The organism is Bacteroides sp. BFG-606 (genome assembly GCF_024788145.1).
GTDB classification, from domain to species: Bacteria; Bacteroidota; Bacteroidia; order Bacteroidales; family Bacteroidaceae; genus Bacteroides; species Bacteroides vicugnae.
The window spans coordinates 4,845,359-4,903,029 of sequence record NZ_JANUIL010000001.1 but is presented as its reverse complement, the minus strand read 5'-3'; the positions used below and the strand labels follow the sequence as shown (position 1 = coordinate 4,903,029).

Here is a 57,671-nt window from a genome sequence, read left to right as displayed (position 1 = left end):
CTGCTGACGAGCACGATGTGCCTATTAATTGTTTTGGTAGTGGTTCTGTGGATTGTCCAGCTACAAAAGTTAAAGTGGAATATGTTGCTACCGGATACAGTCTTGAAAAATAATATAAGTCTCCTGTTTCTTTCTTTTTTCTTTTTTATCTCTTGCAACCATAAGCATAAAGAATATGCAAAGGATGTATTATTCTATTCGGAGTTTCCGCAAGAGAGAGAACTAAGAGGAGAAGTAATAGAGCTTGATACGGCTTTATTACGCTATCCGTTTAGGATACGAATCGAAGGAGATAAGGCTATTGTGATGGATTTACATGGTCTTGATCATTATGGACACTTATTCCAATATCCCAGCTTTCAGTATTTATCTTCTTTTGGCAGACGTGGTGATTCACCTACGGAAATGCTGTCAATGGAAAATTTTCGTTTGCACAATCATGGAGTCTGGACATTGGATGCCAATAAAAGTGAATTAACTAGGTTAGACTTTTCTTCATCCGGTGATTCGCTGCTTCGTGACGAAGCGGTAACATTGGATGAAGATATACTTCGGCCACTTGATTTTACTATATATAATGATACAACATTTATTATTCCTGATTATTCCGGTGAAAATCGTTTATGTCGAGTTAACTGTAATGGGAAGCTTATAGATAAGAGCGGAAGTATCCCAACAGTCAATAAAGAAGCATTGAAAAATGCTCGTCCGGCGTTAGCACAGGCATGGAGGAGTTTCCTTGACTACAATCCTAACAATGGAATATTGGCGGCAGTTACCCAATTGGGAGAAGTCGTTGAAGTTTATGATTTGAAAGATAGTACTCATGTTGTTCATATCGGTGAGCATGGTGAACCTGAATTCAAAATATCAGATGGATATGGTATACCGACGGGAATTATGGGATTTAGTGATGTACAAGTAACAGATAGTGCCATTTATGCAGTATTTCATGGAACAGCTTTTAAGGAGATAGCAAGACAAAGTGGAAGGCTTCCTGACGGAGGAATGTATATTTGCGTATTTAGCTTGCAAGGAGAACCGTTATGCAAATATGTGCTCGACCATTATATATATGGTATTTGGGTGGATGAAGCTACTAAAACGATAATAGCGACAGATGTAAATAATGATCAGCCAATACTTAAATTTAGCTTTGGCTGAATGAGATAATTAACTTGATTAGAAAGGAGCAGGATGATGAGTTTGTTCATCTTGCCGGATTTGCTTACATATCACCTGCTCCTAAACCTTTAAAAAGATTTCGATGCAAACATAAGGATAAAAAAATAATGTAGCAAATTATTGCTATTCTGTTGAAAGGATAGATACAGAAAAAATGATTTTTTTTACTAATATAAAGAATTAAAAATGAAAAAGAAATTATTAAGTGTAATAGCTGTAGTTGCAGTTGCAATATTTGCTGGATATAATGTATATGTATCACAACACGATGTAGAATTATCAGATCTATTTCTTACTAATGTAGAGGCTCTAGCAAATACTAGAGAATCAGATAAAGGATGTAAACTTAATTTGATTAGTATCTGTGAAACAAGTAATAGTGATCATTATTTATATCGTAATAGATAAATTAGTCATAAACAAAAGGATGAAACTTAAAATCAAGTTTCATCCTTGCAATAACTTATAATATGCGTATACTCATTTTATTAATGTTAGTGTTGACTATGGTTTCGTGTGGTCAATCGAATAATAAAAAAGTTGATTTAGAGAAAATTACTCAATTAGGGGATTTGGCAGAGATAGATTCTTTATCATTGTTTTTAGGACTTCCAACGATAGTAAAATTATTTGATAATAAACTTTTTATTGTTGATATGTTTGATGAAGGAAAAATAGTGAAGATATATGATTTAGAAAAAAAAGAAATACTTCTGTCTTTTGCTAAAAAGGGAGAAGGACCATACGAATATTTACATGTTAACAATATTGACATTTATAGAAATTCAGATAGCAGAGTTAAGATAAGCCTTTTTGATCCAGTTTCCTCAAAATTAGGTGTATATGACTATGATTCATTATTAATTATGAATAACAACTATCTACCTAAAATGATACTTTCTAAAAATAAAGATGTAAGATTTCATGAAATATTGAGAATAAATGAGGGGTATTTGGCAACCGGACTGACAACTGAAGGAAAATATACTCTTTTATCGGATTCATTGAAGATTATTGGTTATTTTGGTAAGTATAGACCTAAACCACAGGCTGGTATTTCTGATATGTCACATATTATAGCTAATTATGGTAAAAGTGTGTTATCGCGTAATAAGGATTTACTGATAGAAATTATTTATAATGCATCTGTTCTTTCATGTTATGATGTGAAAAAAACAGGAATAACTCAGAGATGGGAAAGCGTCATTCACGAATTGGATTATAGGATGGATGGTACATCTATTATAAATAATGCTCCTATAGGATATTTGTCTGCATATATTGGTGATGATAAAATCTATGCTCTGTATTCAGGTGAAGCAGATGATATGGATGCAGTAGCAACTTATGGAAAAGAAATTCATGTTTATAGTTATACTGGAAATATTATTGGTAGATATTCTATTTCTAAACCTGCATTTGCATTTTGCATTGATGAAAAAGCAGATAAAATCTATGTTTTGTCTCATGTACCAGAGCCTAATATAACTGTTTATGATATGAATTAATAGCTATTGTTCTAATGGGTGAAGTGCTATGAAAAGAAACTGGGTATGTTTATTGGGTATTAGTTTATCATTATTTGTATGTTCTTGCAGAGGACCATCAGACAGAATAATTCGTATAATTGATGAATGGAACGAGCGAAAAATTATTTATCCAACACAAATGTATTTTACAATATATGGACAAGATACTGTTTCTGCATATCCAGTTTTGGATAATAAATATTCTATTATCACTTATGTGGATTCTGTTGGTTGTATGAATTGTAAATTAAAATTGCGAGAATGGCTGGATTTTATCGTTGGGCTTGATTCTTTGGCAGATTCTTCTATACCGGTTCATTTCTTTCTACATCCTAAGAATAGAAATGAGATTATTTCAATTTTAAGACGTAGTAATTTTAATTATCCAGTATGTATAGATGAACATGATTCACTCAATATCTTGAATAATTTTCCGCAAGATATGGCTTTTCAGACATTTTTATTGGATAGAAGCAATAAGGTTATTGCTGTTGGAAATCCTGTTCATAATCCTAAAATAAAGGAATTATATTTGAAGATTATTACTGGTGAATCGATAATGACACAAGGTAACAAGATATTGACGCAGATAAAATCTAATAATAAATATATTGACTTTGGTAACTTTGATTGGGAACAGGAACAAACAGCTGACTGGGTACTAACCAATATTGGTAAAGCCTTGTTTGTTGTTGAAGAAATTACCACTTCCTGCGGTTGTACTATAGTGGATTATAGTAAAGAACCGATTCGTCCAGGGCAAGATTTAAGATTGAAAGTGAAATATCGAGCTGAATATCCTGAACATTTTGATAAAACGATAACCGTTTATTGCAATGTTGAAGGCAGTCCGCTCAGTGTGAGGGTGGTAGGCAATGCGAAATAGAAAATGATAAATATGGCGAAGTTATATTTAAAATGTATTTACTGGTTTCTGATTTCGGTACTTATCATAGTAGGAATTGATATTTTGAATAATATATTTTCTAAAGAACCTATCATTCCTAGGAAAGTTGCTTTGCAAGTGGCAGGTGATAATCGAAAGGAATTAGAAAAAGCACTTTACTATTATAAGAAGAATCCTGCTGATAGTTTAAAATATAAAGCGGCTTGTTTTTTAATAGAGAATATGCCTTTTTACACTTACTCCAGTGGAGAACAATTAGAGAATTATAAGTCTTATTATGCTTGGCTAAAAGTACGTAAGGGTAAAACACCGCAGCAAGTTTCGGATTCAGTCAAAAAAGTTTTTGGTCCAATGAAAGAACCTAAGAAGAAACGTGATATTATGGAAATAGATTCTGCGTATTTGTGCCATAATATTGATTGGGCATTTAAAGTTTGGCAAGAGCAACCATGGGGAAAGAATATTTCATTTGATACATTTTGCGAATACTTGTTGCCTTATCGAATAGGTGATGAACCATTAACTTATTGGCGTGAAACGTACTATGAAAAATACAATTCATTATTGGATTCATTAAGGAGATCTGATTCGCTGGATACCGAAGATCCGTTAGTTGCTGCTAAATATTTGTTAGAACGGTTACCAAATAAGAAGCATATTTTTACATCTATTACTCCAACCTCTTTTGGACATATCGGACCGGAATATGTACAATATTTGTCAGGATCTTGTAGGGAAGTAACAGATTTTTGTGTATATCTGTTCAGAGCTTTAGGAATCCCTTGCGCCATTGATTTTATCCCAATGAGTGGTTCTGGAAGTGACGGTCATTTTTGGTTAGTGACTTGGGATAAAAATGGAGAAGACTATAGAATGGACTTTCCGGAACCTTTGCAGCTGGTTCGCAAGAGTTGGTGGTATGGAATGGATATGAGTGCTAAGATATACCGAAATACTTTTAGCATTAATAGGTATCTATATGAATCAATGGTAGTTTATGGAGAAGAATTATATCCTTTTTGGCGACTACCTAAATTCAAAGATGTAACTCATGGATATGCTCAATATTATAAGAAGGAGATTAAAATACCTTTAGAGAAGATATATAGGGAAAAGAGAGATGGGAAGATTGCTTACTTATGCCTCAGTAGTCGTGATAGTTGGATTCCTGTAGATTGGACAGAATATGATAGGAATAATTTGGTATTCCGAAACTTTAAAAAAAGTTCTATGATGAGGGTAGCTACTTACGAGAATGGAACATTGCATTTTGTGACCGATCCTTTTATTGTGGATGGGTGGACTAATAAAAGCCATTATTATTCAGCTGGAGAAGAAAAACAAGATGTAATATTATATGCTAAATCTAATATCGATACGGAGAATCTTTTCAGAGATAGAATGGTAGGAGGCATCTTTGAGGGAAGTAATAGGGCGGATTTTGCAGATAAGGATACTCTATTTCTTATCCAGAGTAAACCTTGTCGTTTGAGAACAGTTGTCAAAAGTTGGTCTGATAAGAAATATCGTTATTTCAGATATGTAGGCCCTGAAAATGCTAATTGTAATGTTGCTGAGATAGCCTTTTATACATCAAATGATACTACTGCTTTGAAAGGTAAAGTGTTGGGAACCCCTGGGTGTAGCCAGCAAGATGGAAGTCATGAATATACAAATGCTTTTGATGGTAAAACATGGACATCTTTTGATTATATTGAGCCAACTGGAGGATGGACCGGACTGGATGCCGGAAAGAATGTACAGATAGATAGAATTGTTTACACCCCACGTAATAGAGATAATTATATTCGCTCTGGAGATGTTTATGAGCTTTTTTATTGTGATAGAAACTGGAAGTCTGCCGGTATGATAAAGGCGACTACCGATTCGATTGTCTATCGGAGTATTCCGAAGGATGTACTTTTGTTGTTACGTAATCATACGAGGGGAGTGGATGAACGGATATTTGTTTATGAAAATGGTATTCAGGTATGGAAATGAAAAATAGAATTATTCAGAATATGATTTTATGGATAATATCAATGAGTGCTGTCTTACTGGTATGGGCTTGCCATCGGTTCGAAAAAGAGAAAGTCTCTTCTTTGTCAGTTTATACAGTGCGACATACTTTAATGCCCCTTTCTCCTGATTTTGCGATAGAGGCTGACAGTGCTGCATTGTATAAGCAATATTTGCGGTTGTGCACAGGAAAAGAATTTCCTATGATTGGCATTTTACGTGTCGATGGTAAATTGTATCGTTTTATAGGTGGTGATTCACTGCGTATTGTCCCTATTGCTCCTGTTTATAGCGGTGAAGGATGGAGTGGTAAATATTCATATTTATATCCGGGGGCAAATTGGGAAAAACAGGAATTTGATGATTCGCAATGGCAGGATGGAATAGGTGCGTTTGGGGTTAAGAATATATATTATCCAGTCCATACTTTGTGGGGAGCGAATAATATTTATGTACGTAGGCATATTACTATTAATGACAAGGAGGCTTTGAGAGGGCGAAAAATGTATGTCCGATATTTTTGTGATGGTCAGATTGAACTTTATTTCAATGGAGAACATATTTCGCAGATAGAAGGTCAATCTACGCAAATAGAATGTAAACAGCTTTCTGGAAAGATTGTTAATCAGTTGCAGAGCGGAGATAATATAATTGCTGCATTTGGGCATAATAAAGGAGGAGGATTTGCATTATTGGATTTTGGATTATATATAGAAAATCAAATTTATTGTGAGCAGGATACGGCAACTTTGAAACAGGTGGATGTGCAAGCAACTCAAACTCACTATGTTTTTCAGTGTGGAAGTGTGGAATTACAGCTTGATTTTGTCTCTCCCGGCTTATTGGACGAATTAGGGGTGATGGGGTGTCCGGTAGGGCTTATAACATATCATGTAGTCCCTAAAGAAGGGGAATGTCCTGATATTGAGATCTTGTTTGATGTAGATATGGAATGGTCTTTTGATCGTTTTTTTGTCGAAATGAAGGCAGAAGGAGCAAAATACTCTTATGAAGACGGACATGCTATATTTTCACAGAAATTATGTGGAGAGCAAGCTGATTGTGGTGCTTTGCTTTTAGGATATGAGGAAGACAAAATTATGCAGTATGAGGGGGAGAATATGTTTCCTTGTTGGAATATGAAAGGGAAAAAAACAATAAAAGATATAATGACGCTTGTTGGGGATCAATGTTGGGTGTTAAAGAAAAAATGTGATGAGATGGATAATCTTTTACAAGAAAATGTATCTCGTAATGGATATAAGAGCAATGTAGCACAGATACTGCCCATGTATCGGAATTTTATGGCTAATCATAGGCTTGTGGTGGGTATGGGCAATAAAACCTATTGTTTCGGGGATACTCTGGGCAATATAAGAGAAATCTACAGATACTTTCCTACGCTATTGTTTTGGAGACGGGTTGATTTAATGAAAGGATTACTGAATGCTGTTTTTGAAACTTGTGAGAACAATGATTGGGTAAAAAGTTATCCCCCTTATGATATAGGGACTTATCCGATATCAGGCCGTCAGTCAAGTGTAGAAGATCATGGTATTGAGGTCGCTGCCGATATGTTGATGATGGCTTTAGCTATTGTAGAATTGGAGAAGGATTTTGATTATGCGGAAAGACATTGGAGATTGTTACAGCAATGGGCTACTTATTTGGAATCATGTATGCAGAATGAAACAATTTCTGTTTCTGAATTATTGGATGAGAATGATGAGCGAGTGAAAAAAATATTGGGATGGAGAGCTTATCGGAAACTGATACAATGGAGACAAAAATAATAGGTAGTATGAAGCTAAAAATAAAAAAGATAATAATTAGAATTCTGGATGTCTCATCTGTAATATGTTGTTTGATGGGATTGATGTTTCTAGGACAGTTATTCTGTTTTACTTCATTCAAGATTCCATCGAATTCTATGGAGCCTACATTAAAAGCCGGTGACCGGATATTGGTGAATAAGATGGTCATGGGGGCAAGGTTGTTCGATGTGGCTGCTGCATTGGAACAAAAAGATGTGAATATTTATCGATTACCTGCATTGGGAGCTTTAAATAGAAATGATGTGATAGTGTTTAATTTCCCTTATCAGGAATTTCGGTGGGATAGTATCCGGATGGATGTAATGCAGTATTATGTAAAACGCTGCATAGCTTTACCGGGAGATGTTTTAGAAATTAGGGAGGGAGTTTATAAGGTGAAGGGATGTAATGAGGAGTTAGGAAATAGTAGTGCGCAGCAAAATCTTGCGGATTTGGAGCATCCGGAACAATATGGCATTGTGGTAAATACATTTCCGTATGATGAACAACTAGGATGGACTATCCATGAATTCGGGCCACTGCTAATTCCAAAGAAAGGTCAGACAACAATGATGAATCGTACGAGCTGTCTATTGTACAGGCAATTGATAGGTTGGGAACAGAAAGAGAAACTATCTCTGAAAGATGGGCAAGTATTATTAGGTGACAGCATAATTACTCGGTATCGTTTTGAAAAGAACTATTATTTTGTGTCCGGCGACAATATGGCTAATTCGCAGGATTCAAGGTATTGGGGGATGCTGCCGGAAGAATATATTGTAGGTAAGGCGACCCATATATGGTATTCAGAAGACAAAGTTACGGAGAAACCTTGTTGGAATAGGATAATGACGAAAATCAAGTAAATAATGAAAGTCAAGTTGGAATTGAAGCAAATAACAAAAAAGAATATAGCGGATGTGATAGCTTTTACAGGAGTTGTGGCAATTTTGTGTGTAGTAGCTTTTCCTACTCCGAGCGATATTCCTGTTGGCGATATGGCATATCAAAAACTATGCTTGGGACGTATGGCAGTTGTCTTTATCATTTGTTGTTTATTTTCTTTTTGCTTGAATAGAAAAATCTGTTTGTCTTTTCCATCAATAGTGACATGGGTATTGATTGCATTGGGAGGGATTGAAGCTATCTGGGGATTGAGACAAATATATGGTTTGGCTGTCTCTAATCACTCTTTATATGCACTTACGGGGTCTTTCTATAATCCGGGACCTTACTCGGGATATTTGGCAATGATATTTCCGCTTTGCCTGCATGAATGGCTAAATCTGAAAGAAAAGACGGAACGTACATGGATAGAACGTGGAGTGTATTACATGGCATTAGGGGTTATGCTGCTGATTTTTTGTGTACTACCTGCCGGAATGAGCCGTTCGGCTTGGATTTCCGCCGCAGTATCAGGGGCATGGGTGTATGGAATACACGTTTCATGGGGAAGTAAGCTAAAGGAGATTAGAAAGAGATATAAGAGAAAAGTTCTGTTGGCTTGTATTGCAGGAGGGATTATATTTACAGTGGTCGGTTATTCACTTTTTCAGTTAAAAGCAGCTTCTGCCAGCGGACGCCTGTTTATGTGGAAAATCAGCACTCGTGCTATTGCCGAAAGCCCTGTTGTAGGATATGGAATGGGGAACTTTGTTTTAGCTTATGGCAGGGCACAGGAAAATTATTTTGCAAACGAAGAGTATTCGGAAACAGAAGAACTGGTGGCAGGTAGTCCGGAATATGCTTTTAATGAGTACCTGCAAGTAGCGGTAGAATATGGGATTCCTTTTTTATTTGTAGTTTTATTGATAATTGCATTTTGTCTTTGGAAGGGGAGTAGTGAAGGACGAACAGGTCTTTGTGGAGGGGTAATTGCGGTTTTAGTATTTGCCTTTTCTTCTTATCCGATGCAGATTCCAGGATTTGCTGTGACATTTTGTTTCCTGCTGGCTGCTTGTGTTATTGGACGCTTGAAGATTATATTATTGCTTTTTATTTCGATAATAGCTCTATTGGGAACATATTATTGGAAAAACAATCAATATGCTGTATGCAAGGATTGGTATCATAGCAAAATGCTTTATAATATCGGAGCATACCAATCTGCTAAAGAAGCATATGGAAAGTTGTATTCCGAATTGAAGAATAGGGGAGCCTTTCTTTTTGAATATGGGTATTGTTTGCATAAATTGAAACAATATGATAGTTCGACTCTAGTTCTGGAAGAAGCAATGAAGCACAGTTGCGACCCAATGATCTTAAATATTATAGGTAAGAACTATCAGGCAGTAGGAAAGTATGAGAAAGCGGAAGAGAGTCTGATTCGATCTACGCATCGGCTTCCGGGACGAATTTATCCATATTATCTTCTGGCAAAACTGTATGTGGAGCCGAAATACCAACAACCTGAAAAATTAAAGCGTATGGTTGAGGTTGTATTGACAAAAGAACCGAAGGTTCAATCGACAGCAGTAAAAGAGATGAGAGTGGAAGTAAAGAAACTATTGAAACAAATAAACTGATAAATATGATGAAACACAATAGTACATGGTTATTGTCATGTCTGACATTAGGAATGCTAATAACGTCTTGTTCTGACAAGAAAAGCGATGTGGATAAACAGGAACAAGGTGTTTCTACTGTTCTTCCTGATTCAAAGAATGAAGTTACTACTCAAATACTAAAGAAACGTGATTTTCATCACGAATTGGTCAGTAACGGTAAGGTAAGTGCTCTTGGGCAGGTTGATCTCCGTTTTGAAACAGGGGAGGTGATTGCTCATATTTATGTCAAGAATGGCGATCGGGTTCGTAAAGGGCAAAAGTTGGCTGAACTGGATAAATTTCGTCTGGAGCAAAAATTGTCTCAAACGGAAGATGCTTTGTTGAAAGCCGAATTGGAACTGAAAGATGTGCTTATTGGACAGGGATATACTTCCGAGGACTTCAGTAAGGTTCCTGCAGAAACAATGAGACTTGCGAAAGTGAAGAGCGGGTATGAGCAGTCGAGATCTCAATATGAATTAATGAAAAGAGAAACAGAACATGCTACACTGGTTGCTCCTTTCGATGGAATAGTGGCTAATCTGTTTTCTAAACCATATAATTTAGCTAATACTTCCGAGGTATTTTGTACGGTTATTGATAATCGAAGGATGGAAGCAGATTTTACAGTGTTGGAGAATGAGTTGGCTTTTATTAAAACAGGTGATAAAGTGATGATTACTCCTTATGCCGGAGGAGGTTCGTTTGAAGGTAGCGTATCCGAAATAAATCCGTTGGTAGATTCGAACGGAATGGTAAAGGTGAAGGCTATAATAAATGGACAGGGAAAGTTATTTAGTGGTATGAACGTAAGAGTAAGTGTCAAAAGAAGTTTAGGGCAACAATTGGTCATTCCTAAAACGGCTGTTGTATTACGTTCCGGTAAACAGGTGGTATTTACTTTACAAGAAGGAAAAGCTATGTGGAATTATGTGCATACAGGATTGGAAAATGCAACGGAGTATGTCGTTTCGGATAAATCACAGAAAGGTATTGAAGAGGGGTTATTGGAAGGAGATACGGTTATTGTGACCGGAAATCTGAATCTGGCACATGAAGCGGAAGTAAATATAAGATAATCAAAAAGGCACGGATTGCGCGGATTTCACGGTTTTTAGAATTGTGATAGTATACAACAACAGTGTAATCTGTGTAATCCGTGCCAAAATCGAGTAATTATGATAAAATTTTTAATTCAACGTCCTATCGCTGTATTGATGGCTTTTACTGCCTGCTTTATAATCGGGTTGGTGACATATAGTACTTTGCCTATATCGTTGCTTCCGAATATTGCCATTCCGGAGATAACAATACAGGTGTCTGCCGCCAATACCTCTGCTCGTGAACTGGAAAATACGATTGTGAAGCCTTTGCGAAGCCAACTGATTCAGGTGTCTACATTAAAAGATATTCATAGTGAATCAAGGGATGGAGCAGGTATTATCCGTCTATCTTTTGAGTTCGGCACTAATACGGATCTTGCCTTTATAGAGGTCAATGAAAAAATAGACGCTGCAATGAATTACCTTCCAAAGAATACTGAACGCCCGAAAGTTATCAAGGCAAGTGCAACGGACATTCCTGTGTTTTACCTGAATCTGACCTTGAAGAATGATAGTGCTTATAGCACTACAGGAGAGCAGGCTTTCCTTGATTTGTGTGAGTTTGCCGAGTCGGTAATCAAACGCAGGATAGAACAGCTTGAGGAAGTGGCCATGGTAGATGTGACCGGATTGGTGGAACGTCAGGTACAGATTGTACCCGATGAGGATAAGTTGGCCATGATGGGACTTTCTATTGAAGATATTGAATCGGCCTTGGCTGCCAATAATGTGGAGCCGGGCAGTATGACAGTGCGTGACGGATACTATGAATACAATATAAAATTCTCTTCTTTGCTACGTACTGCGGAAGATGTGGGAAATATATATCTGCGCAAAGGAGACCGCATTATCCAATTAAAGGATTTCTGTAAAGTTAGTATCGTACCTGTAAAAGAAAAAGGCGTATCTGTATCGAATGGAAAAAGGGCGGTGACACTGGCTGTTATTAAACAGGCGGATGAGAATATGGATAAGATGAAACAGTCTTTGGTAAGGACGATGGAGCATTTTAGGCGGTTATATCCTGATATTGACTTCAATATCAGTCGTAACCAGACGGAGCTACTGGACTACACCATCTCAAATCTGCAACAGAATCTTACTTTAGGTTTTTTCTTTATCTGTCTGGTAGCTGTCCTGTTTTTGGGAGATGTGAAATCTCCGTTGGTGATCGGACTTAGTATGGTGGTTTCTATCGTGATTAGTTTTGTTTTCTTCTATCTGTGCAATATGTCCCTGAATATCATCTCGCTTGCCGGATTAATTCTGGCATTGGGTATGATGATTGACAGTTCGATCATTGTGACCGAAAATATTTCACAATACCGGGAACGGGGATATTCATTGCGCCGCGCCTGTATAACAGGGACAAGTGAAGTGGTGACACCCATGTTGAGTTCTTCCCTGACTACCATTTCTGTATTTGCTCCCTTGATTTTTATGAGTGGTATTGCCGGAGCTATTTTCTATGATCAGGCCTTTTCGGTTACAGTGGGACTGATGGTTTCGTATTTTACCGGTATTATGCTTCTTCCGGTGCTTTATCTGCTGGTTTATCGGACAGGTATTCATACCCGGAAATGGAAATGGCTTTCTTTTAAATTTAATAATCCGATAAAGGATCATACATTGGATCGATTCTATGATGCCGGTGTGGATTGGGTGTTCTGTCACAAAACATTTAGTGTATTGTTTTGTATTATCTCTATTCCGCTTTGTGTATTCTTCTTTTTCTTTATAGACAAGCAGCGGATGCCTGATATAGAAGAGAATGAATTGATCGCCCGAATCGAGTGGAATGAAAATATTCATGTGGATGAAAACAGGCGGCGTGTGGATGAGCTTTTTAAGGATTTAAAAGAACAGGTATTGGAGCACACGGCATCGGTTGGCAGACAGGATTTTCTTCTGAATCGTGAAAGGGAACTTTCTTCTTCCGAAGCAGAACTCTATTTCCGAACGGAGACATCAGAAACAATCAATCCTTTGCAGCAGGAAATATATCATAAACTGAAAGAAGATTATCCGCTTTCCGTTATTTCTTTCTCTCCACCGGAGACGGTATTTGAGAAGCTTTTTGTAACGGGAGAACCGGATATCATAGCCGAATTTTACACCCGTAATAAGGCAAAAGCACCGGAAGCGGGAGATATCCGGATGCTGGAACAGGAGTTATTCCGAAGAACGGGAATCGCTCCTACAGGTATTGCTTTTGAAAATCAGTTGAACCTAAGTATCAATAAGGAAAAGCTACTGCTTTACCGTGTTGCTTACAATGAACTTTATCGAGTCTTGAAAACTGCTTTCCGGGAAAATAGTGTGACTATGCTGCATTCCTACCAGCAATATCTTCCGATTAACGTTGCGGGCAGTGAGAAGACTGTGAATGAAATATTACAGGAAACATTGATACAGACTGAACCGGACAATAAAGGCAACAGAGAGTATATTCCACTCCGGGAGCTGGTGACGGTCACTCCTGCCGAAGACTTGAAGAGTATTGCTGCCGGACGTAACGGGGAATATATCCCTTTTGATTTTTACGGTGTATCGGACGGGAACAAACTCATAAGAGAGGTGAAACAAACAGCGGAAGAAATGAAGGATTGGGATACCGGTTTTTCCGGCAGTTTCTTTTCCAATAGCGAGATGCTGGATGAATTGGTGGTAATCTTATTTATTTCGTTGTTGCTGATGTATTTTATTCTTGCCGCACAGTTTGAAAGTTTTTTGCAGCCTTTGCTTGTTCTGGCGGAGATACCGATTGACCTTGCATTTGCCTTGCTTTTGCTTTGGATTTGTGGACATACGCTGAATTTAATGTCTGCTATCGGACTTATTGTTACCTGTGGTATCGTAATCAATGACTCTATTCTGAAACTGGATGCTATTAATGAATTACGTAAGGAAGGTGTCCCGCTATTAGAAGCTATACATGAAGCTGGCCGAAGACGTTTACGACCGATCATCATGACTTCATTGACTACAATATTCGCAATGGTACCACTGCTTTTTTCTTCGGATATGGGTTCGGAATTGCAAAAACCTCTGTCTATTGCTATGATAGGAACGATGTCGATTGGTACGGCGGTGAGTCTGTTTATCATACCGTTGCTTTACTGGTTTATTTATAGGAACAAGAAAATAAGTATTAGGTATTAAGTATTAGTCCAAAAATGAGAGTTATGAATAGATTAAAGAAAAGAATTCCCGTTTTCCTCTGTGCCCTCTGTGTCCTCTGTGGTGAATCCCAGCTTCGAGCACAGAAACACCTGGTATTGGATTTGAACCGGACTATTTCTCTTGCCAACGACAGTTCGTTGGAGTCCTTCCGTACGCAGAATATGTATTTATCCGGTTATTGGGAATACAGGACTTACCGGGCAAATCGTTTGCCTAGTCTGACACTGGATGTTACTCCGGCACAATATAACCGGGATATAACGAAACGATACGATTCGGGGCAGGATTTGGATGTATATCGTACGCAACAGTCTTACTATGCTTATGGAGGGTTGAGTGTGAAACAGAACTTTGATTTGACTGGAGGTACATTCTACCTGGAATCGAATCTTGCCTATATGCGTAATTTCGGAGGGAACAGTGCGACACAGTTCACGAGCGTCCCTATACGAATTGGATATTCACAAAGTCTGGTGGGATATAATTCCTTTAAATGGGAACGGAAGATAGAGCCGTTAAAATACGAACGCGTAAAAAAGGAATTTCTCTATAATGTGGAAAAGGTGTCGGAAACTGCTACTAATTATTTTTTCTCTCTGGCTATGGCACAGGCGGAATATAATCTAGCCAAAGAAAATCTGGCTTCTACGGATACGTTGTATCGTATAGGGCAACAGCGTCATCGAATTGCGGCTATTTCGCAGGCTGATTTGTTGACGTTGAAGCTGGATCGTGTGAATGCGCAGAATACGTTACAAAATAAAGCGAGTGATCTGAAACGGGCTATGTTCTCACTGGCATCTTTTCTCAATCTGGATAAGAATACGCAAATTGAATTAAAACTTCCTTCCCGTCCGGAAAGGATGGAAATTCCGATAGATGAGGCTTTGAAGTGGGGTAGGAATAATAACCCGCAATTGTTGGGCCTGAAACAGAATGTACTTGAAGCGGAACGAAGTGTGGATAAGACAAAAAAGGAATCTCACTTTAATGCAAGTGTGAATGCGAGTATTGGCTTCAACCAGGTGGCGGATAACTTCGGGGATGTGTATCATAAGCCGATGCAGCAGGATTTGGTGGCAGTCAGTGTTTCTATTCCGCTACTGGACTGGGGTGTTCGCAAGGGAAAGTATAATATGGCGAGGAATAATCTGAATGTAGTGAAGATATCGGCACGTCAGGATGAGATAAGCATCGAGGAGGAAGTAATCATGACAGTAAGCGATTTTAATATCCAGCAGCAGTTGATAGCCAGTGCGGAAGAAGCGTTGGATCTGTCCATACTTGCTTACAATGAAACAAAACAGCGTTTTATTATCGGTAAAGCAGATATTAATAGTCTGACTCTTTCTCTCAACAGACAGCAACAGGCACAACGCAATTTTATCTCTGCCTTACAGAACTATTGGCTGAATTATTATAAGATACGAAGGCTCACTCTATTTGATTTTGCTTCGAAACTTTCGCTTTCGGACAGGTTTGATTTTAACGGAGGGAAGTTGATCAAATGATAATTTTAATTTAGGCACGGATTACACGGATTTCACGGTTTTCTGATATATGATTGTACAAAGCAACAGCGTAATCCGTGTAATCCGTTCCTCAAAATTCCCATTCATATAAATAATAATGCAAAATATAGATTCTGAAATAAAAAAGTCTTCAAAAGCTTCCGCTTTCACACTGATTGTGGCTTTTGTCTGTGTGGCATTGGTTGGGGTGGCGATTATTCCGTTGCTGCCTGTCAAACTGAATCCGTCACGCACATTACCCGGTTTCACGGTACGTTTCAGTATGCCGGGCACTTCGGCACGTGTGGTGGAAATGACGGCTACCAGTAAATTGGAGGCAATGCTCGCCCGTGTGAAAGGGATTCGGGGAATTTCTTCTACGTCAGGAAATGGATGGGGAAGCGTCAGTGTGAATCTGGATAAACATGTGGATGCGGCGGTTGCCCGTTTTGAGGCTTCTACTATTATTCGCCAGACATGGCTGGAACTGCCGGACGGGGTGAGTTATCCGTATATTCAGATGCATAGTCCGGGGCAGAGTAGTCAGGGACCTTTTATGGCATTTACGATCAATGCGCCCGCTACTCCTATCTTAATTCAGCAATATGCGGAGGAACATATAAAAACACGTCTTGCACAGATTCAGGGAATTTATAGGATTAATCTAGGTGGAGCTACTCCGATGGAGTGGAGATTGGAGTATGATTCAGAACAATTGCGTATACTTGGGGTAAGTACGGATGATATTCGTCAGGCCGTCCGGTTGCATTATCAGAAAGAATTTCTGGGTACTTATGATATGGAACAGGGAACTGCGGGCAGACAATGGATACGTCTGGCATTGGTTCCCGAGAATGAGATTCGGGAGTTTGATGCGGAGCAGATAAAGGTGAGAATGAAGGATGGTAAGATCATAGGTCTGAATGAGTTGGTAAAGGTTTCCCGCATGGAGGAACAACCTCAGAGCTATTACCGGATTAATGGGCTGAATTCGATCTATCTGTCGATTGTTGCAGAGGAAACGGCAAATCAACTGGCATTGAGTGAAAAGGTGAAGGCATCTATGGACGATATCCGGTTGTTACTTCCGGCAGGATATGAAATTCATGCCAGTTATGATGCAACGGAATTTATTCAGGAAGAACTGGGCAAAATCTATTTGCGTACAGGAATGACTGTAGCCATTTTGCTTCTGTTTGTATTGTTGATAACCTTCAGTCCTAAATATCTTTTTTTGATTGTGATTAGCTTGATTGTCAATATGACGATAGCTGTAATCCTTTATTATATATTCGGATTGGAAATGCAACTGTATTCGTTAGCTGGTATTACGGTCTCATTAAACCTGGTGATAGATAATACAATTGTAATGAGTGATCATTATCTGCGACGCAGAGACCGGAAGGCATTTATGTCTATTCTTGCAGCTACGTTGACAACAATGGGAGCCTTGGTTATCATTTTCTTTTTGGATGAGAAGATACGGCTTAATTTACAGGATTTTGCAGCAGTAGTCATTATAAATCTGGGGGTATCACTGCTGGTTGCCTTATTCTTTGTTCCTTCTCTGATTGATAAAATAGGATTGAAACGAAGAAAGAAGTCTTCTTTTTCAATAGTTAGATGGAGGATTGGGAATATACATTTCTTTGTGTGGATGCGTTCAAGAATACGCCGGATTCCGGTTTATTTTAGCCGTTTTTACAGGTGGTTGATACAAGTTTTTTGCCGTTGGAGGGTGGCAGTGTGTATTTTATTATTATTGGCATTCGGATTACCGGTATTTCTATTACCGGAAAAGATGAAAGGTGATGATAAATGGGCGATAGCTTATAATAAGACATTGGGTACTTCCACTTATAAGGAAAAGGTGAAACCAATAGTGGATAAGGCATTGGGCGGCACTTTGAGGTTATTTGTGCAAAAGGTGTATGAAGGAAGTTACTTTTCAAATAATGAAGAGGTAGTGCTTCACGCTAATGCCAATTTGCCGAATGGAAGTACACTTGAGCAGATGAATACACTGATTAAACGAATGGAGACTTATTTGAGTGAATTTAAAGAGATCAAGCAGTTCCAGACATCTGTGGAAAGTGCCCGCAGGGCATCTATTCATATCTATTTTACGAAAGAACACCAGAAAAGCGGTTTTCCTTATACATTGAAAGCTAATATGATTAGTAAAGCTCTTCAACTGGGAGGTGGAAATTGGAGCATATATGGCTTGCAGGACCAGGGATTCAGTAATGATGTACGTGAGAATGCGGGGTCTTTCCGGGTGAAGATGTATGGATATAATTATGATGAACTGTATGGTTGGGCTGAAGAGTTAAAAGCAAAGTTGTTGTCTCACCGTCGGATTAGAGAAGTGACAATCGGTTCTGATTTCTCTTGGTGGAAAGATGATTATATGGAATTCTATTTTAATCTGGATAAACAGCGAATGGCAGAGGAGGAGATTGGAGCCGGAAAGTTGTTTGCCGCTATCCATCCGATATATGGACGGAATATGGAAATTGGTTCAGTGATGGCGGAAGAGGGTACTGAAAAGATAAAGCTTTCTTCGCGTCAGTCGGTGGATAGGGATGTGTGGGCGATGCAGTTTTATCCTTTTCAAATAGGAGGGAGAGAATATAAGTTGTCGGAATTGGCAACTGTGGAAAAAGGGCAGATGCCGCAGGAAGTGGCCAAGGAGAATCAGCAGTATCGGTTATGCCTGCAATATGAGTATATCGGCTCTTCGGAACAGGGAAATAAACTACTGAAAAAGGATTTGGAAGAGTTTAATGAGATCCTTCCGATGGGATATACTGCTAAATCGGAAGATAATAACTGGTCATGGGGCGGAAAGGATAATAAACAATATCGCCTGCTTTTGATTGTGATTGCTATTATTTTCTTTATTACGAGTATTTTGTTCAATTCATTGAAACAGCCATTGGCAATAATCTTTGTGATTCCTGTATCTTATATCGGCGTGTTTCTGACATTCTATTGGTTCAAATTGAATTTCGATCAGGGAGGATTTGCTTCCTTTGTTTTGCTTTGTGGAATTACGGTAAATGCGAGCATTTATATCTTGAATGAATATAATTCCGTTCGTAAACGTTTTCCGCGTCTTTCACCGCTTCGGGCTTACGTGAAAGCCTGGAATACGAAAGTGATTCCTATCTTCCTGACGGTGACTTCTACCATTTTAGGATTCATTCCTTTTATGGTAGGTTTGGAGAAAGAAGGCTTTTGGTTTCCATTGGCAGCAGGCACTATCGGAGGATTGATAATGTCTGTAATCGGAGTATTTATTTTCCTGCCGGTGCTGACGTTGAAAAAGAAGTGGTTGATGATACCTAAAGCTAAGCTTTAGCACTTGTAAAGCGTAGCTTTAGATAGGATAAAGCTACGCTTTGTATAGTCTTACCAATTATTCCCGGCATTACTGCTACCGATAAGCATCTCCACACGTTGTTTATACAGGTTTGCTCCTTCAGCAATATTTTTCCCTGCGTCTGCCGTTCCCATTCCGTAAACAACAATAGGAGTTTGCCATGACATTCCCGAATGAATGGCACTAACCTGATAAGGACGTAATAATTCGTCCGTAGTGAAACGGTTTCTGCCGCCACTACGATAGGCTTCGTATTCGGACCCCGTAGTTGTTACTACTGTCAATGTCTTGCCGGCGACTGCCGGAGTCTTGGATAGGAAAGTAAAGACTTCATCCTGCCATTTCTTTAGCAATGACGGTGCAGACATCCAATAGAAAGGAAATTGATAGATGACAGCCGAGGCATCGGAAATGATTTTACTCCATTCATCTACATTGAAAGCGATTTCCTGCGACAGCTCGTAAAGATTGAAAACTGCCACCCCTTCCATGTCACTGACAGCATCAATTAATGCTTTGTTTGCTTGGGATCCCTTTATGTTTGGATGTGCCAGCAGAATCACTACTTTTCTTAAATCTTTATTCATATTCAATCAGGTATTTAGGATGATATAACTACTTATAGATTATAAAGGTGTAAAAATAAGAAAAAGTTCGCGAAAACCAATATCTTAATTAAAAATAAAACAATCCCTCTTTGCTTTTGAATTTGTATTTTTGCATTCACGTTCATAAGGCGTTATTTTAGATAATATTTTTATATATGATAGATTTTAATCAGTTCCCTTCTCCTTGTTACATCATGGAAGAAGAACTTTTAAGAAAGAACCTGTGTTTGATAAAAAGCGTAGCCGACAGGGCGGGAGTGGAGATCATCCTTGCTTTCAAGTCATTTGCCATGTGGCGTTCTTTCCCTATATTCCGTGAATATATAGATCATTCTACGGCAAGTTCGGTGTATGAAGCCCGTTTGGCATTGGAAGAGTTCGGCAGTAAGGCGCATACATATTCTCCTGCTTATACGGAACAGGATTTCCCGGAAATCATGCGTTGCAGCAGTCATATCACATTCAACTCAATGCAGCAGTTTGAACGTTTCTATCCGATGGTGGTTGCAGAAGGAAGCGGTATTTCTTGTGGTATCCGCGTAAATCCTGAATATTCGGAAGTGGAAACCGAACTTTATAATCCATGTGCACCCGGCACACGTTTTGGGATAACGGCCGATCTGCTCCCCGAAGCATTACCGCAAGGGATTGAAGGCTTTCATTGCCATTGTCACTGTGAATCTTCTTCTTATGAGTTGGAACGTACATTAGAACATCTCGAAGCTAAATTTGCCCGCTGGTTTTCACAGATCAAATGGTTGAATCTGGGTGGTGGACACCTGATGACCCGCAAAGACTATGATACTGATCATTTGATAAGACTGTTGCAAGGGTTAAAAGCACGTTATCCTCATTTGCGCATTATTCTGGAGCCCGGTTCGGCCTTTACCTGGCAGACGGGAGTGCTGACTTCCGAAGTAGTGGATCTGGTGGAAAGTCGTGGCATCAAGACGGCAATTTTGAATGTCAGTTTCACTTGCCACATGCCTGACTGTCTGGAAATGCCATATCAACCTGCCGTGCGTGGTGCGGAAATGGGAAATGAAGGAAAATATATTTATCGTCTCGGAGGAAATTCCTGTTTGAGCGGTGATTATATGGGGCTGTGGAGCTTCGATCATGAGTTACAAATCGGAGAGCGTATTGTGTTCGAAGATATGATTCATTATACGATGGTCAAGACAAATATGTTTAACGGAATTCATCATCCTGCCATTGCCATCTGGACAAAAGAGGGGAAAGCTGAAATATACAAGCAATTTTCTTATGAAGATTATCGTGACCGAATGAGTTGATAATCAAAATGATTGTTTTGCGGTCGATGCAAAGTGAACAGATTTCTGTGAAAAAAGTAGGCAGAATGTTTGCAGGTTTACGGAAAATCCCTACCTTTGCAACCGCAAACGAAAAAATGCGGAAATAGCTCAGTTGGTAGAGCATAACCTTGCCAAGGTTAGGGTCGCGAGTTCGAGTCTCGTTTTCCGCTCATGTTTCTTTGAAATGTTGGAACAATAATCTTTGCCCAGGTGGCGGAATTGGTAGACGCGCACGTTTCAGGTGCGTGTGTCGAGAGGCATGCAGGTTCGAGTCCTGTTCTGGGCACAAAGGTTAAACTTTAAAATTATGGAGAGGTGGCGGAATTGGTAGACGCGCTACTTTGAGGGGGTAGTGACAGTTATGTCGTGGGAGTTCGAGTCTCCTTCTCTTCACAGTTTATAAAAGTGAAATGCGGAAATAGCTCAGTTGGTAGAGCATAACCTTGCCAAGGTTAGGGTCGCGAGTTCGAGTCTCGTTTTCCGCTCTTGTTTCTTTGAAATAATGGAACTAAGTTTTGCCCAGGTGGCGGAATTGGTAGACGCGCACGTTTCAGGTGCGTGTGTCGAGAGGCATGCAGGTTCGAGTCCTGTTCTGGGCACCCATCTTTCAGATTTCTGAATGACGAAATTTAGTTTGCGGAAATAGCTCAGTTGGTAGAGCATAACCTTGCCAAGGTTAGGGTCGCGAGTTCGAGTCTCGTTTTCCGCTCCATATAGAATGAGGTTGTCAGTCGATAAGATTGGCAACCTTTTTTTGTATAATATTGGAAGTTTACCGGACGATTGTATCGATAGATTGAACGGAAAAACGTAATTTTGCAAACGAAAAAATCAATGTACTCCCCCCAAAAAGAGCGTCATTGATTCACACAGACCTTTAATTAATTTAACTATTTGTGATATGTTAACACAGATCATTAATGCACGCATCCTCACTCCGCAAGGCTGGTTGAAGGATGGGTCAGTTCTTATTCGTGACAATAAAATTCTGGAAGTAACCAATTGTGACCTTGCAATTATCGGAGCCAAACTGATTGATGCCAAAGGAATGTATATTGTTCCGGGCGGTGTAGAAATCCATGTTCACGGTGGTGGTGGAAGAGACTTTATGGAAGGCACCGAAGAGGCTTTCCGGACAGCAATCAAAGCTCATATGCAGCATGGCACTACCAGTATTTTTCCTACTCTTTCTTCTTCTACCATTCCCATGATCCGTGCAGCTGCGGAAACTACTGAAAAAATGATGGCGGAGCCTAATAGCCCTGTGCTCGGACTTCATCTGGAAGGACATTATTTCAATATGGCGATGGCAGGCGGACAAATTCCGGAAAATATCAAAGATCCCGATCCCGAAGAATATATTCCGTTGTTGGAAGAAACTCATTGTATCAAGCGTTGGGATGCCGCACCGGAACTTCCCGGAGCCATGCAATTTGGTAAATATATCACGGCGAAAGGGGTGTTGGCTTCGGTAGGACATACCCAGGCCGAGTTTGAGGATATACAGACAGCCTACGAGGCGGGATATACACATGCCACTCATTTTTATAATGCGATGCCGGGATTCCATAAACGGAAAGAGTACAAGTATGAAGGTACGGTAGAAAGTATTTATCTGATTGATGATATGACAGTGGAAGTGGTGGCAGACGGAATTCATGTGCCTCCAACAATCTTGCGCCTTGTTTACAAGATAAAAGGAGTGGAACGCACTTGCCTGATAACGGATGCATTGGCTTGTGCGGCCAGCGATAGTCAGGTGGCTTTTGATCCGCGTGTGATTATCGAGGACGGAGTATGTAAGCTGGCAGACCATTCAGCACTGGCGGGAAGTATTGCAACGATGGACCGACTGATTCGTACCATGGTGCAGAAGGCGGAAATACCTTTGGAGGATGCCGTGCGCATGGCTTCCGAAACCCCTGCCCGGATCATGGGAGTACTCGACCGCAAAGGAACGCTGGAGCGTGGCAAGGATGCCGATATGATTGCTTTAGACAGAGACTTGAATGTGAGAGCTGTATGGGCAATGGGAGAACTGGTGGAAGGCACCAATAAACTGTTTTAAATCTGATAAATAACGAAAACTATGTTGACTCAAATAATAAACGGAAGAATATTGACCCCGCAAGGCTGGTTGAAAGATGGTTCCGTATTGATTTGTGATGGAAAAATATTAGAGGTGACCAACAGTGATTTGGCGGTTATCGGTGCAACGGTTATTGATGCCAGAGGGATGACGATTGTGCCCGGATTTGTAAGTATGCATGCACATGGAGGTGGCGGACATGATTATACGGAAGCAACGGAAGAAGCATTCCGCATGGCAACTACTGCACATCTGAAACATGGTGCTACCGGGATATTTCCTACATTATCATCTACCTCGTTCGAAAGAATCTATCAGGCTGTCGATGTCTGTGAAAACCTGATGAAAGAGAAGGATTCTCCTGTTCTCGGCCTGCATATCGAAGGTCCTTACCTGAATCCGAAGATGGCGGGAACACAATATGACGGTTTTCTGAAAACTCCGGATGAAAATGAATATATTCCTTTATTGGAGCATACCTCTTGTATCAGACGTTGGGATATCAGTCCTGAACTGCCCGGCGCGCATGATTTTGCAAAGTACACCCGTTCGAAAGGAATTATGACTGCCGTAACACATACGGAAGCCGAATATGATGATATCAAGGCTGCGTATGCAGTGGGTTTCTCTCATGCTGCCCATTTTTACAATGCGATGCCGGGTTTCCACAAACGTCGTGAATATAAATATGAGGGTACGGTGGAGAGTGTATATTTGACGGATGGGATGACAGTGGAAGTGATTGCAGATGGTATTCACTTGCCTGCCACGATTCTAAAATTGGTTTATAAGTTGAAAGGTGTAGAGAATACGTGCCTCGTTACCGATGCTTTGGCTTATGCTGCTTATGAAGGGAACGAACCGATTGATCCTCGCTATATCATAGAGGACGGCGTATGTAAGATGGCAGATCATTCTGCACTGGCCGGTAGCTTGGCTACGATGGATGTATTGGTTCGCACCATGGTGAAGAAAGCGAATATACCTTTGGAAGATGCCGTGCGCATGGCTTCTGAAACTCCTGCCCGTTTAATTGGAGTGAGTGACCGGAAAGGGGCGTTGGCAAAGGGAAAGGATGCCGATATTGTGATTCTTGATAAGGAGCTGAATGTGCGATGTGTATGGTCGATGGGGAAGATTGTTCCGGGAACTGATATTCTGTTGCATAAAGAATAGTTGAAATAATCCCCAAAGAGGAGGGGCATAATGAATAATAAAACGCAGATTAACGCGAATTATCGCAGAAATAATTTTATAAGTCGTTGATTAATATATCAATATAAATGAAATAATCTGCGATAATTTGCGTTAATCTGCGTTTTGACACACTCCCTATATAAAAGCCAATGTTCTGTATGATATCAAAAGTCCGGCAGTTTATCATCATCAGAAGTTTCCCGGACTTTTAATGTATTTTTATTCTGAAAGTAAACTGGTTTCTATCAGTTCTTTCAATTGGTTTTTATTCATTGTACCTAATTTCATTGTCGGTTTGCCGTTCAGCGGGCAAAGTAACAGATTGGGAATGGTGCGGATTTTAAATGCACTTTCCAATTCCGGTTCCTGATCGACGTCTACTTTATAAATATCTAATTTCCCTTCGTATTCTTTAGCCAGTTGGTCTAATATAGGCGATAACGCTTTGCAATAAACGCACCACGGAGCATGAAAATCGACCAGGCAAGGTTTATTCCCTTTGAAGTTCCAGTTGTCAGGATAAGATTGATAATCAGCTACTTTTTCTACAAAACTATCTTTGGTTAAATCTATTATTTTCATATCTTCTATTTTTAATGGTTCATTTCATTTTCTCTTCTGCAAAGATAGGGGAGTTGGGATGAAAGAAGGATAGCCATTTTTCCTGTTGTGTTTACAATTCTTCCTTTATAGCTATTTTCTAATCGAATTCTAATCTGATATGAGAGGCTTATAATCGCTTTTTCCCATCTCTCCGGTTACAGAATTGTAATTTTGCCACGACAACTACAATAAGGTAATAAAGATAAATAGAGTAATGAATAGAGTATTTCTAATTTCCTTTTTTTCTTCTGTTGACAGGAGAAGTCTGTGCGCAACAAGTTACCACAGGAACATTAACCCTGAAAGAGGCAGAACAGCGTTTTCTGGAACGTAACTTATCGCTGATAGCCGAACGGTACAACATTGATGTGGCACAGGCACAAGTGCTGCAAGCCAAATTATTTGAGAATCCGGTAATCTCGTTGGAACAGAATGTCTATAACCGACTGAACGGGAAGTATTTTGATTTTGGTAAGGAGGGCGAAGCGGTTGTGGAGATTGAACAGGTGATTCATCTTGCCGGACAGCGAAATAAACAGGTGAAGCTCGAGAAAATCAATAAGGAAATAGCGGAATATCAGTTTGAAGAGGTGATGAGGACACTTCGACGGGAATTGAATGAGAAGTTCGTACAAGTCTATTTCCTTTCGAAATCCATATCTATTTACGAGAAAGAAGTGAACTCTCTGCAAGAGTTACTTGCCGGAATGAAACAGCAACAGGAGAAAGGAAATATTTCGTTGATGGAAATGTCCCGTCTGGAATCTATGCTGTTCTCTTTGAAAAAAGAGAAGAACGAACGGGAAAACGAGTTGCTGACCCTTAGAGGGGAACTCAATGTCTTGTTAAATCTTCCGGGAGATACTGTGATTAAGCTATCGCTGGATGAAGAAGTGTTAAAACAATTGGATCTGTCTCAATTATCGTTTGCCGACTTGAAAGCGATGGTGAATGAGCGTCCGGATCTCAAGATTGCCCGGAGCATGGTAAGTGCTTCCCGTGCGAACTTGAAATTGCAGAAATCGATGGCATTTCCGGAATTCTCGGTGAAAGGTAGTTATGACCGTGTCGGAAACTTTATCAATGACTATTTTGCAATAGGAGTGAGCCTGTCAGTGCCTATTTTCAACCGCAACCAGGGGAATATTAAAGCTGCCCGTTTTAGTATCCGGCAGGCGGGGGCGGAACAGGAAAATGCGGCTAACCATGCGGATATGGAGCTTTATACCGCTTATGCTTCACTGGATAAAGCTGTTCAGCTTTATCAATCTACCCATATGGAACTGGAACGTAACTTCGAAAAACTGATAGAAGGAGTGAATGAAAACTTTAAGAAACGGAATATCAGTTTGTTGGAGTTTATCGATTACTATGACAGCTATAAAGAAACTTGTATTCAGCTACATGAAATAAAGAAAGACGTTTTCCTGGCGATGGAAAACCTGAATACAACTATCGGACAAACTATATTGAACTACTAATATTCATAAATTATCAAAGACTATGAACTGGAATAAATTCCTTCCTTGCATATTGCTTACTACCGTATTGGGAGCATGCTCCGGTAAAGGAGAACAAACGAATGTTGAACCGACTGCCTTATGCCTGACAGATAGCTTGTTGAGAATTGTATCTGTCGATACAGTTCACGTTCAAGAGGTGATTGATGAACTGACATTGAACGGACGGGTGACGTTTAATGAGAATCAGGTGGCACATGTATATCCGATGTTTGGAGGTACGGTAACGGAACTGAAGGCTGAAATAGGAGACTTTGTTCGTAAGGGAGAGGTATTGGCAGTCATCCGCAGTGGAGAAGTGGCAGATTATGAAAAGCAATTGAAGGAGGCGGAACAACAGTTATTGCTGGCACGCAGAAATATGGATGCCATGCAGGATATGTATGCTTCCGGCATGACCTCGGATAAAGATGTACTTCAGGCGAAGCAGGAGTTGACAAGTGCCGAAGCCGAAGAAAGAAGAATAAAGGATGTTTTCTCTATTTATAATTTCTCCGGAAATGCTTATTATCAGCTGAAATCTCCCGTTTCGGGGTTTATTGTAGAGAAACGAATCAGCAGGGATATGCAGTTGCGTCCGGATCAGGGCGAAGAGCTGTTCACGATTTCGGGGTTGTCAGATGTATGGGTGATGGCGGATGTGTATGAAAGCGATATCAGTAAGGTTTCTGAAAGTGCTTCCGTACGCATTTCTACGTTGGCTTATCCGGATAAGATGTTTGCCGGTACGATTGATAAGGTGTATCATTTGCTGAACAGTGAAAGTAAAACGATGAATGTCCGTATCAAATTAAAGAATGAAGAGTATTTGTTGAAACCGGGGATGTTTACGAATGTAAGTGTGAAATGTAAAGCGGATGGAACTTCCATGCCCCGTATCGATGCTCATGCACTGGTATTTGAAGGAGGAAAGAATTATGTGGTCGTGGTGGAGCCGGATGAGCGTTTGCAGGTGAAAGAGGTGGATGTGTACAAGCAGTTGAGCAAGGAGTGCTATATCCGTTCCGGACTTTCCGAGGGAGACAGAGTGCTGAATAATAATGTATTGTTGGTATATAATGCGTTGAATGCAGATTAAAAACAGAAAATAGTATGCACAAATTCATAGATAATATAGTGGCTTTCTCGCTAAAGAATAAATTCTTTATTTTCTTCTGTACAGCGATTGCCGTTATAGCCGGAGCTGTTTCCTTTAAACATACTCCGATAGATGCTTTCCCGGATGTGACGAATACGAAAGTGACGATTATCACGCAATGGCCGGGACGTAGTGCCGAAGAGGTAGAGAAGTTTATCACCATTCCTGTTGAGATTGCGATGAATCCCGTTCAGAAGAAAACGGATATTCGTTCCACCACTCTTTTCGGGCTTTCTGTCATCAATGTAATGTTTGAAGATCGTGTCGATGATTTCACCGCACGTCAACAGGTATATAATTTATTGAATGATGCCGACCTTCCGGACGGGGTGACTCCGGAAGTACAACCTCTGTACGGACCGACGGGAGAAATATTCCGTTATACGCTTCGTAGTGACAAGCGCAGTGTGCGGGAACTGAAAACGATTCAGGATTGGGTGATTGAACGTAATCTTCGTTCGGTGTCCGGTGTGGCGGATATTGTGAGCTTCGGCGGGGAGGTGAAGACGTTTGAGGTAAGTGTGAATCCTCACCAGTTGATTAATTATGGCATTACCTCTTTGGAACTTTATGATGCGATTGCCAAAAGTAATATTAACGTAGGAGGCGATGTCATTACTAAAAGCTCACAGGCATATGTCGTTCGTGGAATCGGTCTGATTAACGATTTGGACGAATTGAGAAATATCGTAGTGAAAAACATCAATGGCACTCCCATTCTGGTGAAGAATCTTGCCGATGTACACGAATCCTGTCTGCCTCGTCTGGGGCAGGTAGGGCGAATGGATGAGGATGATGTTGTTCAGGGCATTGTAGTCATGCGGAAAGGAGAGAATCCGGGTGAGGTGATTGCAAACCTGAAAGATAAAATAGAAGACTTGAATCAGAATGTGCTTCCGAAAGATGTGAAGATAGTGGCGTTCTATGACCGGGAGGACTTGGTGAATCTGGCGGTAAAGACTGTGACGCATAACTTGATCGAAGGAATATTATTGGTTACGTTTATTGTATTGATCTTTATGGCAGATTGGCGGACTACCGTGATTGTTGCTGTCGTTATCCCATTAGCCCTTTTGTTCGCTTTTATCTGTTTACGGGTGATGGGAATGTCCGCCAATCTGCTTTCTATGGGAGCCATAGACTTCGGTATTATTATTGATGGGGCTGTGGTGATGGTGGAAGGAGTGTTTGTGGCTTTGGACAAGAAGGCAAGGGAAGTGGGGATGCCTGCTTTTAATGTGATGTCTAAAATGGGATTGATCCGCAACACGGCAAAAGATAAGGCGAAAGCGGTTTTTTTCTCCAAATTAATTATCATCACTGCATTGATTCCTATCTTCTCTTTCCAGAAGGTAGAAGGAAAAATGTTCTCTCCTTTAGCCTACACACTGGGCTTTGCACTGTTGGGAGCGCTGATCTTTACATTGACATTGGTTCCCGTGATGTCTTCCATGTTATTGAAGAAGAATGTCCGTGAGAAGAATAACCGTTTTGTCCATTTTATCAATACGAAGTGTTCGGCTCTTTTTGATTTATTCTATGCGCACAGGAAGCTGACTATCGGGTTGGCAACGGTCATAGCTGGTGTCGGATTATGGCTTTTCTCTTTCCTGGGTACGGAGTTTCTTCCGCAGTTGAATGAGGGATCTATCTATATTCGTGCCACCTTGCCACAAAGTATTTCGTTGGATGAATCGGTGGTTCTCGCCAATAAAATGAGAAGGAAACTTTTGACGTTTCCGGAAGTGCGGCAAGTGCTGTCGCAAACCGGACGACCGAATGACGGTACAGATGCTACCGGATTCTATAATATCGAGTTCCACGTTGATATCTATCCCGAAAAGGAATGGGAGAGCAAGCTGACAAAATTGGAACTGATTGATAAGATGCAGGAGGATTTATCCATTTATCCCGGCATTGACTTCAATTTCTCACAACCGATTACCGATAATGTGGAGGAAGCTGCTTCCGGTGTGAAAGGATCTATTGCGGTGAAAGTGTTTGGTAAAGATTTGTATGAGTCGGAGAAATATGCGGTTCAGATTGAAAAAATTCTTAGTACGGTTCAGGGAATTGAAGACTTGGGTGTGATTCGGAACATCGGTCAGCCGGAGCTTCGTATAGAGTTGAATGAACGTCAGTTGGCGCGTTATGGGGTTGCCAAGGAGGATGTGCAATCGATTATAGAAATGGCTATTGGCGGAAAATCGGCTTCACTGTTGTATGAGGATGAGCGGAAGTTCAATATCATGGTAAGATATAGCGAACAATTCCGTCAGAATGAAGAGGAGATAGGTAAGATATTGGTTCCGGCGATGGATGGAACGATGGTTCCTATCAAGGAATTGGCAGATATAACGACGATTACGGGACCGTTATTGATATTCCGTGATAATCACGCTCGTTTCTGTGCGGTGAAGTTCTCGGTGAGAGGCCGCGATATGGGTACGGCAGTTGCCGAGGCGCAGAAAAAGGTGAATGCTTCCGTGCATCTGCCGGCAGGCTATTCGCTGAAATGGACGGGGGATTTTGAGAACCAGCAACGTGCCACAAAACGTCTGGCACAGGTTGTTCCTATCAGTATTGCTATCATCTTTATCATCCTGTTTATTCTATTCTCTAATGCGCGGGATGCGGGACTGGTATTGCTGAATGTACCATTTGCCGCCGTGGGGGGTATTGTGGCTCTTCTGATAACGCAGTTCAACTTCTCCATTTCTGCCGGTATCGGTTTCATTGCTTTGTTTGGCATTTGTATTCAGAATGGGGTGATTATGATTTCCGATATTAAGGCGAATCTGAAACTGGGTTCGCCCTTGGAGAAAGCCACTAAGGAAGGAGTGCGCTCGCGTATCCGCCCTGTGATTATGACAGCGGCAATGGCAGCTATCGGTTTGATGCCCGCCGCCATGAGTCATGGAATTGGTTCGGAATCACAGCGTCCGTTGGCGATTGTCATTATCGGTGGATTGATAGGAGCGACTTTCTTTGCGCTGTTTGTCTTTCCTCTTATTGTGGAAGTGGTATATGAACGAATATTATATGATAAAAATGGAAAGTTATTGCAAAGACGTATTTAGTTCATTTCTATTCTGTGAAAAAAACTCTCATAGATTAAATTTGTAGGTTTTCAGTAGGTAGAGGGAGAAAGGAATAAAAGAAGGGTGAATTAAAAAATCACCCGTACTTTTGTTCCTTTTTCTATTTCTGAAAATATATCCAACTTTGCGTGATAAGCAGAGATGATTTTCAGGGTCAGGCTAAGTCCGATGCCTTGTCCGGCATAGTCCCGGGTATTACTGCCCCGATAGAAGGACTGGAATATGTGTGCTATTTCTTCTTGTGGAATACCGATTCCCCGGTCTTCTATATCAAGAATGATTTGTTGTTGCTCCCGGTAGAGAGTCACATAGACTTCTCTATCAGAGTATTTGCAGGCGTTATCTATTATATTCTTTAATGCTATCTTCAATAGATATGGATTGGCTTTTACGGTCATCTGCCGGTCTGTCTCTTCCAAATGAAGATGGATCCTTTCATCGGAAGCCGTCAACTCTTTTAATAGATCGGCCAGAATAATCTCTTCAATATTGTTTTTCAGGAGTTCTTCTTCTTGTCGTGAAAGAAAAAGAAGGTGCCGGATGAGGCTGGACAATCGTTTGCTTTCCGAAGAAATTCGTTGAAGGGATTCAATGTATTCTCCCGTACTTCTTTCTTTCAGCAGACTGATTTCACATTCTCCCTGAATGGCGGTAATCGGATTGTTCAATTCATGTGAAGCATGACTGACAAAGGACTTCTCTGCTTTGAATGCACTGTCCAGACGGTCGAGCATACTATTTAATGTCTTTATCATGTCCTCCAGCTCGTCATTATTGCCGGTGGTCTTTAATCGGCGGTTCAGACTGTTGGCACGTATTCTTTTCAGCTCCTTTAGTATGTGTTGCAGGGGAACCAGAATGCGGCCGGAGTATATTTTTCCGATGAAAAAGATCAGGACGGAACTGGCTAAGATGAGAAATATGGAAAGCAATAATAGGTGTTCCTTGATTTCTGTTCCGTAGGCATTCCGGGACATGACGAGTACGATAAAGTTTCCTTCATTATCCGGATAATAAAGGGCGGCTCCCAGTTGATCCTTATATTTGAAAGAGAAAGGGATGCTGTCCTGTCCTGCCAGCAGAAGAGCCTGCTGGTGTTGCGTGAGGTATTTATTCAGTGTATCACGCACTTCGGAGAGACTGTCCATATTTAAAAGAATCTCATGGGCTTCGGGCAGGAGTTCGTCATATTTGCGTTGGATAATCTGGTAGCTCTGTTCGTCTACTTCATCTTTTTCCCAATGCTTCTGTGCGGTCAGGTAGGCTTTTTCACGCAGGTAAGAAGCATAAAGCTTATTGATGTACTGTGTACTGAAAATATAAAATACGGCAATGATAATAACAGTGGTCAGTACACTGATTAATGTATAAAAAAGAGCTATTTTAGAACCTATTTTCATAGCCGGGGTGCTTGGGAGTTTAAGTATTCATGATATATCCTAGTCCTACGACTGTATGGATCAGCTTTTTATCAAAGTCACGATCAATCTTTACCCGGAGATAGTTCACATAAACATCTACGATATTGGTATTGGTGTCAAAGTTCTTGTCCCATACATCTTTGAGCAAGGTGATACGTGAGAGGGCAACCCCTTGATGGGTCATGAAATATTCGAGCAGGCGATATTCTTTAACGGTGAGGTCGATGTCTGTCTCACCTCTTCTGGCTTTCCGGGTATTGCAGTCCAGCACCAGATCGTCGCAAGTCAATAGATTGGAAGCTGCTTCCTTGTTGCGTCTCAATAGGGCTTTGATGCGCGCTTCCAGCTCCTGAAAACTAAAAGGTTTGACGAGATAACCGTCTGCTCCCGCATCCAGTCCTTTAACAATGTCTTCCGTTGTACCCAAGGCCGTCAGCATAATAACCGGAGTCTGATACCCGAACATCTGGCGGTAAAGGTGGCAAAGTTCCAGACCGTTTATTTTAGGCATGATAATGTCCAGTATCAAAAGGTCGAAAGGCTCGTCCTGAAGGATTTTCCAACCGGCGTTCCCGTCATGGCAGACGCTTACCGAATGCCCGAATTCTTTGAGTCCCCGTTCGATGAAAGAGGCGATATTAATTTCATCTTCAACCAATAGTATCTTTGCCATAATTCAGATTGTTTATGTGCAAAGATACTTTTTTCCTGGCATCCGGAGAAAGAAATCTGCGCTACATTTAAGTGTTTCTTCTTTTTGAGTTGTACTATATACAAACAATAGATATGCTATGAAAATAAATTGTGTCATTGGAGCTTTTCTGTGTGCTGGGATGTTATGGGTGTAGCAGTTCGAAAACAGAAGTGAAATCACCGGACGGTCATATCAAAATGGCTTTAACAGTAGACGACAACGGCAAACCGTTATATAATGTTTTAGTAGGTGACTCATTGTTGATTGAAAATAATGAAGGCCATCCGGTTTTCCAGTTCTTCCGCGACTTCGATCCGGATTGTGACGAATCGAAAGCATTGGCAGGAGAACCGGGTGAATTTGTAGCCATCGTGCGTAAAGCAAAGGGGAACTATTTTCTGAAAATACGTTGAACATATGAATGGCTCCGGAGGCGGACAGGCTATTTCATTTATAGCACTTTAAAAAGACTGATTGATTATAAAGTTAGACTGTTAATAATGGAAATAGGATTCGTTTTTAGGTAGAAAGATAGAAAACAGGTAGTATAAATAAAGTTGGTTAGAGGTTAGAAAAAAACGGTGGACAGTGTTGAGGTTGTTCACCGTTTTTGTTTTTATTTGCGAGAATACTTATCTTATTATTTGAGATATTATCCCTTTGCTTCCTGATACATAAAGCGTTTGATTGACTTTTTCGCAGTCTTTTCAAATTCTTCAAAATGGATTTTAATCTTGCTTATTTGAGAATAGTTAGGAAGCTGTTGATTCAATTCGATACGGTTTTGCTCCATTACTTTCTGAATATCCGTCTGCTGCAATCCATGAGCGAAAGCATCGTCGAAATCCGGGTAGATCAGGGCTACCAGCTTTTCGTGCTGTAAGACGATCAGTGACTCCGAAACATACGGCATGTTGTTCAGCTTGCTTTCAATTTCTTCGGGATAGATATTCTGTCCGCTAGAGGTGAGAAGCAGGTTCTTGCTACGTCCGCGGACTGTCACATAACCCTCTTCATCCAACGTACCGAGGTCACCGGTATGCAGCCAACCGTTAGCATCAATAATTTGTGCCGTAGCTTCCGGATTTTTATAATACCCCAGCATCATATTCATTCCTCTGCATACGATTTCTCCGGCATGCGTTTTCGGGTCCGGTGAGTCTATGCGGACTTCCATCCGGCTGGTTGCCTTTCCGCAGGAAGCAAGTTTCAGTGTTTCCCAACGGCTGGAACAAATAATCGGACCGCATTCCGTCATACCGTAAGCGATGGTGTAGGGGAACCCTATCTTTTTAAGGAAATCCTCTACTTCCGCATTGAAAGGAGCACCTCCGATAATAATCTCGTCAAAGTTTCCACCGAAGATTTCCATGGCAGCCTGTCGTGCCAATGATTTGATTTTATCATTCACAATAGGCACTTTCAGTAATAACTTGCCGATTTTGCTGTCTACTTTAGGAAGAATGTCTTTCTTGATAATTTTTTCCACAATCAACGGTACACAAGAAATCACTCTGGGTTTGATTTCGGAGAAAGATTGGGAAATGATTTTCGGAGACGGCATACGCGTCAGGAAATAGATGTGTGCACCTGCAGAGAATCCGTAAAGGAAATCATATACCATACCGAACACGTGTCCCATAGGCAACATGGAAACGATATGGTCTCCCGGTTTAACGGGAAGCATTTCGAAGCAATAAGCCACGTTCGACCAAAGACTGCGATAGGGGAGCATCACTCCTTTAGAGTAACCCGTGGTACCGGAAGTATAGTTGATGATAGCCAGTTCTTCCGGACGATCTTTCCGGTAACAAATATGTTCCGGGCGAAAGTTCTTGGGATACTGTTGGCCGTAAATAGCGTTCCGGTGTTCAAAAGCGTAAGTGAGTTTTTCGTTCCGGGACACTAATGCCGAGAAATCTGTCAGTGAAGCGATGCCCTCTAACAAAGGCATGGCATCTTCATTCAGGTTCTCCCATGCCTGGTCGCCGACGAAAAGTAATTTGGCCTCGGAATGGTTGACGATATTATGAATATTATCTGCCTTGAATTCATGCAAAATGGGAACAATAACAGCTCCGTAAGTGATGGTCGCCAAGAAAGTAACCGCCCAATGAGCACTGTTACGTCCGCAAACGGCTATTTTATCTCCCGGCTGGATGCCGGCACTTTCCAAGACGATGTGAAATTTAGCGATTTTACGCGCTACATCCTTATATTGGAGGGTAATTCCTTTATAGTCAGTTAAGGCATCTTTGTCCCAGTTTTTGATGATGCTTTGCTCAATATAATCAATGAACTGATGTTCTTGTTCCATTCGATTTTTGCACATTTAGTTTAAAACTGCGCAAAATTAATACTTCGTAGATGTAAACCGAATTTTAAATTCAAGTTTTACGGTTAATTAACGGAGGGGAATGAACAATTTTACCAGCCGGATAAAGGTCTTTCGTGTTTCTTCCTTAAAACTAGTTCATTGGCCTGTATAAAACGTTTCGTCTCCATGCATGAAGATGAAACGAATGTCTTGCAAAGGCAAGAGGTTTCATGCGTGGAGACGAATCAATTATGGTGTACTGAATAACTCTTTTCTGATGTTATTCTGAATCAGCATCTTCTTCTTTGGACTTCTCGGAAATAAGTAACAGTTTATCTCCTTCATGCAGTTTCAGCGTTCCGTTGGGAATCAGGAACTCATCTCCGCGCTTCACAATCATTACCAGCGTGCCTTTCGGAAGATTCATATCTTTCAATGTATCTGCTTCTTCCAGCATACTTTTAGTGATAGTCATATCACTAAGGTCAGAGTCAATTTCTTCCGGAAGTTCCACTCCGAAGTCGTTACCGGTTTTTTCCAGCGGTTTGGAAAGATTCAAAATCCGGGCGACGAAAGAAATGGTTGTTCCCTGTACGACCAATGAGACAATGGTAATAAAGAATACAATGTTGAAAATGAGGTTCGAACCTTCTACGCCCGCCACTACCGGATAGGTAGCAAAGATAATAGGAACTGCACCGCGTAATCCTACCCAAGACACGAAAATACGTGATTTCATCGTGATTTTCCGGAATGGAAGCAGACAGAGGAACACGCTTAACGGGCGGCCGATAATAATCATGAAGACACCAATCAACAATGCCACGGCAGCTACTTCCAGCATTTCGTGCGGGTTGACAAGCAATCCCAGGCAAAGGAACATGATGATTTGGAACAACCAGGTCAGTCCGTCCATAAAGGTGTAGATGTCTTTACGATGCATGATTTTATTGTTTCCTACCATGATACCCGCAATATATACGGCAAGGTAACCGTTACCTTTCAGTAAGTCGGTGATGGAGAAAGTGAAAAATACAAATGCAAGTAATAAGATAGGATACAAGGCCTGATTATCAATATTGAGCTTATTCAACATTCGGATGGCTAGCTTTCCAAGTATATATCCGGCAGCGGCACCAACGATGAACTGGATAATGAAAGATCCGACGATGGCTCCGACTCCCATACCTGCCGACTGAATGAACTGTATTAGGACAATGGTCAGCATATAGGCCATCGGGTCATTACTTCCGCTCTCCAGTTCCAGCATGGGACGAAGGTTGTGTTTCAAGTTCATCTTCTGTGAGCGGAGGATGGCGAACACCGAAGCCGAGTCAGTAGACGACATGGTAGAAGCCAAAAGCAGGGAAGTAGTGATAGGTAAATAGATATTAGACCAGCTCATACCTGATATCCACCAGATAAAGAGTCCGGTGAAAAGGGCTGTGAGTAGTACTCCGACAGTGGAAAGCACGATACCGGGACCTAGAATAGGTTTGATTTCTCTGAATTTCGTATCCATACCTCCCGAGAAAAGGATAATACTAAGGGCCACCATACCGATAAATTGGGCGTCTTTCGCGTCGTGGAACTGCAGGCCGAGGCCGTCACTTCCAAACAACATTCCTACTACGAGGAACAATAATAAGGTAGGTACTCCAAAGCGGTATCCGGTTTTTCCAACAACGATGCTGACGAAAAGTAAGATAGAACCGATAAGTAGAGTGTTTTCTGCTGTAAATATCATAGGCAATATATTATAAAGTTATAAAATTGTCGTATTAATTCTCACCGTGCGAAGTTACACATTATTAACAACAAATAAAAACCCTTTTTGGATGTATTTTTGTGAAAAAAGGGAGTTAAATTGTCTAAAAAGACTAATTTTGCAAAGAATAATCTACATTATACTTATGGATTCAAATAATCTTACACCTTTGAGGAAAGGGATGGTGGGGGTACAATTCTTGTTTGTAGCTTTCGGTGCTACGGTACTCGTGCCGTTATTGGTGGGGCTTGACCCTTCTACAGCTCTGTTTACAGCAGGTATTGGTACGCTTATCTTTCATGCGGTTACGCGTGGAAAGGTTCCTGTCTTTCTGGGGAGTAGTTTCGCATTTATTGCACCTATCATTAAAGCGACAGAACTTTATGGATTGCCCGGCACCTTATCCGGCATGGTTGGAGTAGCGTTAGTTTACTTTGTGATGAGTGCGCTTGTCAAATGGCAGGGAGTGAGGGTGATTGAACGGCTGTTTCCTCCTGTTGTCATAGGGCCTGTCATCATTCTGATAGGTTTGTCATTGGCGGGAACGGGAGTGAATATGGCAAAAGAGAACTGGGTACTGGCACTGCTTTCGTTGGTTACCGCAGTCGTTGTTTCAATGAAGGCCAAGGGGCTTTTGAAACTGATTCCTATCTTCTGTGGAATTGTTGTAGGGTATCTGGCTGCATGGCTTTTCTACGATTTGGATTTGTCCGGTGTCAGAGATGCTGCTTGGATTGGATTGCCGCAGTTTGTCTTTCCTAAATTCTCATGGGAACCTGTGTTGTTTATGATTCCGGTAGCCATTGCTCCGGTGATAGAACATATTGGTGATATCTATGTCGTTAATACAGTCACCGGAAAAGATTTCGTGAAAGATCCGGGGTTGCACCGTACTTTATTGGGGGATGGTCTGGCATGTTTCTGTGCCGGATTATTGGGTGGCCCTCCTGTGACAACTTATTCGGAAGTGACCGGAGCCATGTCTCTGACAAAGATAACCAATCCGCAAGTGATAAGAATAGCTGCCATTTCCGCTATCTTATTTTCTGTTATCGGTAAAATCAGTGCATTATTAAGATCCATTCCTAGTGCGGTACTGGGCGGCATCATGTTATTGCTTTTCGGAACGATTGCTTGCGCGGGAATTGGTAATCTTGTGAATAATTGCATTGATTTGAGTCGTACAAGAAATATAGTCATTGTGTCTTTGACACTGACTGTCGGTATTGGCGGCGCTGCTTTTAATTGGGGCGATTTTTCATTGTCCGGCATTGGACTGGCAGCTTTGGTGGGAGTGCTTCTCAATTTAATATTGCCAAAAGAAGATTGATATTCTATTTAAAAAGAAACTATTCAAAAAGATTCCATCGACTATGCGTGCGGGATAAACATAGAAATCCTGTTCAATATAGAAAAAGATAGTGACGGTATACGACAACAATACCGTCACTATCTTTATCATATACCGTCACTATTTTGCAGCCGGGAATCTCCAATTGAAATTTCCGGCTATTCCATTGTTGTTTAGGATAGGAACTTCACAATATCCTCATCTACTGTGCTGATGCCTCCGATTCCGAATTGTTCGATCAATACGTTCTTTACGTTCGGTGAAAGGAAAGCGGGGAGAGTAGGACCCAGATGAATATGTTTCACTCCTAAAGCCAGCAATGCCAATAAAACAATGACCGCTTTTTGTTCGTACCAGGCGATGTTGTATACGATAGGCAACTGATTTACATCATCCAGTCCGAAGATTTCTTTCAGTTTTAAAGCGATGACGGCCAGTGAGTAACTGTCGTTACATTGTCCTGCATCCAATACTCTCGGAATGCCGTTGATATCACCTAAAGCCAGTTTATTATATCTGTATTTGGCACAACCGGCAGTAAGAATCACGGTGTCACCAGGTAATTTTTGAGCAAATTCCGTATAGTATTCACGGCTTTTCATACGTCCGTCGCATCCTGCCATTACAAAGAATTTGCGGATAGCTCCGCTCTTCACGGCGTCCACCACTTTATCTGCCAGGGCTGTCACCTGTGCATGAGCGAATCCTCCGATAATCGTTCCGTTTTCAATGGCTATCGGTGGCTGACATTGTTTGGCGTGAGCAATCAGGGCAGAAAAATCTTTCGGTTTTCCGTCTTTGCGTTCGGGGATGTAATGTGCCCCTTCCAAACCACAGGCTCCTGTGATGTAAATACGATCCTTGTAGCTGGCATTTGCACGTGGCGGAACGATACAGTTACTTGTGAACAAGATAGGACCGTTGAAACTTTCAAATTCCTCTTTCTGCTTCCACCAGGCATTTCCGTAATTTCCTGCCAGATGCTTGTACTTCTTTAGTTGAGGATAATAGTGTGCAGGCAACATTTCGCTGTGAGTATATACATCTACTCCTGTGCCCTCCGTTTGTTCCAATAGCTCTTCCAGGTCTTTCAAATCATGTCCGCTGATTAATATACCCGGATTATTGCGTACACTGAGACTCACTTGTGAGATTTCCGGATTTCCGTAGCTGCTGGTATTCGCTTTATCCAACTGTGCCATTGCCGATACTCCATGCTTTCCTGTTTCCAAAGTCAGCTGAACCAGTTCTTCCACTGTAATATCATTGCGGGTCAGTTCGGATAAGGCATGTTGCATGAAAGCAAATATTTCCGGTGACTCGTAGCCCAGGTTATGTGCATGCTCTACATAGGCAGCCATTCCTTTCAGGCCATAGTGTACAAGTTCTTTCAGTGAGCGGACATCCTCGTTGGGAGTGCGAAGCACACCGACAGTTTTTGATTTTTCTTCAAACTCATCTTCGCTTCCATTCCAAAGACATTCGTCGGGAGCATTTTCAATCTTTACCTTGTTGGCAAGTTCCTTTTTCAGTTTCAGTCCTTCTTTGATTTTTTCAGTGATAGCCGCTTTATCAAAATTGGCGTTGGTGATGGTGATGAACAATGCATCATAGATAAATTTGTCTGCTTGTTCGGAAGGATGTCCATCTTTACGCAGATGTTCGTTGTAGACAGCAATTCCACGTACTACGAAGAGTAGTAAGTCTTGCAGGTTAGCCACTTCAGACGTTTTACCGCACACACCTTTCAAGGTACAACCGGTACCCATTGCGGTTTCTTGACATTGATAACAGAACATACTCATAACTTTTACGTTTTTAATTAGTCCAATAGTTTATTTCTTGAACGCAAAAGTAGAGGAAAGGTTTCAGGTGATTCTGTAACCAATGTTACAACAATGAATATTTTTTATATAGATACTTACTATTTGATTATTATCCGGTCAATATTCAATCCATGAATTTTTAAGTCGATTCCATTATTGGATAAGCCGGACCAGTTCTTCTTTCTGTAAGATAGTGATATGCTTACGATCGGCTATCAATAATCCGTCTTCCTGCATATGCGCCAGTTCACGGGCGAGGGAAGGACGGGACACCCCGAAGTAATCACTCAATTCCTGTTGTGAACGGTCGAGGGTGATATGTGCCTGTTGCTGCTGTTTATGTAGTCGGAGCAAGTACGAAGCAAGTTTCTGACGAATCGTCTTAAATGACATGAAGAAAAGCTTATCCGATAAGGTCCGTGCATAATTGGCAGAAAGATTCATATAGTTTTCCAAAAACTGCTCGTTTTTGCGGAATAAACTCAATACACTTGATTTAGGAAGTTCGATAACCTCTGTCGGTTCGTTGGCAGTCACTTCCACCGGATAGCGGTTCTCCTCACCGAACAGGAACAGAGGGGCAATCGCTCTTGGAGCAGCGATGTCCTCCACTTTGATAAGACGCCCCGAATAATCGATCATCTCTCCACGCACACTTCCTTTGGTCAGGATGACAAGGCGGTTGCACACAGCCCCCCTGTTGAGCCAGGATTTCCCCTTTCTTATAAGAACGTGTATGGAAACTGATCTCTTCCAGATCGGCAGAAAGTCTTTCCGGAGTGATTCCCCGGAATAAGGGATTGTTGACGAGTGCAGGTATCATATATCAATAGTTATTTGAATTTTAAAATAAACGTTGTTTCTTTCTCCCGCAGCAAAGTGAGACTTCCGCCCGAAAGACGCATGATCTGGCGTGAAATGCTAAGTCCGATTCCACTACCATTTTCTTTGGTGGTGAAGAAAGGTATAAAGATATGCTCTGCTATCTCCGATGGGATTTCAGGGCCGTTGTTCTTGATCTCGATCCATATTTCTTCCATGTCATTGCAATAAGCCCGGATCTCGATTCTACCATCCGGCTGGCTGCCGATTGCCTGAATGGCATTCTTTAGAAGATTGATAACCACTTGGGCGATGAGGTTTTCATCTGCATACAGGATTAAGTCCGCAGGAGAAATCTCCGTGTGGAAACAAATGTTGTCACACGGATTCTGATGGCGGGCAAGTTCAATCATCCTTTCTATGAACGCTTTCACGTAGAACAGCGACGGTTCCGGTGCAGGTATGCGTGTAAACTGCCGGTAAGATTCTACAAAAGAGAGCAACCCTTTTCCTGTGGTGCTGATGGTCTGCAACCCGTGACTGATCTCTTCATCTTTGCCCTCGGACATGGAAAGAAGAGTGTCACAAAGGGAAGTGATAGGAGTGACCGAATTCATGATTTCATGCGTCAGAACCCGTGTCAGGCGAATCCATGAATCTATTTCCTTTTCATCGAGTTCGGTATTGATATCGTTCAGGGCCAGGATACGCAGATGTTCTTTGCGCACATTGATTTCCGATACACGTATGGATAGATTAACGGTTCCCCGTTCGTTGTGAAACATCACTTGCAGTTTGTCTCCGGGACGGCAGTTCTCTATTTTCTCCATGAGCGTAGTGTCTACTTTACTTAACTGATGGATATGCGTGAATATATTCAGCCCCAAAAGACGGAGTGCTTCCTTGTTCTTCTGATAAACCGCCCCATTGTCATTGAGTACCAGCAATCCTGTACTGACAAAATCCAGAATCAGCTCGTAATATTTCTCTTGCTGGGCAGTTTCCGCTTTTACATTATATAAAATGTGTCCCACCCGGTTGAGTGCCCGGTTGATCTTTAGGCTTTCGGGAGTACCGTTTTCTTCGGGAAAATGAAAGGTGTTATCATTGTTTTCAAGCGCGTTAATCATGAAAAGCACCTGCTTGGTGTGAAGCTGGTACAGGCGGATTTGCCAGATGATGCTAAGCACCAGCAGACAAAGACTGACGCCCAACCAACCGTATGATTGATGAATACCGAACCAGACAGTCGATATACAGAAAAGTACAGTCAGCAAAACTCTGAACCAGTACCGAATCCCCAGTTGTTGGATCTGTGAGTTCATAATCCGAATTTTTTCATCTTGTTATAGAGCGTTTGCCGGGTTATTCCCAGTTGAGCGGCCACTGCCGATAAATTTCCCGCACAGGCATCGAGTGCTTTCCGTATCATCTGCACTTCCATTTCTTCCAGGGTGGAGATGTTTTGTTCCTGAATGGCTGTCCGTGGTACGGATAATTGGAACAATTCAGCAGGAATCAGCGGACTGTCATTGATGATAACCGCTTTTTCGATGACGTGCTCCAATTCGCGGATATTCCCATACCAGGGATGCGCAGTCAATTTATCCTCTGCTTCGGGAGTGAACTTCATCAACGACTTGTCATATTGCTTGCAGAAGTGAGACAAAAATCGTTCGGCCAATGGGATAATATCCTCTTTCCGTTCGCGCAGGGGAGGAATTTCCACATGAATGGTATTGATGCGGTAGAGCAAGTCTTCCCGGAATTCGCCTTTCGCTACCATCTCTTGCAAGTTCCGGTTCGTGGCACATATCAGTCGGATATCAATAGGAATTGGCGTGTTACTTCCCACTTTTACAATGCTTCGCCGTTGGATGGCAGTCAGTAGTTTTGCTTGCAGATGGTAGGGCAAGTTTCCTATTTCGTCCAGAAACAGCGTACTCTTTTCGGCAGCCTCGAACTTACCTGTCCGGTCGGTATGTGCATCAGTGAACGACCCTTTTATATGTCCGAAAAGCTCACTCTCGAATAAAGATTCCGTGATGGTTCCCATATCCACAGCAATCATTTCCTTATGTTTGCGGTTGGAAAGCGCATGGATTTCACGTGCCAGCATCTCTTTTCCTGTTCCGTTTTCACCCGTTATCAGGAGGTTGGCATCGGTGATGGCAACCTTTTCAATCAAAACCCGTAACTGTTGCATTACTTTGCTTTCTCCCCAGTACATAGGCGAGTGAGCAGGCTTTTCTTTGCTTGCTGTTTTCCTGTCATTGTGCGTAGAGGTTGCTGCGGTTTGCAGCGTTTCCACTAGTTTCTGGTTGTCCCAGGGTTTAACGATAAAGTCCGTTGCTCCCTCTTTAATCCCCCGGATAGCCAGTTCAATATCGGCATAAGCCGTAAAAAGTACGACCGGAAGATCCGGACGTACTTTTTTTATTTCATGTAACCAGAATAATCCCTCATTGCCGGTATTGATGCCCGATGTGAAATTCATGTCCAGCAATACCACTTCCGGCATTTCCTCCCGCAGGACGCTCGTCAGGGTGACAGGCGAGGAGAGGGCAACGACCTTTGAAAAATAACTTTTTAAAAGGATTTGTATGGCAGTCAGCACTCCTTTATTGTCGTCTACAATGATGATTGTTCCAGATTTACTCATTTTCGTTCAAGTTTGTACAGCGCAAACTTACGAAAAAAGGATGTGATAATTCAAGAATCATAATTCAAAATTGATTTTAGACTCCTTGTGCCCCCAATCAAAACCACTGGAACTTCAATCCGAATGATAAACTAAGGTAATCACGCGGACGGAGATAACTATTGTTTACCGCACTAATCACATAAAGGTCGCACGTACTTATTTCATAGAAAAAGGTTACGGACTTGGCCATAAATCTGCGTTGCGGGTCAATATCATAGGTCAGGCGTTGTCCCATAAAGACATGGAAACGCACTTTGCTTGAGAAACCATAATACCCTTTCGGATAACGTTCCGGCTCATTCACCCAGAACTGATTTCCAAATACGGTATTCACATAAAGACCACAGGTAAGAGGCTCCGTCGAGAATCCTTTTCCAATGTTAATGCTCCAAGGCATATAGTTCTGCTTGAGCGTCATGGTCACTTTTGCTTTCTTCGAAGAATATTTCGGGATGAATCCGAGCAATACATCCGTTTCCCACTGATTACGCTTTCCATAATCCCATCCTGTGCCGAAAGAGAGTAATCCCATATTTCCGGCATATTGTATTTTGGAATGAGTCGGGATAATCCGCTCCCAGTTTCTGCGGAAACGGTGAACCCGATTGTCATAACGGGTATGTTGGGTCTGTTCCGGTGCGTTTGTCTGGCAGGTGGCAGACATCAGACCGGAAAGCAGGAGAAGCACGTACAGTACTCCTGCGCGTAAGATATAATTAGTATTTAACCAGCTCATATTCGTATTTTTCCGGAGTTATTGTAAATACCAGATAAGTACGGTAATCCATACAATCACTGGTAACATAATGTATTCCATCATCAAAAATCACATCGTCCTGATAGTGATGGGTATGGGCGGCCGTGCAGAACTGTATTCCTGCATACTGTTTGACATAGTGCTGGAATACTTTTGCCACATTATCATTGAACACATCCGTATAGGGACGCGCGTGCATACAAATAACTGTCTTTTCAAACTCCTCCCGCCTGTTCGTTATCTCATTTTCCATAAAGGTAAAGTCCGGTACCGGTTCGGAGTAATCATACTCCAAAGCGTTGGTATTCAAGCAGACAAACTTCACATTGCCTGCGATGAAAGAGAAGTTTGTGGAGCCGAATACAGCCTTGTAGGTTTCCGCTCCCGTGCCCAAGCAGTCATGATTTCCGATCAGAGCCACATAAGGCACATGAAGTCCGTTCATGATATCCCTTTGCCAAAGAAATTCCTTGGTTAGTCCGAAGTCACTCATATCCCCTCCGTGGATGACGAAGTCAATATCATTCCGTTGATTGATCGCTTTTACAAAATCTTCCGTTTCGTCATACCATCGTTGTGAGTCGCCCATTGTCACGAACCGTATCGTAGTTTTACCCTGGCAGCTCGCTTCTATTCTTTCGATGTTGTGTGCATTGACCTCTGTTTCTCCGCTGATGCGGACGTCATACGGATGATAGTCTATCATACCGCATCCCGAAAGGAACAGGCACGAACACAGTGCATATAAATTCTTCCTCTTCATCATTACTTTAATAGTTTATAAAACTGAATGCAAAGATAAAGTTTTCTACCGGGATGGACAATCTCCCCATGGATAATAGAGACTGTTGGAACAATTTAAAGGAGAAATGGAATAGTCTCCCGGTTGTCTAAAAATTAGACGGTACTGTCTAATTTTTAGACAATATTCAGAAAGGTTGAAATGATAAACACCTGATAATGAATTGTTATTCTTTTTTGGCATGCTTTCTGCATGATTGAAAATAGAAAAACAAAAATAAAATATAATATGAAACAAATCTATTATGTGATCCGTACTTTATTGCGGGGGCATGGTTCCAACGTTATCAAAATCCTCTCTTTGGCGTTGGGGCTGACGATGAGCATTCTGTTGTTTGCCCGTGTGGCTTTCGAACAGAGCTTTGACAAATGCTTCAAAGATTATGATAACCTGTATCAGATCTTCTCCGTCTTTTCCGCCAATGGCCAAACCTTTGAGCCGCAGGAAATGAACTGCGGACCGGTGGCGGGTGCCATACTGGAGAATTTTCCTAAAGAAGTGGAGGCAGCCACCAGCTATTGCGTCTGGATGAGTGCCCCTCTTTATCATGGAAGTGTCCGTTTTGAAGCTAACAAAGTGACAGCCGATTCACTATTCTTTCAGACTATGGGTATCGACGTTTTAAGCGGTGTTCCAGAAAAGGAACTGATGCAGAAAGATGTTGTCTTTCTTAGTGACCGGTTGGCTCGTAAGATGTTCGATCAAGAAAATCCGATAGGCAAAGTTATCTCTTATAATAAGGAAATAGAACTGACAGTGAAAGGTACGTATGCTGACATACCTGAAAATGCTACCGTCAGACCGGAGGCTGTGATTTCTCTGCCTACCGTATGGAGCCGTGGATGGGGAAACTACTCCTGGAGAGGAGGCGATAGCTGGATTGCATTTATCCGTTTCCGTCCCGGAGCAGACAAATCCGTGGTGAATGCCCGGTTGAATGACTTGATAAAGAAATATCGTCCTGCAGAAGACCAGAAAGTAGTAGGTTATACCGCTTTTGTAAAGCCGATCCGTGATGTGTACAGGGAAGAGCCGGACGTGAAGCGGATGCGGAATATCATGTCTATCCTGGGAATAATCATCCTTTTTATCGCTACCTTGAACTACGTACTGATCTCCATCTCTTCACTCTCATACCGCGCCAAAGCTATCGGCGTACATAAGTGTAGCGGTGCAGGCAGCGGCAAAATTCTGGGAATGTTCCTATTGGAAACAGCTATCATTATTCTCTTCGCCTTACTACTGATGGGATTAATCTTACTGAACTTCCGCGACTTTATAGAAGATACAACCGCCGTTGAACTCGGAGCTCTGTTCTCTTTAGACCGTCTTTGGGTACCCCTGCTGACGGTAGCTATCCTGTTCCTCATAGGAGGAGCACTGCCCGGACGCATCTTTGTCAAAATCCCCGTTTCACAAGTCTTCTGCCGCTATACAGAAGGAAAGAAAGGCTGGAAACGCCCGCTATTATTCGTGCAGTTTGCCGGCGTAGCTTTCATCTGCGGACTGATGTATGTGGTGATGCTGCAATACTACTATGTCTTAAACAAAGACCTGGGATACAATCCGAAGCGCGTTGTCGTAGCCAATACCGGTTTCGGCAATAAAGAAAACCAAGACTATGCCCTGACTTTCTTCCGCGGCCTGCCTTATGTAGAGTCCGTGTCCAGTGCCGATTCCCATCCCGTATATAGTTATAGCGGAACGATGATTCAGGATGAAAGTGGACAATCACTTTTCTCTTCCCGTTTTTGTAAAATGATGGAAGACTATCCGAAGATGATGGGTATGGTGATGAAGGAGGGGCGTATGCCACGAAATGAAGACGAAGTAGTCATCAATGAAACATACGGCGAATGGATGCACTGGGGAACCGAACTATTGAACCGTACCGTCTATAATTCAGGCTACGTATGTAAAGTAGTGGGAGTGATTAAAGACTTCCGGATCGGTAATTTCACCAACCCGCAAGCACCTTTCATCCTGATGAGTACCAAGAATTTCGGGAGCTGTGTTCATGTCCGGCTGAAAGAACCTTTTGCGGAGAATCTTCAGAAACTGAATAAAGTATCGGCAGATGCTTTCCCCGATAAAACGGTCGATTTCCGTTCGATGGAGCAGATGATAAAAGAGAGTTATAACTCCATCCGCGTCTTCAGCAATGCTACCATACTGGCAGCGGTTACCATGTTCTTTGTGATGATGATGGGATTGATAGGCTACACAACCGACGAAGTCCGCCGCCGTTCCAAAGAGATTGCCATACGCAAAGTCAATGGCGCCGAAGCCTCCGGTATTTTGGAAATGTTGGTGAAAGATGTGCTCTATGTAGCCGTTGCAGCCGTTGTGATCGGTGTGGCGGCATCATGGTACGTCAATGATATGTGGATGGATATGTTTGCCGAACACGTGCCCGTCAGCTGGGCGGCGTATGTACTGATAGCGATTGTAAATCTTCTCGTTATCGTAGCCTGCGTACTTTGGAAATCGTGGCGGATTGCCAATGAAAATCCGGTGAATAGCCTTAAAAGTGAATAATTAAAAACATAAATAAAAAGATTATGATTGAAATAAACAACATCAGTAAAGTATTCCGTACTTCCGAAGTGGAGACAGTTGCCTTGAATCACGTAAACCTTGAAGTAAAAGAGGGAGAGTTTGTAGCCATTATGGGCCCCTCCGGTTGTGGTAAATCCACATTGTTGAACATTCTGGGGTTGCTCGATAACCCCACTGAAGGTTCCTACCGCTTGATGGGTGAAGAAGTGGGCGGATTGAAAGAGAAAGAACGTACCCATGTGCGTAAGGGCAAACTCGGATTCGTATTCCAGAGCTTTAACCTGATCGACGAACTGAATGTTTACGAGAATGTAGAACTTCCTCTGACATATTTGGGCTTTAAAGCATCCGAACGCCGCCGCATGGTAGAAGATATTCTGAAACGGATGAACATCAGTCATCGTGCCAAACACTTTCCGCAACAACTTTCCGGTGGTCAGCAACAACGTGTCGCCATTGCCCGTGCCGTAGTGACCAATCCGAAACTGATTCTCGCCGATGAACCGACCGGTAACCTCGATTCAAAGAATGGGGCAGAAGTGATGAACCTGTTGACCGAACTGAATAAAGAAGGAACAACCATCATCATGGTGACACACTCACAACATGACGCATCCTTTGCCCATCGTACAGTTCATTTGTTCGACGGCAGTGTGGTAGCCAGTGTGATAGCATAAACCAGATCAGAAGCTAGTATGAGACAAATCTATTATAGTATACGTACATTACTACATGAGCGTACTTTGAATATTGTAAGAGTGCTCTCCCTTTCTTTAGGACTAACAGTTGGCATCTTGCTTTTCTCGCAAATAGCTTTTGAGATGAGCTATGAAAAGTGTTATCCGGAAGCGGAGAATCTGATAATGGCGAGAATAGCGTCGCATAATAGGACGACCGGAGAAGTGCAGGGAGATGACGGAATGAATTATGACTATACTGTCTGCGATCCGGTAGCTTTTACCCTGGCGCAGGATATGCCTGAAGAAATAGAGTCGGCCACCTGTGTGCTTCCTTCCCAGTTTTATCATATTTATAAGGAAGACAAACTGCTGTCGAAAGCAAATTACATGAGGGTTGACACCTGTTTCTTTGAAACGATGGGTATACCCGTACTAAAAGGGAATGCGAAAGATCTCATTATCTCGAATAGCATATTTGTTTCAGAACATTTTGCCCGTGAAACATTCGGCAGTGCAGACCCTATTGGGAAAACCCTTTCGGCGGACAAACAGTTGGAACTGACAATTCGCGGTGTCTATAAAGACATACCCGAAAATTCGATGCTCTCCCGTGACTTTGTGATTACCATTCACCGCGATGGTCACTATGCGAGTGGTAACGGTTGGAATGGGAATGATATCTTTTATGCCTTTGCACGCTTGCGTCATGCGTCGGATATAGACAAGGTGAACAGCAAAATCCAACAAGTAATGGCAAAATACAGCCCCTTGCAATGGGATGACTGGAAGTTGGAATACAGCGTTGTTCCTCTTTCGGAACGTCATCTGGATTCTGCCGATACCCAGAAACGTTTGATGATATTCGGCTTCCTCGGCTTTTCAGTGTTTTTTGTAGCCATCATGAATTATATGTTGATTTCAATAGCCACTATCAGTCGTCGTGCAAAAAGCGTAGGAGTACATAAATGCAGTGGAGCCAGTTCAGGGAACGTCTTTGGCATGTTTCTGGCAGAAACCGGAGTCTTGGTTCTACTATCCATTCTATTTAGCTTCCTGTTGATAATCAACATGGGCGAATTGATCGAAGACCTGCTGGGAACCAGCCTTGCCTCACTGTTTGCCTGGGACATCATTTGGATACCGTTGCTCACTGTAGCAGTCCTTTTCCTCCTGGCAGGAGGTATACCGGGGAAACTGTTTTCACGTATTCCCGTCACGCAAGTATTCCGGCACTACACGGATGGGAAAAGAGGATGGAAACGTTCATTGCTATTTGTCCAGTTCACGGGTACCTCCTTTGTACTCGGACTATTGCTGGTTACCCTGTTACAATATTCTCACCTGATGAATGGAGATATGGGAATCAAGATTCCGGGACTGGTAGAAGCCGAAACCTGGATGTCAGGCGAAACAGTAGAATATGTAAAAGACGAGTTGCTTCGCCAACCGATGGTGGATGGGGTATCGGCATCCACACACAGCGTACTGGGAGAGTACTGGACACGTGGATTGATTGGCAACGACGGCAAACGCATTGCTACCCTTAATTTCAATATGTGCGACTATGATTATCCGAATGTGATGGGAATCAGAATAACAGAAGGCACCACCATCAAGAAAAAAGGCGATCTATTGGTGAATAAAGAACTCGTCCGTTTGATGAAATGGACCGATGGTGCCGTAGGAAAATCCGTGAGTGGGGTAGAAGGTACCATCGTAGGAGTGTTTGATGATATTCGTAATAGAAGTTTCTATTCCAGTCAGTCTCCTATTGCATTGATTGCCGATAAAGAATCGGCCAATCACACCATCAATGTCCGTCTAAAAGAACCCTATGACGAGAACCTGAAACGCTTGAACGAATGTGTGGCAAAAACATTTCCGAATGTAGCTCTGAACTTCAATTCAGTAGACAGCAAGATCCGGGAAGGCTATAAGAGTGTATATCGTTTCCGTAATGCAGTCTGGATTTCGTCCTGCTTCATCCTGCTTATTGTCATCACGGGATTGATTGGCTATGTGAATGGAGAAACTCAACGCCGCAGCAAGGAAATAGCCATACGCAAAGTGAATGGGGCAGAAGCCTCCGGCATCCTGAAATTATTGATATACGACATTCTGAACATCTCCGTAATCTCTGTTCTGATAGGTACTGCCGCTTCCTATTTTACAGGCCAAATATGGTTGGAACAGTTTAGCGAACGAATTGATATGGATCTGTTACTTTTTATAGGAATAGCCCTGCTGGTACTATTGGTTATCGTGGCTTGCGTGGTAGTGAAAGCCTGGCACGTTGCCAATGAAAACCCCGTAAAGAGCATTAAAGCAGAATAAATAATAAAAACCAATAGGCGGAGTAAAGCTGCTAATGCTTTATTCCGCTACCGTTTCCGGATGTTGTTTAGATACTTTCTTAATGTAAATCATCAGACTGACAACCGCCGTAATAAATGCCAGTGCATCCGATACCGGCATACTAATCCAGATACCTTTCAATCCCCACCAGTTGGGAAAGAGTAGCAAGCAAGGCAAAAGATAAAGCAACTGCCGCGTCAGCGAAAGGAAAATACTTATTTTAGCCTTCCCGATACTTTGGAAGAAGTTACCAATCACAATCTGCGCCCCTACAAACGGGAACATCAATACAGCCAGCCGGATACCGTCTACGGCCAAATCAATCAATTCATCGCTATCCGTAAAAAGAGCCGACACAGCATGCGGGAAGAACTCGCAGATAATAAACCCGCTACTGGTAATCACAACCCCGGAGATAATCCCCAGTCGCAACGTCTGTTTCACGCGGTCTATCTTCTGCGCTCCGAAGTTATACCCCACGATAGGCTGCATACCCATCGTCAGACCTAACACAATCATCACATAAAGCGTCAGCAAACGGTTGATGATTCCATAAGCTCCAATCGCCATATCACCTCCGTAATTTTGCAGGCTGTTATTGATGATAATCACAATGGCACACGCACACACATTCATCAGGAAAGGAGACATACCAATGGCGAAGATACTCTCCACAATTCTCCGTTTCATCTTCCAGATATTCCCCTCAAAATGCACCGTACTGTCTTTCTTGACAAAGTGGCTCACCACCCACACCATACCGATCAACTGCGAAATCACCGTTGCCGTAGCAGCTCCCCTCATTCCCCATTCAAAGTGGAAAATAAAGATAGGAGCGAGGATAATGTTCGCCACCACCGTCACCATCGAAGTCAACATCGCCTTTTTCGGGTATCCGGTAGCACGCATCACGTTGTTCAACCCAATCATCGTATAAGTGATAGGAGTACCCAATAAGATCACCTGCATAAAGCTCCGCGCATAAGGAAGCGTCTCGTTACTGGCCCCGAAGAAAACCAATATATCATCCAGAAAGATGAAAGACAAAATACCAAAGAAGAACGAATTAGTGATACAGAGCATCAACGTGTGTGACAAGATTTCCGTAGCCCCCTTCATATCCTTTTGTCCCAGACGGATAGACGCCAGCGTAGAACCGCCCGCCGATACCAATGTACAGAAAGCCACCACTAGATTCATCAGCGGAAAGCTGATGGCCAGTCCGGCAATCGCCATCGGGCCTACGCCATGTCCGATGAAGATACTATCAATAATATTATAGATAGAAGTAATCGTCATTCCTATAATTGCAGGAATGGAATATTGTAACAGCAATTTGCCGATACTTTCTTTGCCTAAGATATGTGGGTCGTTCTTGCTCATGCGCTAGTAGATTTTGTTGGATAAAAACGTATGTTACGTTTTTTTTAGCTTTGCAAAGGTACGAATTATTTGCCTGATTCGATGATTATTCGGAACTTTGCAGCGATGGATACACAAGGTTTAACGTTTAGGTAAAAAGAAAGTTTATATATGAATACAACGAAAACGATTGCGGCACTCTTCGATTTTGATGGTGTCATTATGGATACAGAAACGCAGTACACAGTCTTCTGGGACGAGCAGGGACGGAAATATCTGAACGAAGAAGATTTCGGTCGCCGGATCAAGGGACAGACATTATTGCAAATCTATGAAAAGTATTTCTCGGACAAACCCGAAGCCCAGCTTGAAATAAGCGCTGAACTTTACGTTTACGAGCAAAAGATGTCCTACGAGTATATCCCCGGAGTAGAAGCCTTTATAGCCGATCTTCGCCGTAACGGTGCAAAGATAGCCGTAGTCACCAGCTCCAACGAAGAGAAGATGGCCAACGTCTATAATGCCCACCCCGAATTTAAAGGAATGGTAGACCGCATCCTGACCGGAGAGATGTTTGCCCGTTCCAAACCGGCTCCCGACTGCTTCCTGCTCGGAATGGAAATCTTTGAAGCCACTCCCGAAAATACCTATGTCTTTGAAGATTCTTTCCACGGTCTGCAAGCCGGAATGACTTCCGGGGCAACAGTGATCGGACTTGCCACCACCAACACACGCGAAGCCATCACCGGCAAAGCACATTATATAATAGACGACTTCACCGACATGACTTACGACAAGCTCCTGACTCTGCATCGTTAAGAGAAAGAATAAATCCGAAACGCATTATTGCACTTGATAAATCGCTTCCTTATATCGTTAAGGAGCTTTTATTATACCTCACAGAATCCTTTCAAACGCCTCCCCAGCTACCTAAGCGAGGCGTTTGAAAGGATTTTTTGCATTTCCTTCTCTGTTATGAATTAAATGTTATAACTTTGCCGCGATTTTTGAAGGCGCTTGGCGTCGTTTTAATATTTAATCATTAATTTTTAATTTAAAAAGACATGGCTGGTTATATATCGGATGATACAAGAAAGGTGACTACTCATCGCTTGGTTGAAATGAAACAGAGAGGTGAAAAAATATCTATGCTGACTGCATATGATTACACAATGGCGCAGATTGTAGACGGTGCAGGAATGGATGTAATTCTGGTAGGCGACTCTGCTTCTAATGTAATGGCAGGTAATGTGACTACACTACCTATCACACTCGACCAAATGATTTATCATGCTAAATCCGTGGTACGTGGTGTAAAGCGTGCGATGGTAGTAGTTGATATGCCTTTCGGATCCTATCAGGGCAACGAGATGGAAGGACTTGCTTCTGCCATCCGCATCATGAAAGAAAGCCACGCTGACGCTTTGAAGATGGAAGGTGGTGAAGAAATCATAGACACGGTGAAACGCATCGTATGCGCCGGCATTCCGGTAATGGGACATCTGGGACTCATGCCTCAATCCATCAATAAATACGGTACCTATACCGTGCGTGCCAAGGACGACGCCGAAGCCGAGAAGCTGATTCGCGACGCCCATCTATTGGAAGAAGCAGGCTGTTTTGCCATTGTACTCGAAAAGATTCCCGCAACCCTTGCCGAACGCGTAGCTTCCGAACTGACCATACCTATTATCGGTATCGGTGCCGGTGGACACGTAGACGGTCAAGTATTGGTGATTCAGGATATGCTTGGCATGAACAACGGATTCCGTCCCCGTTTCTTGCGTCGTTACGCTGACTTGTACACGGTGATGACCGATGCCATCAGCCGTTATGTTTCTGACGTGAAGAATTGCTACTTCCCCAACGAGAAGGAACAATATTAAATATAGTATATGGCAGTTAAATTGTGGACAGTTCATTTTATGCGGATATGTGTAGCTAATTTGCTGTTGTTTATATCCTTGTATGTGTTATTTCCGGTGCTTTCCGTAGAGATGGCCGACCGTCTCGGAGTGCCGGCTGCACAGACAGGAGTAATCTTTCTCTTTTTCACCTTGGGGATGTTCCTCATCGGTCCTTTCCATGCCTATCTGGTAGATGCATACAAGCGTAAATACGTGTGTATGTTTGCTGCCGCCCTGATGGTAGTGGCGACCATCGGATACGCCTTTGTCACCAACCTCACAGAACTGATTCTGTTGAGCACCGTGCAAGGGCTTGCCTTTGGCATAGGCACAACAGCCGGCATCACATTGGCCATCGACATCACCAACTCCACGCTGCGCAGTGCGGGAAACGTCAGTTTCTCCTGGATGGCACGTATGGGGATGATCGCAGGCATTGTCCTCGGAGTATGGCTTTATCAAAGCCAATCCTTCCAAACCCTGCTCACTGTATCTGTCATAACCGGAGCTGTCGGAATCCTCATTTTATCAGGAGTCTACGTACCTTTCCGTGCGCCGATTGTCACCAAACTCTATTCCTTCGACCGCTTCTTATTGCTTCGTGGATGGGTTCCTGCCATCAATCTGATCCTGATAACCTTCATTCCGGGACTGCTGGTTCCCATGGTACACCCTTTCCTAAACGATTTCGTACTCGGAAACACAGGAATCCCCGTACCGTTCTTTGTAGGAACAGCCCTCGGATACATTGTTTCCCTGTTCTTTGCACGTCTGTTTTTCCTGAAAGAGAAAACCTTGCGACTGGTCATTATGGGAATCGGATTGGAAATGATAGCCATGTCTTTATTGAATACAGACATCTCCATAGGCATTTCCTCCGTACTCTTGGGATTGGGCTTAGGCTTTATCCTGCCGGAATTTCTGGTGATGTTCGTAAAGCTATCCCACCATTGCCAACGCGGAACAGCCAACACTACCCATCTGCTGGCAACCGAAATCGGCATTTCTCTGGGAATCGCTACCGCCTGCTACATGGAACTGGATACAGATAAGATGCTACATACCGGACAGATAGTAGCATCCATTGCTTTACTCTTCTTTGTATTGATTACCTATCCTTATTATATAAAGAAGAAAGTAAGATAGGAGAGTAGCCGGAATTAATTCCGGCTAACTTGTTTTACTCCCTTTATAGTACGTAATTTCTTGATAAGAGCCTCCAAACGTCCCGTATCACCCACCATGACCGTCAGTGTTCCGGAGAACAAACCGTCGTGCGAGTCAATACCGATGGAGCGCAGCGTGATACCATTCTCTTTGGATATAATAGAAGTGATATTAGTCACGATACCAATATCATCGTGTCCTACAACCCGCAGCGTGATAGGATATTGTGTACCCACCGATTTCCCCGCCCAACGAGCCTTCACAATACGATAACCGAAACGCTCACGCATCTGGTTGGCATTCGGACAATCCGCCCGGTGTATCTTGATACCACCGCTTACCGTAACGAAACCAAACACATCGTCCCCGTAAATCGGATTACAACATTTAGCCAACTTGAATTCCAACCCTTTCAGATTCTGGTCGATCACCAGTACATCTTCCTTAGACGTCGTTTCCTCCTGCGTAGCCTGCAAGTTATACCCTTCGGCACTGCGATACACAATTTCGTCGTGCGTATCACTGTCCCGTTTCTGTTGCTCTACGTATTTATCCAGAATCTCGTTAACGTCCAGTCCACCGTCGGCAATCCGCTGATAAAACTCCGTCACATTCTTGAAGCCCAATCGCTTGATGAGGCGCATCATGGTCGCTTCATCATATTCCAGCTTACGGTTCTTGAATTTCCGTTCCAGCGTCTCCTTGGCAAAAGCATGCTGGCGTGCCACCATCTCCTTGAGAGCCTGCCTTATCTTGGTGCGCGCTTTGGAAGTCGTCACGATGTTCAGCCAGTCCTGCTTCGGAGTCTGGGTGTTTGAAGTCATGATTTCCACTTGGTCGCCGCTGTTCAGTTTCTGTTTAAGCTGTGCATTTTTGCCGTTCACTTTCGCGCCGATACACTTGCATCCCAACTTACTATGGATATGGAACGCAAAATCCAATACCGTAGCCCCCTTGCCGAGCTTGAACAAATCCCCCTTGGGCGTGAAGACAAACACTTCATCCTCGTAGAGATCCATCTTAAACTGATCCATCACTTTCAGCGAGTCGTTGTCCGCATTCTCCAACGCCTCCCGCACAGAAGTCAACCACTCGTCCAGACCCGTTTCACCCTTGATACCTTTATATCTCCAGTGAGCAGCCAAGCCGCGTTCCGCGATCTCGTCCATGCGGCGGGTACGTATCTGCACTTCCACCCATTTCCCTTCCGGGCCCATCACAGTGATGTGCAATGATTCGTAACCATTGCTTTTCGGAATAGAGAGCCAGTCGCGCAGACGCTTCGGGTTCGGCTGGTACATATCCGTAACAATCGAATAAACCTGCCAGCATTCCTGCTTCTCCTTAGCCGGATCCGGTTCCGAATCGAGGATGATACGGATGGCGAACAAGTCATAAATCCCCTCAAAAGACGTTTTCTGCTTCTGAATCTTGTTCCATATCGAATGAATCGACTTGGTTCGCCCCTTGATGTCGAACTTCAATCCTGCTTCCGACACCTTCTTCTGGATCGGCTCGATAAAAGCAGCGATATACTTGTCGCGGGAAGCCTTCGTCTCATTCAGCTTATCCTTGATAAAATAATACGTTTCCTTCTGCGTATATTTGAGAGACAAATCTTCCAGTTCCGATTTCAGCTTATACAGTCCCAGCTTGTGCGCCAGCGGAGCATACAGATATGCAGCTTCGTTCGCCACTTTGATCCGGTCCCCCTCGTTGCCCGTATCTTTGATTTTGCGCATCACGTTCACGCGGTCCGCAATCATTATCAGGATTACACGCATATCCTCCGCGAAAGAAAGCAGCAGATTACGGAAGTTTTCCGACTCGATAGCCGGACTCTTCGCATAAAGCTCGTTTGTTTTCACCAATCCCTTGATGATACTTGCCACGTCATCCCCATATTCGGCGTTCACCTCGTCGATAGACAATACATGCCCTTTCACGATTTCGTGCAACATGATACCGACCAGGCACGAACCTTTCATGCCGATTTCCTCCGCAACGATCACTGCCGTTTGTAAATCTCTGATGACGGGATTCATCCCGAAGTTATTGCGTTGCAGACCGTTACACTGGGCCGCTTTGATAAGATGTCTCTTTAACTTTAGGCAATCCTTCCAGGAAATACTATCTCCTGCAGATTGCAACAAATGCCGGTAGAGTGAAAAAAGCTCCTTTTTTTCCTCCGATGTAAAAAAGTCGTCCATATTCAATCTTGTTAATTCGATGTAAAATTAGTTTTTTTCCCGGTTATTCGGCAAGAAGTAAATAACATTTTGTATTTTTGGGCATCAATTAATAAAATTAGATATTATGATAACGACACAGGACAAAGAGTTGCTTGCCAAGAAAGGCATTACGGAAGAGCAAATTGCAGAACAATTAGCATGCTTCCAGACGGGTTTCCCCTTTTTGAAACTGG

The 57,671-nt window shown here is 42.2% G+C and carries 41 protein-coding genes, 6 tRNA genes and 1 pseudogene (2 of these 48 running past the window's edge); 34 read left to right on the top strand and 14 right to left on the bottom strand.

Annotated features, from left to right (window positions below; translation table 11 throughout):
• From NXV01_RS18680 to NXV01_RS18620, 13 genes are all read left to right on the top strand, one after another.
• Positions 1-113: the 3' portion of an NVEALA domain-containing protein gene (locus NXV01_RS18680; RefSeq protein WP_148366963.1), read on the top strand. It extends 112 nt beyond the left edge of the window; the window shows 113 of its 225 coding nt (coding positions 113-225); the start codon falls outside the window, past its left edge; its stop codon occupies positions 111-113.
• Positions 82-1,164 carry a TolB-like 6-bladed beta-propeller domain-containing protein gene (locus tag NXV01_RS18675; RefSeq protein ID WP_259023062.1) on the top strand — a complete coding sequence of 361 codons (1,083 nt, stop codon included), beginning with the start codon at positions 82-84 and terminating at the stop codon, positions 1,162-1,164. The genes NXV01_RS18680 and NXV01_RS18675 overlap by 32 nt, the downstream gene beginning before the upstream one ends.
• Positions 1,165-1,371: 207 nt before the next feature.
• On the top strand, positions 1,372-1,593 hold the full coding sequence (locus NXV01_RS18670) for an NVEALA domain-containing protein (protein WP_148366961.1): 222 nt from the start codon (positions 1,372-1,374) through the stop codon (positions 1,591-1,593).
• A gap of 62 nt (positions 1,594-1,655) precedes the next feature.
• Positions 1,656-2,693, top strand: a complete 1,038-nt coding sequence (locus NXV01_RS18665; RefSeq protein ID WP_148366960.1) for a BF3164 family lipoprotein — start codon at positions 1,656-1,658, stop codon at positions 2,691-2,693.
• A 28-nt stretch (positions 2,694-2,721) separates the two neighbouring features.
• The gene (locus NXV01_RS18660) at positions 2,722-3,600 is read left to right on the top strand and encodes a DUF1573 domain-containing protein (protein WP_148366959.1); all 879 of its coding nucleotides are present in this window, start codon (positions 2,722-2,724) and stop codon (positions 3,598-3,600) included.
• Between the two features lie 12 nt (positions 3,601-3,612).
• The gene (locus NXV01_RS18655) at positions 3,613-5,622 is read left to right on the top strand and encodes a discoidin domain-containing protein (RefSeq protein ID WP_259023059.1); all 2,010 of its coding nucleotides are present in this window, start codon (positions 3,613-3,615) and stop codon (positions 5,620-5,622) included.
• Positions 5,619-7,433, top strand: coding sequence for a glutaminase domain-containing protein (locus tag NXV01_RS18650; protein WP_259023056.1), 1,815 nt, complete (start codon positions 5,619-5,621; stop codon positions 7,431-7,433). Before NXV01_RS18655 ends, NXV01_RS18650 begins: the two co-directional genes overlap by 4 nt.
• Positions 7,434-7,441: 8 nt before the next feature.
• Complete coding sequence (gene lepB, locus NXV01_RS18645) at positions 7,442-8,320, top strand: signal peptidase I (protein ID WP_217722082.1); 879 nt, start codon at positions 7,442-7,444, stop codon at positions 8,318-8,320.
• Positions 8,321-8,323: 3 nt separating this feature from the next.
• Positions 8,324-9,979, top strand: coding sequence for an O-antigen ligase family protein (locus NXV01_RS18640; RefSeq protein ID WP_217722080.1), 1,656 nt, complete (start codon positions 8,324-8,326; stop codon positions 9,977-9,979).
• Positions 9,980-9,987: 8 nt separating this feature from the next.
• Positions 9,988-11,079, top strand: a complete 1,092-nt coding sequence (locus tag NXV01_RS18635; protein WP_259023463.1) for an efflux RND transporter periplasmic adaptor subunit — start codon at positions 9,988-9,990, stop codon at positions 11,077-11,079.
• A gap of 99 nt (positions 11,080-11,178) precedes the next feature.
• On the top strand, positions 11,179-14,265 hold the full coding sequence (locus tag NXV01_RS18630) for an efflux RND transporter permease subunit (RefSeq protein ID WP_259023055.1): 3,087 nt from the start codon (positions 11,179-11,181) through the stop codon (positions 14,263-14,265).
• Between the two features lie 23 nt (positions 14,266-14,288).
• On the top strand, positions 14,289-15,797 hold the full coding sequence (locus tag NXV01_RS18625; RefSeq protein WP_259023054.1) for a TolC family protein: 1,509 nt from the start codon (positions 14,289-14,291) through the stop codon (positions 15,795-15,797).
• Between the two features lie 118 nt (positions 15,798-15,915).
• On the top strand, positions 15,916-19,161 hold the full coding sequence (locus tag NXV01_RS18620) for an efflux RND transporter permease subunit (protein ID WP_259023053.1): 3,246 nt from the start codon (positions 15,916-15,918) through the stop codon (positions 19,159-19,161).
• 50 nt (positions 19,162-19,211) lie between these two features.
• Here NXV01_RS18620 and NXV01_RS18615 read toward each other — a convergent pair whose 3' ends face one another.
• On the bottom strand, positions 19,212-19,769 hold the full coding sequence (locus NXV01_RS18615) for an NAD(P)H-dependent oxidoreductase (protein WP_148366951.1): 558 nt from the start codon (positions 19,767-19,769) through the stop codon (positions 19,212-19,214).
• 176 nt (positions 19,770-19,945) lie between these two features.
• On the opposite strand from NXV01_RS18615, the gene nspC reads away from it, so the two are divergent.
• The 9 genes from nspC to nagA (NXV01_RS18570) all read left to right on the top strand — a co-directional run bounded on the left by nspC (position 19,946) and on the right by nagA (NXV01_RS18570) (position 24,371).
• A complete protein-coding gene (gene nspC, locus NXV01_RS18610) occupies positions 19,946-21,085 on the top strand; it encodes a carboxynorspermidine decarboxylase (RefSeq protein WP_148366950.1) in 1,140 nt (379 codons plus the stop codon).
• Between the two features lie 118 nt (positions 21,086-21,203).
• Positions 21,204-21,276: transfer RNA gene (locus NXV01_RS18605), tRNA-Gly, on the top strand.
• Between the two features lie 34 nt (positions 21,277-21,310).
• A tRNA-Leu gene (locus tag NXV01_RS18600) sits at positions 21,311-21,392 on the top strand.
• Positions 21,393-21,415: 23 nt separating this feature from the next.
• A tRNA-Leu gene (locus NXV01_RS18595) sits at positions 21,416-21,499 on the top strand.
• A 19-nt stretch (positions 21,500-21,518) separates the two neighbouring features.
• Positions 21,519-21,591 (top strand) — tRNA-Gly (locus NXV01_RS18590).
• A gap of 32 nt (positions 21,592-21,623) precedes the next feature.
• A tRNA-Leu gene (locus NXV01_RS18585) sits at positions 21,624-21,705 on the top strand.
• A gap of 37 nt (positions 21,706-21,742) precedes the next feature.
• Positions 21,743-21,818 (top strand) — tRNA-Gly (locus tag NXV01_RS18580).
• Between the two features lie 189 nt (positions 21,819-22,007).
• Complete coding sequence (gene nagA, locus NXV01_RS18575; RefSeq protein ID WP_008648092.1) at positions 22,008-23,174, top strand: N-acetylglucosamine-6-phosphate deacetylase; 1,167 nt, start codon at positions 22,008-22,010, stop codon at positions 23,172-23,174.
• 21 nt (positions 23,175-23,195) lie between these two features.
• Positions 23,196-24,371 carry an N-acetylglucosamine-6-phosphate deacetylase gene (gene nagA, locus NXV01_RS18570; RefSeq protein WP_148366949.1) on the top strand — a complete coding sequence of 392 codons (1,176 nt, stop codon included), beginning with the start codon at positions 23,196-23,198 and terminating at the stop codon, positions 24,369-24,371.
• A 240-nt stretch (positions 24,372-24,611) separates the two neighbouring features.
• On the opposite strand, the gene NXV01_RS18565 is transcribed toward nagA (NXV01_RS18570), so the two are convergent.
• Positions 24,612-24,974 carry a co-chaperone YbbN gene (locus NXV01_RS18565; RefSeq protein WP_004295721.1) on the bottom strand — a complete coding sequence of 121 codons (363 nt, stop codon included), beginning with the start codon at positions 24,972-24,974 and terminating at the stop codon, positions 24,612-24,614.
• Between the two features lie 272 nt (positions 24,975-25,246).
• On the opposite strand from NXV01_RS18565, the gene NXV01_RS18560 reads away from it, so the two are divergent.
• From NXV01_RS18560 to NXV01_RS18550, 3 genes are read left to right on the top strand one after another with little or no spacing between them, the layout of a single operon-like run.
• Positions 25,247-26,476: a TolC family protein gene (locus NXV01_RS18560; RefSeq protein ID WP_409012938.1), complete on the top strand. Its 1,230-nt coding sequence runs from the start codon at positions 25,247-25,249 to the stop codon at positions 26,474-26,476.
• A gap of 22 nt (positions 26,477-26,498) precedes the next feature.
• Complete coding sequence (locus tag NXV01_RS18555) at positions 26,499-27,593, top strand: efflux RND transporter periplasmic adaptor subunit (RefSeq protein ID WP_259023052.1); 1,095 nt, start codon at positions 26,499-26,501, stop codon at positions 27,591-27,593.
• Between the two features lie 14 nt (positions 27,594-27,607).
• On the top strand, positions 27,608-30,733 hold the full coding sequence (locus NXV01_RS18550) for an efflux RND transporter permease subunit (protein WP_148366946.1): 3,126 nt from the start codon (positions 27,608-27,610) through the stop codon (positions 30,731-30,733).
• Between the two features lie 89 nt (positions 30,734-30,822).
• Here NXV01_RS18550 and NXV01_RS18545 read toward each other — a convergent pair whose 3' ends face one another.
• Both NXV01_RS18545 and NXV01_RS18540 read right to left on the bottom strand, forming a co-directional pair.
• A complete protein-coding gene (locus tag NXV01_RS18545; RefSeq protein ID WP_259023051.1) occupies positions 30,823-32,154 on the bottom strand; it encodes a HAMP domain-containing sensor histidine kinase in 1,332 nt (443 codons plus the stop codon).
• Positions 32,155-32,173: 19 nt separating this feature from the next.
• Positions 32,174-32,848 (bottom strand): response regulator transcription factor, encoded by a 675-nt coding sequence (locus NXV01_RS18540; protein WP_259023050.1) that lies wholly within the window; start codon positions 32,846-32,848, stop codon positions 32,174-32,176.
• 137 nt (positions 32,849-32,985) lie between these two features.
• Between NXV01_RS18540 and NXV01_RS25915 the strand changes: the two genes are divergently transcribed.
• Positions 32,986-33,282 (top strand): hypothetical protein, encoded by a 297-nt coding sequence (locus NXV01_RS25915; protein ID WP_409012961.1) that lies wholly within the window; start codon positions 32,986-32,988, stop codon positions 33,280-33,282.
• 239 nt (positions 33,283-33,521) lie between these two features.
• Here the strand turns inward: NXV01_RS25915 and NXV01_RS18530 are convergent, their stop codons facing one another.
• Both NXV01_RS18530 and NXV01_RS18525 read right to left on the bottom strand, forming a co-directional pair.
• The gene (locus tag NXV01_RS18530; RefSeq protein ID WP_074557018.1) at positions 33,522-35,186 is read right to left on the bottom strand and encodes a long-chain fatty acid--CoA ligase; all 1,665 of its coding nucleotides are present in this window, start codon (positions 35,184-35,186) and stop codon (positions 33,522-33,524) included.
• Positions 35,187-35,466: 280 nt separating this feature from the next.
• A complete protein-coding gene (locus NXV01_RS18525) occupies positions 35,467-36,933 on the bottom strand; it encodes a potassium/proton antiporter (protein ID WP_259023049.1) in 1,467 nt (488 codons plus the stop codon).
• Between the two features lie 166 nt (positions 36,934-37,099).
• On the opposite strand from NXV01_RS18525, the gene NXV01_RS18520 reads away from it, so the two are divergent.
• Positions 37,100-38,284 carry a uracil-xanthine permease family protein gene (locus NXV01_RS18520; protein ID WP_148366944.1) on the top strand — a complete coding sequence of 395 codons (1,185 nt, stop codon included), beginning with the start codon at positions 37,100-37,102 and terminating at the stop codon, positions 38,282-38,284.
• A 194-nt stretch (positions 38,285-38,478) separates the two neighbouring features.
• Here the strand turns inward: NXV01_RS18520 and hcp are convergent, their stop codons facing one another.
• The 6 genes and pseudogenes from hcp to NXV01_RS18490 all read right to left on the bottom strand — a co-directional run bounded on the left by hcp (position 38,479) and on the right by NXV01_RS18490 (position 45,177).
• Positions 38,479-40,110, bottom strand: coding sequence for a hydroxylamine reductase (gene hcp, locus NXV01_RS18515; RefSeq protein WP_234133603.1), 1,632 nt, complete (start codon positions 40,108-40,110; stop codon positions 38,479-38,481).
• Between the two features lie 174 nt (positions 40,111-40,284).
• Positions 40,285-40,954, bottom strand: a pseudogene (locus NXV01_RS18510) (Crp/Fnr family transcriptional regulator).
• Between the two features lie 10 nt (positions 40,955-40,964).
• Positions 40,965-42,278, bottom strand: coding sequence for a PAS domain-containing sensor histidine kinase (locus NXV01_RS18505; RefSeq protein ID WP_148366942.1), 1,314 nt, complete (start codon positions 42,276-42,278; stop codon positions 40,965-40,967).
• A complete protein-coding gene (locus tag NXV01_RS18500; RefSeq protein WP_259023048.1) occupies positions 42,275-43,615 on the bottom strand; it encodes a sigma-54 dependent transcriptional regulator in 1,341 nt (446 codons plus the stop codon). The genes NXV01_RS18505 and NXV01_RS18500 overlap by 4 nt, the downstream gene beginning before the upstream one ends.
• A 97-nt stretch (positions 43,616-43,712) precedes the next feature.
• Positions 43,713-44,321, bottom strand: a complete 609-nt coding sequence (locus NXV01_RS18495; RefSeq protein WP_370540826.1) for a hypothetical protein — start codon at positions 44,319-44,321, stop codon at positions 43,713-43,715.
• A 52-nt stretch (positions 44,322-44,373) separates the two neighbouring features.
• Positions 44,374-45,177 (bottom strand): metallophosphoesterase, encoded by an 804-nt coding sequence (locus NXV01_RS18490; RefSeq protein ID WP_074557058.1) that lies wholly within the window; start codon positions 45,175-45,177, stop codon positions 44,374-44,376.
• A gap of 267 nt (positions 45,178-45,444) precedes the next feature.
• Between NXV01_RS18490 and NXV01_RS18485 the strand changes: the two genes are divergently transcribed.
• The 3 genes from NXV01_RS18485 to NXV01_RS18475 are packed head-to-tail and all read left to right on the top strand — an operon-like array spanning position 45,445 to position 50,789.
• A complete protein-coding gene (locus NXV01_RS18485; protein ID WP_259023047.1) occupies positions 45,445-47,754 on the top strand; it encodes an ABC transporter permease in 2,310 nt (769 codons plus the stop codon).
• Positions 47,755-47,777: 23 nt separating this feature from the next.
• Positions 47,778-48,452, top strand: coding sequence for an ABC transporter ATP-binding protein (locus NXV01_RS18480; RefSeq protein ID WP_004303508.1), 675 nt, complete (start codon positions 47,778-47,780; stop codon positions 48,450-48,452).
• Between the two features lie 18 nt (positions 48,453-48,470).
• Complete coding sequence (locus tag NXV01_RS18475) at positions 48,471-50,789, top strand: ABC transporter permease (protein WP_259023046.1); 2,319 nt, start codon at positions 48,471-48,473, stop codon at positions 50,787-50,789.
• A 39-nt stretch (positions 50,790-50,828) separates the two neighbouring features.
• Here NXV01_RS18475 and NXV01_RS18470 read toward each other — a convergent pair whose 3' ends face one another.
• Positions 50,829-52,193, bottom strand: coding sequence for an MATE family efflux transporter (locus NXV01_RS18470; RefSeq protein ID WP_148366937.1), 1,365 nt, complete (start codon positions 52,191-52,193; stop codon positions 50,829-50,831).
• A 150-nt stretch (positions 52,194-52,343) separates the two neighbouring features.
• On the opposite strand from NXV01_RS18470, the gene NXV01_RS18465 reads away from it, so the two are divergent.
• The 3 genes from NXV01_RS18465 to NXV01_RS18455 all read left to right on the top strand — a co-directional run bounded on the left by NXV01_RS18465 (position 52,344) and on the right by NXV01_RS18455 (position 55,225).
• On the top strand, positions 52,344-52,991 hold the full coding sequence (locus NXV01_RS18465) for an HAD family phosphatase (RefSeq protein ID WP_258980832.1): 648 nt from the start codon (positions 52,344-52,346) through the stop codon (positions 52,989-52,991).
• Between the two features lie 245 nt (positions 52,992-53,236).
• A complete protein-coding gene (gene panB / locus NXV01_RS18460; protein ID WP_148366935.1) occupies positions 53,237-54,058 on the top strand; it encodes a 3-methyl-2-oxobutanoate hydroxymethyltransferase in 822 nt (273 codons plus the stop codon).
• A gap of 9 nt (positions 54,059-54,067) precedes the next feature.
• Entirely contained in the window at positions 54,068-55,225 is a 1,158-nt protein-coding gene (locus NXV01_RS18455) for an MFS transporter (protein WP_217723224.1), read from the top strand.
• A gap of 14 nt (positions 55,226-55,239) precedes the next feature.
• Here NXV01_RS18455 and NXV01_RS18450 read toward each other — a convergent pair whose 3' ends face one another.
• Entirely contained in the window at positions 55,240-57,456 is a 2,217-nt protein-coding gene (locus tag NXV01_RS18450; RefSeq protein ID WP_148366933.1) for a bifunctional (p)ppGpp synthetase/guanosine-3',5'-bis(diphosphate) 3'-pyrophosphohydrolase, read from the bottom strand.
• Positions 57,457-57,562: 106 nt separating this feature from the next.
• On the opposite strand from NXV01_RS18450, the gene NXV01_RS18445 reads away from it, so the two are divergent.
• A protein-coding gene (locus NXV01_RS18445) for a DUF4301 family protein (protein ID WP_148366932.1) crosses the window boundary here: on the top strand, positions 57,563-57,671 show its start. Its footprint extends 1,409 nt past the window's final position; only the first 109 of its 1,518 coding nucleotides appear in the window; the start codon lies at positions 57,563-57,565; the stop codon falls past the right edge of the window.

What these genes read in the sequence shown, in the direction of transcription:
- panB (WP_148366935.1), top strand. Translation starts at nt 53,237, where the DNA reads ATGGCTGGTTATATATCGGATGATACAAGAAAGGTGACTACTCATCGC.
- NXV01_RS18505 (WP_148366942.1), bottom strand. Translation starts at nt 42,278, where the DNA reads ATGAACTCACAGATCCAACAACTGGGGATTCGGTACTGGTTCAGAGTT.
- NXV01_RS18650 (WP_259023056.1), top strand. Translation starts at nt 5,619, where the DNA reads ATGAAAAATAGAATTATTCAGAATATGATTTTATGGATAATATCAATG.
- NXV01_RS18480 (WP_004303508.1), top strand. Translation starts at nt 47,778, where the DNA reads ATGATTGAAATAAACAACATCAGTAAAGTATTCCGTACTTCCGAAGTG.
- NXV01_RS18640 (WP_217722080.1), top strand. Translation starts at nt 8,324, where the DNA reads ATGAAAGTCAAGTTGGAATTGAAGCAAATAACAAAAAAGAATATAGCG.
- NXV01_RS18625 (WP_259023054.1), top strand. Translation starts at nt 14,289, where the DNA reads ATGAATAGATTAAAGAAAAGAATTCCCGTTTTCCTCTGTGCCCTCTGT.
- NXV01_RS18485 (WP_259023047.1), top strand. Translation starts at nt 45,445, where the DNA reads ATGAAACAAATCTATTATGTGATCCGTACTTTATTGCGGGGGCATGGT.
- NXV01_RS18450 (WP_148366933.1), bottom strand. Translation starts at nt 57,456, where the DNA reads ATGGACGACTTTTTTACATCGGAGGAAAAAAAGGAGCTTTTTTCACTC.
- NXV01_RS18495 (WP_370540826.1), bottom strand. Translation starts at nt 44,321, where the DNA reads ATGTCTGCCACCTGCCAGACAAACGCACCGGAACAGACCCAACATACC.
- NXV01_RS18545 (WP_259023051.1), bottom strand. Translation starts at nt 32,154, where the DNA reads ATGAAAATAGGTTCTAAAATAGCTCTTTTTTATACATTAATCAGTGTA.
- NXV01_RS18635 (WP_259023463.1), top strand. Translation starts at nt 9,988, where the DNA reads ATGAAACACAATAGTACATGGTTATTGTCATGTCTGACATTAGGAATG.
- NXV01_RS18550 (WP_148366946.1), top strand. Translation starts at nt 27,608, where the DNA reads ATGCACAAATTCATAGATAATATAGTGGCTTTCTCGCTAAAGAATAAA.
- NXV01_RS18520 (WP_148366944.1), top strand. Translation starts at nt 37,100, where the DNA reads ATGGATTCAAATAATCTTACACCTTTGAGGAAAGGGATGGTGGGGGTA.
- NXV01_RS18490 (WP_074557058.1), bottom strand. Translation starts at nt 45,177, where the DNA reads ATGAAGAGGAAGAATTTATATGCACTGTGTTCGTGCCTGTTCCTTTCG.
- NXV01_RS18615 (WP_148366951.1), bottom strand. Translation starts at nt 19,769, where the DNA reads ATGAATAAAGATTTAAGAAAAGTAGTGATTCTGCTGGCACATCCAAAC.
- NXV01_RS18655 (WP_259023059.1), top strand. Translation starts at nt 3,613, where the DNA reads ATGGCGAAGTTATATTTAAAATGTATTTACTGGTTTCTGATTTCGGTA.
- NXV01_RS18620 (WP_259023053.1), top strand. Translation starts at nt 15,916, where the DNA reads ATGCAAAATATAGATTCTGAAATAAAAAAGTCTTCAAAAGCTTCCGCT.
- NXV01_RS18540 (WP_259023050.1), bottom strand. Translation starts at nt 32,848, where the DNA reads ATGGCAAAGATACTATTGGTTGAAGATGAAATTAATATCGCCTCTTTC.
- NXV01_RS18675 (WP_259023062.1), top strand. Translation starts at nt 82, where the DNA reads ATGTTGCTACCGGATACAGTCTTGAAAAATAATATAAGTCTCCTGTTT.
- lepB (WP_217722082.1), top strand. Translation starts at nt 7,442, where the DNA reads ATGAAGCTAAAAATAAAAAAGATAATAATTAGAATTCTGGATGTCTCA.
- NXV01_RS18555 (WP_259023052.1), top strand. Translation starts at nt 26,499, where the DNA reads ATGAACTGGAATAAATTCCTTCCTTGCATATTGCTTACTACCGTATTG.
- NXV01_RS18670 (WP_148366961.1), top strand. Translation starts at nt 1,372, where the DNA reads ATGAAAAAGAAATTATTAAGTGTAATAGCTGTAGTTGCAGTTGCAATA.
- NXV01_RS18565 (WP_004295721.1), bottom strand. Translation starts at nt 24,974, where the DNA reads ATGAAAATAATAGATTTAACCAAAGATAGTTTTGTAGAAAAAGTAGCT.
- NXV01_RS18530 (WP_074557018.1), bottom strand. Translation starts at nt 35,186, where the DNA reads ATGGAACAAGAACATCAGTTCATTGATTATATTGAGCAAAGCATCATC.
- NXV01_RS18500 (WP_259023048.1), bottom strand. Translation starts at nt 43,615, where the DNA reads ATGAGTAAATCTGGAACAATCATCATTGTAGACGACAATAAAGGAGTG.
- NXV01_RS18660 (WP_148366959.1), top strand. Translation starts at nt 2,722, where the DNA reads ATGAAAAGAAACTGGGTATGTTTATTGGGTATTAGTTTATCATTATTT.
- NXV01_RS18475 (WP_259023046.1), top strand. Translation starts at nt 48,471, where the DNA reads ATGAGACAAATCTATTATAGTATACGTACATTACTACATGAGCGTACT.
- hcp (WP_234133603.1), bottom strand. Translation starts at nt 40,110, where the DNA reads ATGAGTATGTTCTGTTATCAATGTCAAGAAACCGCAATGGGTACCGGT.
- nspC (WP_148366950.1), top strand. Translation starts at nt 19,946, where the DNA reads ATGATAGATTTTAATCAGTTCCCTTCTCCTTGTTACATCATGGAAGAA.
- NXV01_RS18665 (WP_148366960.1), top strand. Translation starts at nt 1,656, where the DNA reads ATGCGTATACTCATTTTATTAATGTTAGTGTTGACTATGGTTTCGTGT.
- NXV01_RS18465 (WP_258980832.1), top strand. Translation starts at nt 52,344, where the DNA reads ATGAATACAACGAAAACGATTGCGGCACTCTTCGATTTTGATGGTGTC.
- NXV01_RS18455 (WP_217723224.1), top strand. Translation starts at nt 54,068, where the DNA reads ATGGCAGTTAAATTGTGGACAGTTCATTTTATGCGGATATGTGTAGCT.
- NXV01_RS18470 (WP_148366937.1), bottom strand. Translation starts at nt 52,193, where the DNA reads ATGAGCAAGAACGACCCACATATCTTAGGCAAAGAAAGTATCGGCAAA.
- nagA (WP_008648092.1), top strand. Translation starts at nt 22,008, where the DNA reads ATGTTAACACAGATCATTAATGCACGCATCCTCACTCCGCAAGGCTGG.
- nagA (WP_148366949.1), top strand. Translation starts at nt 23,196, where the DNA reads ATGTTGACTCAAATAATAAACGGAAGAATATTGACCCCGCAAGGCTGG.
- NXV01_RS18630 (WP_259023055.1), top strand. Translation starts at nt 11,179, where the DNA reads ATGATAAAATTTTTAATTCAACGTCCTATCGCTGTATTGATGGCTTTT.
- NXV01_RS18525 (WP_259023049.1), bottom strand. Translation starts at nt 36,933, where the DNA reads ATGATATTTACAGCAGAAAACACTCTACTTATCGGTTCTATCTTACTT.